We start from the raw sequence: 56,829 nt of genomic DNA, 5'->3' as shown, positions 1-56,829 counted from the left end.
GGTCGGCGGCCTTCACGCCCAGCGGCACCGCGAGCGCGGCGACGGCCACGCCGAGCACGGCGGTGTCGACGAGCCGCGCGGCCAGCCGCCGCCCGGGCCCTGCGGGCCGGGCCTCGGCCTGGGCCCGGGCGGCCCGCAGGAACGGGTCCTCGACGGGCGGCTTCCACGGTACGACGGGCTCCCCCGCCCCCCGCTGCTCATCGGGCCGCGCCAGCTGATGCACCTGCTGCGCCCAGGAGGCCGCACCACCACCGGGGCCGGTGGTCATCGGGGACGCGGCGGGCTGGGGTGCGGCGTGCTGGGCGGGGGCGGGCTGCGGGGGTGCGGTGTGCTGCGGGGCCGCGTGGTGTGCGGGTTGCGGTGCTACGGGCTGGGGCGCGGCCGGGTAGCCCGGTGTCACCGGGGGCGACGGGAGCGCGGCGCGGGCCGTGCCGGGCTCCACGGCCGCCGGGCGCACATCGGGCTCGGCCCGACGCGGATCGCCCGCCGCACGCGGATCGACGGGCTGCGCGGGCAGGGGCTGAGCCGGAAGCGGCTGGAGCGGCAACGGCTGCACGGGCTGCGGCCGGCCCGGCTGCGACTGCGGCCCCGAAGCCGGAAGCGGAGCCGCCGTCGGCGTCGGCCCCGGCTGCGGCTGTGCCTGCGGAAGCGCCCGGGGGTCGGGCTGGCCCCACAGCACCCGCCGCGCCGCGTCGTCCCCGAACCCCGACTGGTGCGACGCGTCGGCCTGCCAGACCGGGGCCGGGCCGGGCCGCATCCCGTGCGGGGGGACGGGCTCGGGCTCGGGCTCGTCGAGGAAGACCGGGCCGGTCTCCTCGACCAGCGGAACCGGGGCGGGCGCGGGCATCGGCGTCGGCGGGGCCGAGGCCAGGGCGGGTGCCGCCGGGGCCGCGCCGGGCGGCGGCACGGGCATGGCCTCACCGTCGGCCGGGGCGGGCCGGCTCGTTCCGGGCACCCAGGCGGCGCCGTTCCAGTACCGGACGTATCCGGGGATGGACGGATCGGGGTAGAAGCCGGCGACAGGGGTGCCGTCGCCGGTGGCCGGGGTGGGGGCGCTCATCACCGTGGTCCCGTATCTGCTCGTGGGCCTCGTCAATACAAGGGTCCACATCTACCAGACGGGCGACCACCCCCGGGCGGGTCCGTCCGTACCGATCACGATTCGGTCATCGGACGAACGGGAAATCCCGCCGAAAAAAGTCACCCGAAGTCGCGTCATAGTCGCGTACGACCCCGCTCCCTCCTTGTGCGGCCCGCTCCCGGGCCCGTACGAGGAAAGGACACATGTCATGCACACCGTGGTCGAACGCGAGCTGGAGCTCAAACTCGTCCTGTCGCCCGAGCGCAGCGTCCCGGTGCCGGCCCGGCTGGCCTATCGCACCGACGACCCGTACGCCGTGCACATCACCTTCCACATCGGCTCCGATCACCCGGTGAACTGGACGTTCGCCCGGGAGCTCCTGGTCGAGGGGGTGTTCCGGCCGTGCGGTCACGGCGATGTGCGGATCTGGCCGACGAAGGTGGACGGGCGCAGCGTGATCCTGGTCGCGCTGAGCTCGCCGGACGGGGACGCGCTGCTGGAAGCGCCGTCCGCGCAGGTGTCGGCATGGCTGGAGCGCACCCTTCGGGTGGTCCCGCCGGGCTCCGAGACCGAGCAGCTCGGCATCGACGACGGCCTGGCCGAGCTGCTCGCGCCGACGACGGGCCGCAGCCGCGCCGAGGAGCTGTACCTCAACGACCCGTGGCCCTCGGACGAGTCCCGGCCGGAGGAGGGTGCGTGACGCGGGCGCACACTGCCGTAACGGTTGTTCAGAACAGTTTGCCCGGGTTCAGCAGACCCAGCGGGTCAAAGGTGTGCTTCACCGCGCGCTGCATCTCCACGCCCACCGGCCCGAGTTCGCGCGCCAGCCACTCCTTCTTGAGCACGCCCACGCCGTGCTCGCCGGTGATCGTGCCGCCGAGTTCCAGACCGAGCGCCATGATCTCGTCGAAGGACTCACGGGCGCGGCGCGACTCGTCCTCGTCGGCGGCGTCGAAGCAGACGACCGGGTGGGTGTTGCCGTCGCCCGCGTGTGCGCAGACGCCGATGGTCAGGTCGTACTTGGCGGCGATGGCCGAGGTGCCGTCCAGCATCGCGGCGAGCCGGGAGCGCGGTACGCAGACGTCGTCGATCATCGTGGCGGGCTTGATGGTCTCCAGCGCCGTGAGCGCCAACCGCCGTGCCTGGAGCAGGAGTTCGGACTCGGCGGCCGACTCGGCGGGCACCACCTCGGTGGCCCCGGCGGCGGTGCATAGCTCCCCGACGGCGGCCAGGTCGGCGGCCGGGTCCGGGGTGTCGAAGGCGCAGAGCAGCAGCGCCTCGGTGCTCTCCGGCAGACCCATGTGCGCCGTGCGGTTGACGGCCCGCACGGTCGTACGGTCCATGAGTTCGAGCAGCGACGGCGTATGGCCGCGCTCCATGATCGCGCAGACCGCGTCGCAGGCGGCGGCCACGGAGGGGAACTCGGCGGCGAGCGCGAGCTGTTCGGGCGGCGCGGGCTTCAGCGCGAGGACGGCCTTCACGACGATCCCGAGGCTGCCCTCGGACCCGACGAAGAGCCGGGTCAGGTCGTATCCGGCGACGCCCTTCGCGGTGCGGCGGCCGGTCTCCAGGAGGCGTCCGTCGGCGAGGACGACGTCCAGACCGAGCACGTACTCGGCGGTCACCCCGTACTTCACACAGCACAGGCCGCCGGACGCGGTGCCGATGTTGCCGCCGATGGTGCACTGCTCCCAACTGGAGGGATCCGGCGGGTAGTAGAGCCCGTGTTCCATGACTTTCCGGGAGAGCACGGCGTTGACGACGCCCGGCTCGACGACCGCGACCCGGTCGACCGGGCTGATCTCCAGGATGCGGTCCATCCGGACCAGGGACAGCACGATGCAGCCCTCGGAGGCGTTGGCGCCGCCCGAAAGCCCGGTGCGGGCGCCCTGTGGCACCACCGGGACGCGCAGCTCGGTGGCGGTGCGCATGATGTGCTGCACCTGCTCGACCGTGCGCGGCAGCACGACCACGGCCGGGGCACCGGCGGCGCAGAAGCTCGCCATGTCGTGGGCGTACGAGGCGGTGACGTCCGGGTCGGTGATCACCACGTCGGCGGGCAGACCCGCGCGCAGCCGTACGAGAAGGTCCTGGGACGCGACGGGCTCGGCTCCAGCGTTCATGATCCCAGCCTGGCACCCGGGGCCATCGGTGTGAACCCCGCGTGGTCCGGCGGGCGCACGCCGGATGTGCTCTTCGTATGGACGCACAGTGATCGGCATGGAGACCGAACAGGAATGGCCGCCGAGCACGCGGACCCTGACGCTGCCGCCGCCCCCGAGGCCGACGCCGCTGGAGCCCGCCGCGCCGCCGCCGGGCAGGTCCGCGCGGCGCACCATGATCGGCGCGGCGGTGGCCGCGCTGCTGACCGCCGGGGTCCTGGTGGTCCTGCCGCGCCTGGCCGCCGGCCGCGCGGACGCGCCGCCGCCCGCCCCCGGACCGGCCGCGCGGGCGCTCACCGCGGTCGGCGCGGGAATGCCCGCCGCGGCCGCCGATCTGACGGCGCTGATCGCGGACCGGCGGGCGTGGGTGCGCACCCATCCCGCCGACGACGCCTCCTGGGCCGTGCTCGGCTCCGCCTACCTGGGGCGCGGACTGCGGGGCGCGGACTCCTCGTACTACCCGCGCGCCGAGTGGGCGCTGCGCCGCTCGCTCGCGGTGCGCACGGCCGCGAAGGGCAACCTCGACGCGCAGACGGGCCTCGCCGCGCTCGCCAACGCACGGCACGACTACGCGGGCGCGCGCACGCTCGCCGAGGCGGTGCAGCGGCGGAATCCGAAGCGGTGGGCGGTGTATCCGGTGCTGATCGAGGCGTACACGGGCGTCGGCGATCTGAAGGCCGCGAGCAAGTCGGTGGAGCAGCTGCTCGATCTGCGCGGCGGGTCGCTGGCGCTGGCCGAGGCGGGCGCGGTGTACCGGGAGCGGGGGTGGCGGGAGGACGCGGCCGCGTCGCTGGCCGAGGCCGCCGCGTACGCCTCGACGCCGGTCCAGAAGGCGGACTGCCTGCGGGAGTTGGGGGACCTGGCGTGGGACCGGGGCGAGCCCGCTGAGGCGCTGGCGCAGTACGAGGCGGCGCTGCGCACGGATCCGGGTGCGACCTCCGCACTGGCCGGCAAGGCCCGCGCGGAGCTCGCGCTCGGCCGCGCCGTGGCCGCGCGGCACGACTACGCGACGGCGGTGGCCCGGCTGCCCCGGCCCGAATACATCCTGGAACTGGGCGAGTTGTACGAGTCGCAGGGGCTCGGCGCCGATGCCCGCGCCCAGTACGAGCGGCTGCGCGTCCGGGCCGCCGCCGACGACGGGCACGGCGTGAGCGACACGCTCGTCCTCGCCCGCTTCGAGACCGACCACGGCTCGCCCGAGGCGGCGGTGGAGCGGCTGCGGGCCGAGTGGAAGCGCGCGCCGAGTGCGGCGGTGGCGGATGCGCTGGGGTGGGCGCTGTACCGTTCCGGGGACGTGGAGGAGGCGCTGGGGTACGCGAAGAAGGCGGCGGAGAAGGGCGCGCGCACGGCCGCGTCCTCGTACCACCGGGGCCTGATGGAGCGCGACTTGGGCCAGTCGGGCCCGGCCCGCCGCGACCTGGACGAGTCCCTGCGCACCAACCCGTACTTCTCGGCCCTGGCGGCGCCGAAGGCGCGCGAAGCGCTGGAGGCGCTGGGGGATTTGCCGGAGGGTGGGCCGAAGGACATGTACGGGTCCGTGCCGGATGCGCCGTCGGGGTCGTCGGGATCGTCTGCGTCGGGCAACACGGGCTCGGGATCGAGCTCGCAGAAGCCGACGGCACCGGGCAAGCCCTCCAGGCGCAAGCCCTGAATTCCCCCACCCCGCCCCTTCCCGAAACTCTCCGAGGGATCTGGGCGGCCGCGGACCGTGCCCTGGGTCGCTCGCGCCCACGCGGCGGAGCCGCAAATCGATACAGCCCCGCGCCCCTAGGAGGGCCCGAAGGGCCCATCAAGGGGCGCGGGGAACTGCGCGACAAGCTCCCACCGGCGGCCAGCCGAAACGACACCCGCCGGAGGCTTTCGGGAAGGGGTGGGGTGGGGAAGCGCCCGCCGCAGGCGCAATCGCCCGCAGACGTACTGCGACCCCCACGGGTCAGGTCCGTGGGGGCCGCAGGGTCTTGACCGTAACTCAAGTACCGTAAGCGCAGGGCAAGTTACGGGTCACAGGTTCCCGCGCTTCTCCTGCTCCCGCTCGATCGCCTCGAAGAGCGCCTTGAAGTTGCCCTTTCCGAAGCCCATCGAACCATGGCGTTCGATCATCTCGAAGAAGACCGTCGGGCGGTCCTGGACCGGCTTGGTGAAGATCTGGAGAAGGTAGCCGTCCTCGTCGCGGTCGACGAGGATCTTCAGCTCGCGCAGGGTCTCGACGGGCACGCGGGTCTCGCCCGCCCACTCGCCGAGCGTGTCGTAGTACGAGTCCGGGGTGTCCAGGAACGCCACACCCGCGGCCCGCATCGCACGCACGGTCGCGACGATGTCGTTCGTGGCGAGCGCGATGTGCTGGACGCCCGCGCCGCCGTAGAACTCCAGGTACTCGTCGATCTGGGACTTCTTCTTGGCGATGGCCGGCTCGTTGATCGGGAACTTCACCTTCAGGGTCCCGTCGGCCACCACCTTCGACATCAGCGCCGAGTACTCCGTCGCGATGTCGTCGCCCACGAACTCCTTCATGTTCGTGAAGCCCATGACCTTGTTGTAGAACGCCACCCACTCGTTCATCCTGCCGAGCTCGACGTTGCCCACGCAGTGGTCGATGGCCTGGAAGGTGCGCTTGGCCGGGGGCTCGACGATCGGGGCGGCCGCGACGAAGCCGGGCAGGTACGGGCCGGTGTAGCCGGACCGGTCGACCAGGGTGTGCCGGGTCTTGCCGTACGTGGCGATCGCGGCCAGCACGACCGTGCCGTGCTCGTCCTTGACCTCGTACGGCTCGGTGAGGCCGGTCGCACCCTGCTCGGTGGCGTACTTGTACGCGGCACGGGCGTCCGGGACCTCGATGGCCAGGTCGACGACGCCGTCACCGTGCTCGGCGACGTGGTCGGCCAGGAAGCGGCCGTGGTCGGTGGCCGCCTTGATGACGGAGGTGAACACGAACCGGGCGGCGCCGTTCGTCAGGACGTACGAGGCGGTCTCGCGGGTGCCGTTCTCCGGTCCGGAGTAGGCGACCAGCTTCATGCCGAAGGCGGTCGAGTAATAGTGCGCGGCCTGCTTGGCGTTGCCCACGGCGAAGACGACCGCGTCCATTCCCTTCACCGGGAAGGGGTCGGCCTGCCGCGCGGTGTCGGGCGTGTGATCGATGGTCTCAGTCATAGCGGCAGGCTCCCCCCGTACCGCAAGGTGCGCAATAGTTTGTGTATCCACTGGTCATACTGACCAGCGACTGGCCAGTATGAGCGGGCGTTCTGTACATCATGACCATCCGGAGGGCGTCATGGCGATCGATCATCTGGACGGGCGGCTCATCGTGCTGCTGGCGAGGGAGCCGCGTATCGGGGTCCTTGAGGCGTCCCGGCGCCTCGGGGTGGCGCGCGGCACCGTCCAGGCGCGGCTCGACCGGCTTCAGTCGAATGGAGTCATCCGGGGATTCGGCCCGGACGTCGACCCGGCGGCGCTCGGCTACCCCGTCACCGCGTTCGCGACCCTGGAGATCAAACAGGGCCAGGGCGCCGACGTACGGGCGCACTTGGCCACCGTGCCGGAGGTCCTGGAACTGCACACCACCACCGGCCACGGCGACATGCTCTGCCGTCTGGTGGCCCGCTCCAACGCCGATCTCCAGCGGGTGATCGACCGGGTCGTCGGTTTTGATGGCATCGTCCGGGCCTCCACGGCGATCGTCATGGAGAACCCCGTTCCGCTGCGGTTCATCCCGCTGGTGGAGCAGGCAGCGGAGGACTCCGTCAGAGGCTGAGGGGAGGTGAGCGCGCGTGAGCTTCTGGAGCTATCTGTCCAGCCGCCACCAGCAGCTGCTCACCGACGCCTTCCAGCACGCGAGCGCCGTCTTCCAGTGCATGGTGATCGCGACCGTGCTCGGGGTCCTGATCGGCGTGCTCACGTATCGCAGCGGCTGGGCGGGCACGCTCGCCGTCACCTCCACCTCGACGGTCCTCACCATCCCCTCGCTCGCCCTGATCGGCCTGCTGATCCCGCTGGTGGGGCTCGGGGTCGCGCCCACGGTCATCTCGCTGACGCTGTACGGGCTGCTGCCGATCGTCCGCAACGCGATCGTCGGCCTGCGCGGGGTGGACCCCGCGCTGGTGGACGCGGCCAAGGGCATCGGGATGTCCCGGCCCGCCCGGCTCGTACGGGTCGAACTCCCGCTGGCCTGGCCGCCGATCCTCACCGGGATCAGGGTGTCGACCCAGATGCTGATGGGCATCGCCGCGGTCGCCGCGTACGCCTCGGGCCCCGGGCTCGGCAACGAGATCTTCCGCGGTATCGCCTCGCTCGGCAGCGCCAACGCGATCAACCAGGTGCTCGCGGGCACGCTCGGGATCGTGGTGCTCGCGCTGCTCTTCGACGCCGTGTACGTCCTGATCGGCCGACTGACCATCCCCAGGGGGATCCGTGCCTGAGCCGTCCGAGACCACCGAAGCCAGTACGTCCGGCGCCTCCATCGAGCTGGAGAACCTGACCAAGCGCTATCCGGGCAACCCGAACCCGTCCGTGGACAACGTCAGCATGGAGATCAAGGCGGGCGAGACCGTGATCTTCGTGGGGCCGTCCGGCTGCGGTAAGTCGACGACGCTCAAGATGATCAATCGGTTGATCGAACCGTCGTCCGGTCGCATCCGGATCAACGACGAGGACGTCACCCGCATCGACCCGGTGAAGCTGCGCCGCAAGGTCGGCTACGCCATCCAGTCCTCCGGGCTCTTCCCGCACATGACGGTCGCCGAGAACATCGCCCTCGTGCCGAAGATGGTCGGCTGGTCGAAGTCGAAGGTGAAGGACCGGGTGGAGGAGATGCTCGACCTGGTCGGGCTCGACCCGCGCGAGTTCCACGGCCGCTATCCGCGCCAGCTCTCCGGCGGCCAGCAGCAACGGGTGGGCGTGGCAAGGGCGTTGGCGGCCGATCCGCCCGTGCTGCTGATGGACGAGCCGTTCGGCGCGGTGGACCCGATCACCCGGGACCACCTCCAGGACGAACTCATCCGGCTCCAGCACGAGTTGCACAAGACCATCGTCTTCGTCACCCATGACTTCGACGAGGCGATCAAGCTGGGCGATCGGATCGCCGTACTGCGTGAGCGTTCGCACATCGCCCAGTTCGACACCCCGGAGGCGATCCTCACCAACCCGGCCGACGACTTCGTGTCGGGATTCGTCGGGGCGGGCGCCGCGCTCAAGCGCCTGAACCTCACGCGCGTACGGGATGTGGAGATGGCCGACGTGCCGACCGTCACCGTCGACGATCCGCTCCAGTCGATCTTCAACAAGCTCCGCAGCGGCCCCCACAACGAGCTCCTGATGCTGGACCGGCGCGCACGCCCGTACAAATGGCTGCGGCGCGGCGACCTCATGCGCGCCAAGGGGTCGCTCGCGCGGGCCGGGCAGCTGGTGCACGACACGGTGACCCGGGACGCGACCCTGCACGACGCCCTGGAGGCTGTGCTCATCGACTCCGGCGGGCGGGTCGCGGTGACCGGGCGGCGCGGCGAGTACATCGGCGTCGTCGACATGGAGACCCTGATGAACTCCGTGCACGAACTCCTGGAGGCCGACCGCCTCGCCGCCATCGAGCACCAGCACGACCTGGAGGAGACCCGCCACCAGCTGACCGAGCAGGAGCTGGAGGGGGCGGACGGCGGTGCGGACGGATGAGCACCGCACCCGAACGCCCGCCGGGCGAGCACGACGTACGGGGCCACTCCTTCCGTGACGAGGAGGAAGAACCGGCCCCGCCGCCCGCGCCGCCGCCCCGCCGGATCACCTGGCAGAAACTGGTGTTCCTGCCGGCGGTCCTGGCCGTGGTCCTGCTGATCACCTTCCTCTGGATCACCAACGTCCACCTGGACTCGATCGCCAAGAACTCCCTGGACAACGGAAACGTCCAACTCCGGCTCTGGCAGCACGTGAAGCTGACCGCGATCTCCACCTTCTGGGTGCTGCTCGTCGCGATCCCGCTCGGCATCGCGCTGACCCGGCGCGGGCTGAGCCGGGCCGCCCCGCTGGTCACGGCCGTCGCCAACATCGGCCAGGCGACCCCGGCGATCGGACTGCTCGCCCTGCTGGTGATCTGGCTCGGGATCGGCCCGTCGACGGCGATCGTCGGCATGGTGATCTACGCGGTGCTGCCGGTGCTCTCCAACACGGTGGCGGGCCTGCGCGCGATCGACCCGCAGCTGGTGGAGGCCTCGCGCGGCATCGGGATGTCCGCGCTCGGCACCCTGGCCAGGGTCGAACTGCCGCTCGCCGTCCCGCTGATCCTCGCGGGCGTACGCACGGCGCTCGTCCTCAACGTCGGCACGGCCACCCTCGCCACCTTCGGCGGCGGTGGCGGCCTCGGCGACCTGATCACCTCGGGCGTCCAGACCCAGCGCATGCCGGTCCTGGTCCTCGGATCGGTCCTCACCGTCGCCCTCGCCCTCCTGGTGGACTGGCTGGCGTCCCTGGCCGAGGTGGCGCTGACACCGCGCGGGCTGGAGGTGGGGTGATGGATCACGTACGTACGAGACGGGCGGCGGGAGCTCTGGTCCTGCTGGCGGTCCTCCCCGCCGGCTGCGGGCTGAAGAGCGGGTCGCCGATGGTGGACGACGTGAAGCCCGGCTCGATCGGCCAGGGCCACCCCCTCAAGGGCGCCTCCCTGACGGTCACTTCGAAGAACTTCAGCGAGAACATCGTCCTCGGCCAGATGGCCGGTCTGGTCTTCAAGGCGGCCGGGGCGGACGTCGTCGACCGTACGAACCTGCCCGGCTCGATCAGCGCGCGCGAGGCGATCACCAAGGGCGACGCGGACGCGATGTACGAGTACACGGGCACCGCGTGGATCACGTATCTCGGCAACAGCAAGCCGATCACCGACCCGCACGCGCAGTGGCAGGCGGTACGGGACGCGGATGTGCGCGGCGGTGTGACCTGGCTGCCGCAGTCGGCGCTCAACAACACGTACGCACTGGCCATCAGCAAGCGGAACAACGCGAAGTACCAGCTCAAGACGTTGTCCGACGTGGCCGCGCTGGCGAAGAAGGACCCGTCGGCGGTGACGGTGTGCGTGGAGAACGAGTTCGCGTCGCGGGACGACGGGCTGCCGGGCATGCAGAAGGCGTACGGGATGTCGATCCCGGCCGGGAACATCCAGAAGATGGACGCCGGGATCATCTACACCCAGGTGTCGAAGTCCAGCTCCTGCCTGCTGGGCGAGGTCTTCACGACGGACGGCCGCATCAAGGCGATGGACCTGGACGTACTGACGGACGACCGCCACTTCTTCCCCAACTACAACGCGGCCCCGGAGCTGCATTCCGCCGCCTTCGCCAAGTACCCGGTGATCGCTGAGTTGTTGAACCCCGTGACCGCCAAGCTGACGACTGCGGTGGCGCAGGACCTCAACGCCAAGGTCGACGTGGACGGCCGGGATCCGCACGACGTGGCGAAGGAGTGGCTGGTGGAGCAGGGGTTCATCCGGAAGGGGTGAGCAGCGCGGCGGGCGCGCGTCCGCAGGGCTGCCCAAAGGGTTCCTTGCAAAGAAACCCTTGCAATGCTTCCTTTGCAAGGTTACGGTCCCGGCATGACGGAATCCCCGAGCCCCCAGCCCCGCGAGCGCATGCTCGACGCGCGGGCACTTCGCGGTCTGGCCCATCCCCTGCGCATCCGCCTGCTCGGCACGCTGCGGCACGACGGGCCCGCCACCGCGTCCCAACTGGCCGAGAAACTCGGCGAGTCCAGCGGGGCTACCAGCTACCACCTGCGCCAGCTCGCCGCCCACGGCTTCGTCGAGGACGACCCCGAGCGCGGCAAGGGCCGCGAGCGCTGGTGGAAGGCGGCGCACGGCGGCACCAGCATGCGCGACGACCTGCGCACCAGCTCCGACCCCGAGGTGCGCGGCGCCGCCGACCTCTTCCTGCACGAGGTCGCCACCATCCACACCCAGGAGCTGTCGACCTGGCTGGGCACCTCGCGGGACTGGTCCGAGGACTGGACCCTCAGCTCGGACCTGAGCGACTTCACGCTGCGGCTCACCGCCGAGCAGCTGCGCGAGCTGACCGAGAAGGCGCACAAGCTGGTCGAGAGCTACTACGACCTGCCGCACTCCGACGACGAGGACACCGCACAGGTCCGCGTCCACCTGCACGCCTTCCCGCGCAGGAGCCTCTGACCATGGGCGACAACGGGGGAATTCAAGGGAGCCGGATACCGCTGGCGGCCGTGCTGAGCGCCAACACCATTTCCACGGCGGGCAGTTCGCTGACGCTGATCGGCGTCCCGTGGTTCGTGCTCCAGACCACCGGGAGCGCCGGGCGGGCCGGGGTCGTGGCGTTCTGCGCGACCCTGCCGATCGTCGTCTCGGCGGTGATCGGCGGCCCGGTGATCGACCGGCTCGGGCGGCGGCGGGTGAGCGTCGGCTCCGATCTGGTCTGCGCGCTCGCGATCGGCGCGATCCCGCTGCTGCACTACGCCGGCGCGCTCCACTTCTGGATGCTGTGCGCCCTGATGGCGCTCCAAGGACTGGCCGCCACCCCCGGCCGTACCGCCCGCTATGTCCTGGTCCCCGACCTCGCCGAGCGCGCCGGTACGACCCTGACCCGTGCCGCGAGCCTCTTCGACGCGGTGTCGCGCGGGGCGCGGATGACGGGGGCGGCGCTGGCGGGAGTGCTGATCGCGTGGGTGGGCGCGGAGTCCGTACTGCTCCTGGACGCGCTGACGTTCGGCGCGTCCGCGCTGCTCGTCGCCCTCGGGATCCGGGGCATCCGCACGGCCGACCCGGCACGGGACGCGGCGCCGGTCTCCCTGGCCACCTACAAGGCCGAACTCCGCGAGGGATACGCCTACTTGCTCCGCACCCCGCTGCTCCTCGGGGTCGTCCTGATGGTGATGATCACCAACGGTCTCGACCAGGGCTGGAACGCGGTCCTGCTGCCCGTGCACGCCGAACAGGAACTCGGCGGTGCCACCCAACTCGGCCTGCTCACCGCCGCGTTCGGCGCGGGCGGCCTGCTCGGGGCGCTGCTGTACGGGGTGGTGGGCCACCGCTTCCCCAGGCGCGCGGTGTTCACGGCGAGCTTCCTGCTGTGCGGCGCGCCCCGCTTCGTCGTCGCCGCGCTGACCGGTTCGACACTGCCGCTCGCCGTGACGATGGCGCTCGGCGGGATCGCGGGCGGGATGCTCAACCCGATCCTGACGACGGTGATCTACGAACGCGTCCCGCAGGAGCTGCGCAGCCGCGTCTCCGGGGCGATGACCGCGGGCTGCGAGGCGACGATGCCGATCGGCGGCCTCGGCGCGGGGCTCCTGGTCGACGGCGCGGGGGTGCGGACGGCGCTGCTCGTGGTGGGCGGGCTGTATCTGGCGACGACACTGAGCCCGCTGGTGTTCCCGGTATGGCGGACCATGGACGTACAACTACCGGATGGAAACCGGCAGTTGAGACCTTCGGAGACCCCCGTCAGCAGCTAGGGACGTCCCCGCCCTTGTCCAGGGCCTTGAGGGACGACACCGCGCCCGACAGGGTCGTGACGGGGATCAGCCGCAGCCCGTGGGGCAGCTCGGCCTTGGCGTCGGAGCACTCGGCCTTCGGTACGAGGAAGACGGTCGCCCCGTCCCGCCGGGCCGCCTGCGTCTTGAGCGAGACGCCGCCGACCGCGCCGACGGTGCCGTCGGCGTCGATCGTGCCCGTACCGGCGATGACCCTGCCGCCGGTGAGCTCGCCGCCGGAGCCGTTGCCGTCGAGCTTGTCGATGATGCCGAGCGAGAAGAGCAGCCCGGCGCTGGGGCCGCCGACGTCGGCGAGGTTGAGGGAGACCTTGACCTGGCCGGCATTGAGGTGGAGCTGGTTCAGGGCGGCCGCGGTGGCGCTGTCCTGGGACTGCTTCATCTCGGCCTGGTTGTGCGCGGCGATCTGCTTGTCGCTGCCGCCGCTCGGATAGACCGAGTCGTGCGGCATGACGGCCCGGTCGGTGCGGAACCACGCCCGTACGACGTCCGAGAGCCCGACCTCGGCGGACGGCCCGGTCGCCTCGATGGTCGTCATGCGCAGCTCACCGGTGGTGTGCCGGGCCGGTCTGCCCTGGATGGTGATCACCGGGGTGCCATTGTCGTCGCCGAGCACGTTCGCGGTCAGCCCCGGCTGCGCCACCGAGAACGGCAGCGGCGCGAAGCCGGCGACGGCCAGCAGCGCCACGACGGGGGCGGAGCCGATGGCGAGGTTGCGGAGGCGTGAGTGACGGGGGTGCACGGATCCAATGTATCGGGCGAGGTCCGACGGCTACGGGGGCCGGGGGCGCGGGCCCGATTCGGGGCCGGGTGCGAGCCGGGACCGGGGCTCGGCTCACACCGGAGCCGGGACCGGGGCTCGGCTCGATCACCGCGACACGCCCCGGCCCCCGCCCTCACCGCAGCGCGTCCGCCACCTCCCGGGCCGCGTCCACCACTCTGGGGCCGACCCGCTCGGGCACCGCGTCCGCGAGCATCACCACGCCGACGCTTCCCTCTATGCCGGTCACCCCGACCAGGGGCGCGGCGGCGCCGCTGGCCCCGGCCTCCAGTTCGCCGTGGGTGAGGGTGAAGCCAGGGTCGACGAGGCCGCCGGCCTGGCGGGCGGAGAGGATGGCCCGGCCCGCCGCGCCCCGGTCGAGGGGGTGGCGGAACCCGGCCCGGTACGCCACGTGGTAGTCGGTCCAGGTCGGCTCGACGACCGCGACGGCGAGTGCGTCGGACCCGTCGACCAAGGTCAGGTGCGCGGTCGCCCCGATGTCCTCGGCGAGCGAGCGCAGCGCGGGCAGGGCCGCTTCCCGTACGAGCGGATGGACCTGCCTGCCGAGCCGCAGGACCCCGAGTCCTACCCGGGCGCGGCCGCCGAGGTCACGTCGTACGAGGGCGTGCTGTTCCAGTGTGGCGAGCAGACGGTAGACCACCGTCCGGTTGACGCCGAGTTTGTTGGACAACTCGGTGACGGTCAGGCCGTGGTCGGTGTCGGCGAGCAGCTTGAGGACACGCAGTCCCCGGTCGAGCGTCTGGGAGGTCTCCGCGGTCACGACGCCCACTCCTTATGGTGAGTCGTCGGCGGCTCTCTGCGGGAATCGCGACACCGGTCCCGCGGCGACGCGCACAGAGGCCGCCGGCAGGCCATGGCACCGGCTGCGCTCCGCGGCGGCGCTGCCACGGGGCGTTTGCATGGCGGGACAGTAGCGATCGGTCCCGCTCAGCGGAAGCCCTCGTCCAGAATCCGGGCGCGACCTTTGACAAGCCGGGGTTTTGATCCCGGTTCGGGACCAAAGTCCAGGGCGCGCGGGACCTTGGTCCGCGCGGGGGACTTTGCCTTCCCATTACTGTTGGGAGGTGTGCGGGGGCCGACCGTGGGGGCCGGACCCTCGCTTCCACCCCCGTCCCCACGGGTGAAGTGGGCGGGGCCCGGAGTCGCACCCGGGCCCCGCCATCACCACGAACTGCTTTTGGGCGTACGGGAGTCAACCCCGGCCCGTCACTTCATCCGGGTGGCCCACTCCTGCACCTTCTTGATCCGCTCGCGGATCTGCCCGGCCGTGGCCTCGGCGCTCGGCGGGCCGCCGCAGACACGCCGCAGCTCGGTGTGGATGACGCCGTGCGGCTTGCCGCTCTGGTGGACGTACGCGCCGACCATCGTGTTCAACTGCTTGCGCAGCTCCAGGAGTTCCTTGTGGGAGACCACGGGCCGGCGCTCGGCGGGGATCTCCAGCAGATCGGCCTGCTCGGCCGGCTTCTGCCGACTGTGCGCGATCTGCCGCGCCTGCCGCTTCTGGAGCAGCAGCTGCACCTGATCGGGTTCAAGAAGCCCAGGAATACCGAGATAATCCTGCTCTTCCTCACTCCCCGGGTGGGCCTGCATGCCGAACTCGGCGCCGTCGTACAGGACCCGGTCGAAGACGGCGTCGGACTCCAGGGCCTCGAAGGGGAGCATGTCCTGCTCGCCGGTGTCCTCGTCCTGCTGCTTCTCCGCCTCGGCGAGAAGCTTGTCCTCTTCGGCGTACGGGTCCTCTTCCCCGTCCTTCTTCGGCTTGTCGAGCACGTGGTCGCGCTCGACCTCCATCTCGGTGGCGAAGCCGAGGAGGGTGGGGATGGTGGGCACGAAGACGGAGGCGGTCTCGCCGCGCCGCCGCGACCGTACGAAACGGCCGACGGCCTGGGCGAAGAAGAGGGGCGTGGAGATGGTGGTGGCGTAGACGCCGACGGCGAGGCGGGGAACGTCGACGCCTTCGGACACCATGCGGACGGCGACCATCCAGCGGGAGTCGTTGGCGCTGAACTCGTCGATCTTCTTGGAGGCCCCGTTGTCGTCGGAGAGGACGACGGTGGCCTTGTTGCCGGTGATCTCCCGGATGAGCTTGGCGTAGGCGCGGGCGGAGTCCTGGTCGGAGGCGATGACGAGGGCGCCGGCGTCCGGGATGCCCTTGCGGACTTCGGTGAGGCGCTGGTCGGCGGCGCGCAGCACGTTCGGCATCCAGTCGCCGCGCGGGTCGAGCGCCGTGCGCCAGGCCTGCGAGATGGCGTCCTTGGTCAGCGGCTCCCCGAGCCGCGCCTCGATCTCGTCACCGGCCTTGGTGCGCCAGCGCATGTTGCCGCTGTAGGAGAGGAAGATGACGGGCCGCACGACGCCGTCGCCGAGGGCGTTGCCGTAGCCGTAGGTGTAGTCGGCGGAGGAGCGCCGAATCCCGTCATTGCCTTCTTCATACGTGACGAAGGGGATGGGATTGGTGTCGGAGCGGAAGGGGGTACCGGTGAGGGCGAGGCGCCGGGTGGCCGGATCAAAGGCTTCGAGGCAAGCCTCACCCCAGGACTTCGAATCACCGGCATGGTGGATCTCATCCAGGATGACGAGGGTCTTGCGCTGCTCGCACCGGTTGCGGTGGAGCATGGGGCGCACGCCGACACCGGCGTACGTCACGGCGACCCCGTGGTAGTCCTTGCTCAACGGCCCCGCGCTGTAGTCCGGGTCGAGCCGGATGCCTATCCGCGCCGCCGCCTCCGCCCACTGCTTCTTCAGGTGCTCGGTCGGCGCGACGACGGTGATCTGCTGCACGACATGGTGGTGCAGCAGCCACGACGCGAGCGTCAGCGCGAACGTCGTCTTGCCGGCGCCGGGCGTGGCGACGGCGAGGAAGTCGCGGGGCTGCTCCTGGACGTACTTCTCCAGCGCCCCCTGCTGCCAGGCACGCAGCTTGTTGGCCGTACCCCAGGGGGCGCGGCCGGGAAAGGCGGGTGAGAGGTGGTGGGAGGCGGTAGTAGTCACGGTCTCCGGTTCGTGCGGTCGGGGGCGGCGGGGCGGTTGTCGCGGGCCGGTTGTTACGTACGACAACCGGGCCACCTTACCGGTGGGGCGGTCTTGATCCGGGGTCGGCGGGGCGGGTGGGGGGCGGGGTGAGAGCGGGTTCACAACGGCGGGGCGGTCCCCCACCCCGCCCCTTCCCGAAAGCCCTGGGCGGGCGGCCGGGTGCGTTTGCCTGCGAGCCGGTGGGGGCTGGTCGCGCAGTTCCCCGCGCCCCTGAATGGGCCCTTCGGGCCCTCCTTTGATGGGCCCGAAGGGCCCTCTGAGGGGCGCGGGGAACTGCGCGAGCAACCCAGCACGATCCGCAGACGAACGGGGGGTCCGGGGCGGAGCCCCGCTCACCCACCCACCCCAGCGGGGTGCAGGGGCCGCAGGCCCCGCGAAGGGGTCCGGGGGCGTAGCCCCCGGGTGACCGCCCTCACTCCCACCCGCCCCCGGCAGGGTTCAGGGAAGGGGCGGGGTGGGGGAACTCAACCGCAGCCCCACCCACGCCCCCACCAACGCCACCCCCGCAATCGGCAGAAACACCACCGCAAACGCCCCACCATGCCCCGCGGCCCCAGCGGACGCAGACGCCACCACGTCATGAGCACCCCCCACAGCCCCACCCCCCAGCGCAGCGAACGCCGCCCCACCCCCCGCAAGCAGCAGCACATTCGACAGCCCGTCCGAGATCTGCAGCGCCGCAGAGTTCGCCCCCGCTTCCTCCGGCGCCGACAGCTGAAGCAGCAGCACGCTCGTGGAGGCGATCACCATCCCCATCCCGAAGCACCCCACGCCCCACGCGACCGCCACCACCCACACCGGCACCGCCGGTATCAGCACACTCGGCGCCGACGCGATCGCCGAGGCCACCATCACCATCCCCACCACCATCAGCCGCTCCCGATGCGGCTCGGCCCAGGGCCGGGCCTGTACGTACGAGCCGAGCGCCCACGTCGCCCCGCCCGCCGCCAGCGAGAACCCGGCCATGGTCGGCGACAGCCCCCGCTGCGTCACCAGCATCAACGGTACGAACGACTCGGCCGCGATGAACGACCCCGCCGCGATCCCCCGCAGCAGCACCACCGACGGCAGCCCCCGCGCGGCCCGGTACGTCCCGCGCGGCAACAGCCCGTGCCGCCCCGCGACAGCGGGAACCAGCAGCGCACCGCCCGCCACCGCCGGCACCAGCGACAACCACCGCAGATCCTGCCCCGCGTACTGCAACAGCCCCGCCCCCAGCGAGATCATCAGCGCCAGCCGGATCCGCCGCCGGTCGAACGGCTCGACCGGCGCGTCCGGATCGGCAGGCCCGGAGGCCATCCGGCGTATCGCGGGCAGCGCGAGGGCCAGCGGAAACACGACCAGGACCGGGATCCCGACGAACACCCACCGCCACCCCAGCCGCTCGGTGATCGTCCCCGCCGCGAGCGGCCCGACCACCGACGGCACCACCCAGCTCGCCGCGAACGCCGCCATGATCGCCGGACGCAGCCGCTCCGGATAAGCCCGCCCGACCACGACGTACAGCGCCACGATGACGAGCCCGCCCCCGAGCCCCTGCACGGCGCGCCCACCGATGAACGTCCACATGTTCACCGCGGTCCCCGACAGCAACAGCCCCGCCCCGAACGCGGACACCCCCACCGCGACCGCCCCCAGCGGCCCCCGCCGGTCGGCCCACTGCCCGGCGACGACCATCCCGAACAGGCTGGTCGTGAAGTACGCGGAGAAGGCGAACGCGTACAACGACACCCCGTCCAACTCCCGCGCCGCCACCGGCATCGCGGTCCCGACGGCGGTCGCCTCGAAGGCGATGAGCAGTACGACGGAGATGGTCCCGATGCTGAGCGCCCGATGCGTTTTGCCCAGCACGCCGTCAAAACGCGGCGCGGGAACTCCACGATCCAGGGCTTCGACTTCGACGTGGGTGTCAGGGGATTCAAGGGCACTCATGGCCCCAGAGTAAGAGGCAACAGCGCGAATGACCCCTGTCAAAAGAAGGTACGTCGGCTCAGCATTTGGTCGTACGCCCCACGGACCACTCCCCCACCACATGAACGCAACATGGCAGTCCTGTTGCACCCCACCGCCGCACCTTCCCCCGCCCGCCCCCACCCCCTACGGTCAAAGAAGTCAGCACACGGCCGTGTGCCCGAGTGGCTCAGGGGCTCGCCTGCAAAGCGAGTAACGCGGGTTCAATTCCCGCCACGGCCTCCATATGGCGCGAGCGCGCTATTTCCTGCCGCACTCCAGTTCACCATGCACGTACCGCGCGAGATCATCGACCATGGATTTCAGCGCGGTGCGGCTCGCCTCCGCATCGGGCGCGCGATGCGCCTCGATCCGGAGATGCAGGGTCTGCTCGGCATTGGGGTCCCACGCGGTCGCCGGTCGGCGGAATGCGGAGCGGTCGCAGGTGACGTACTGATTCGCTTCCGTGCGCGTGACGACGGCTGGCTTACCAACCTTCGCCGCATCGAGACCGGCGCCTTCCCATTTACCGCTGGACTCACCCCATTTGTCCCTGGAACGTTCCACGGTGACGCCGACCAACGGGCCGTCCTTGGCGGCCACAGTGCACGTCGCCGCCCGGGCGTTCGGGTAGACGATTCGGACGCTTTGATTCTGCCGATACGTGACGTCGGAGCCCTTGTCGACCAGCGCCCGTAGGTCCTCCGGACCGAACACGCCCCAGCAGGCGGCCTTGGGGATGTCCGGTGCGGACGCACCACACCCGGAGGTGAACATCAGGGCTATCGGCGCGACGACCACGATCATGGGAGCAAGGCGCCGCCTGCGGCGATCAGCCACGAGCGGCCAGTTTCCGCGTAGCTCCGACAGTGTGCGCGACAGATGCTTCGGTGGATGCGGCTCCGGCCAGATTGTCGATGTTCGTCTGACTCATTCCTGACCCCTTGCAGGCCGATCGGACCGCCGCCTCCGCAGAACTCTTCGCGGCGGTCTGCGCCCCGAGGTACCCGTCGGCGGCTTCCCTTCGGGCTTCATCGGTGGTGTCCTTCTTGGCGCTCTCAAGGGCGGCCTCGTTGACGTCGTCTTTAATCCACTCGACGACATCGCCACCGACAGGGAGCATTTCGATGTATTTGCTGCCTGCCATATCAATGATGCGATCGCTCCACTTCAACTTGTTCTCGACCGCCTTGTTGAATGCCTCATCGTCGGCGGAATGCTGATCGTGCACGGCCTCGGCTCGGGCCTCCGACATGATTCCGGCAACCACACCGCCTGGATGCACTGCGTTTCGTACAGCCTGATCCAGCTCGTCATACTGAGCCCGATGTTCGACAACGCTGTGCACCAAGGTGGTGGTGTACGCCTGCTGGGCAGTCTTCATCGCCCCATAGGCGTCCGGGTCCTGCGCGACGGCTCCCAGGAAGTCCTGAAGTTGCCGGGCTTGAAATGCGGCGGGATGCCCGAACGTATGGTGCAGTCGGGCACCGTTCTCAATGGATTTCTGCATGTCCGGCATGTACTCGGCCGCCATGTTCCCGAAGTTCCCTGCCATACCGGTCAGCTGACCGGGCAGCCCGTCATCGCCGTCCTCCAGCAGCTGGGGATCGTCGCCGACCTTCGCCACCACCCGCTCCATAACCTTCGCCATCGCCTCGGTGTGCTCCACCGGACTCGCGTGGGTGTCCCCCGCGACCCGTCCCGTAACCGCCGCCTCCAGCGCGTTGCCGGTCGCGGTCTGGAGCGGAGTGGGAAGGGGGCCATCAGTAGGCGCGTTGTCGAACCAGTCCGCTGTGGGCTTGCGGGCGAGGGCGTAGTCGACCATTCCCTGGGGGCGCCCCTGGTCACCGGAGACCGGCTCGTCGTCGGTGGTGACGATCCCGTCCCCGTTGCTGTCCTCGCGTACGGGCTCGTTGAAGAAGGCCGCGGACGCCTGCGGGTTGTGGCCCATGGCCTGCATCAGGCCGGTCATGGGGTCGAAGCCGCGGCCGCCGCCCTTGTCGAGGTTGAAGGCCATCGCCTGGGCCGTGGGCAGGTTCCCTTCCCAGATGCCCGGGTCCTGGTGCTCCATCCCGACCATGTCGCGCCCGATGGGGACGAGGAACTCCTTGTCGTACCGGCCGTGCCGCAACAACGCACCCAGCGCCTGGTACCCGTACACCTTCGCGCCGATGCTCGTGACCCCGGGGATATCGATGCGCTTGTGGCCCGCCCGCATCATGTCGAGGGTCCAGGTGCCATCGAGGTGGCCGCGCGCCTTCGGATCCGTAGCGGCGGCCAGCATCTCGCCCATGTCGTCCTGGAGACCGTGCACCATCGCGACCCTGTCCCGCCCGGCCGCGCCGAGGCCCGTCGCGTCCAGGGACATCTTCGTGTACAGCTCAAGCGTGCCGTCCGCGCCCAGCCGACGGTAGAAGGCGGTGGCGAACTCCGGATCCTTCGCGTTGTCGTGCACGAGCTCCTGGAGTTGGCGAAGGGCCTCGGCGTTACGCGCGACGCCCCCAACTCCCGTTGCTTTACCGGCCAGTTCGACGGCCCGAGCCGCCTTCTCGTCCTCCAGTCCGCTGTACTTCGGCGCGGCGAAGTCGCGCTCGCCCCCGCCGTTCGCCGCCAGCGCCCGCCGTAACGACTCGTCCGCCTCGCCACACTCCTCCACGATCGCCTTGATACGGCGCTGCCATTGCGCGACGGCGTCGTTGTCCTGCCGCCTCACATCGATGGAGACGCCCGGCGCCGCGTGCCGGGCGGCGTACTCGCCGGAGACGGAGTAGCGGGTGGTGACGTGTCCACGGGCGTCGACGACGATGCCCGCCTTCTCCGACCCGTCGACGAGGGTCCGTAACTCGTCCCTGGCCCGCTTGAACGCCTCGCATCCGTCGGCCAGTACGGCATGAATCCCCTTGGCCTGCGCCGCCGCGTCCTCGAACTCCTTGGCCGTCTTGCCGATGAACTGCCGACTGACGCCCGCGTTCACTCCCGCCCAGTCCGCCTTGTCGGCATGCGCCTTCAGGCCCTTACGAGCCTCCTCGGCGAGGGTCTTGAGCCGGGTGGCCATCTCGGACCAGTCGTCGACGGCAGCCTTGAGCTGGTCGACGGGGGCGTTGGTGACGTCTTCGTAAGTGAGCATGTATGTACGTGAATTCCCGAGTTCCTGAAGTCCCTTTGCGCTCCCGCTACTTCAAGTACGCGTTGATCCGCGACACCGCGAGCAGTTCGCCGCCGATGTGCTCGTCGTCCTTGGCGTGCGCGGCCATCGAGTAGTCGAGGTGATTGGAGATCTGCGCGCACGCGTCGCGGAGCGTCCTGAGCTGGCTGTCCCATTTGTCGCGGACTCTCGCCAGCTCCGCGCCGCACGCGAAGTTACGGGTGGTGAGGGCGGTGGCCGCGGTGTGGGTGGACTCGTGGGCGTGGTGGCCGTCGCGTTTGAGGCTGTCGTGGAGCTTGTACGCGTCCCCGCCGACGACGCCCAGGTCGTCGCGCCGCACGATGAGATCGGTGGCGCGGTCCGTGTGTCGGTCACCCGCGCCGTTCAAGCGCATTGCGGCGTTCGCAGCCGCATTGGCGTGCGCCTGACGCCACTCTTCCTCGAACGACATACGGGTCCCCCGCTCGCCGACCTCCAGGACAGGTCTTTACCGTTTCCATACGGTAGGGAGGGGCAGGGGTTCGCGCCAGCACACGGTCCGGCTATGGGAGTTCATGGCCGTTTCGTCCCACCTGAATGGCTGGGACGGGGGTGGCGGGTTGACCGGTCGCCGACGGCTGTTGCCCGTGGCCGTGATGTACCCAGCTGCTTTATGCCGTACGGCGTCGCGACCGTACGAGCAGTACGGCCACGGCCGCGACCACTATCCCCGCCGCGCCCACGCCGACCCAGAGGCCGGTGTTGCTTCCCCCACCCGACCCGGAATCCGAGGCGGCCGTGGCGGGCGCGGGCTTGCCCGAGGTGGACGGGGACGGGGAGGCGGGGGCGGCCGGGGAGGGCGAGTTGGCCGCCGCGAGGTCGGGCAGCGGCCACTCGTTCGCCGGGCCCGGGTCGCCGGGGGTCTTCAGCGCGATACGGGGGCGGACGACCCCGTACCCGATGTAGTCACTGCGCTTGTCCCCGTTCTTGGGGCCGCCTGCGGTGTTGAGCATGACGCGGAGGACCTGGTTGTTGGTCCACTGGGGGTATTTGGACCAGATCAGGGCGGCGGAGGCGGAGGCTAGGGCGGTGGCCCCGCTCGTACCGTGTCCGGAGCAGATCTCCGTACCGCCGGTGCACGCACTGACGATCTGTTCGCCTGGAGCCGCGAGATCGACCTGTGAGCCGTGTTCGGACTCCTTGGTCGCCTCGATCTTCTTGTCGACGGCTGCGACGCCCACGACGCCCGGCGTGGCAGCCGGATACTCCAACCGGTTACCCGTGTCCCCGCTATTGCCCGCAGCGGCGAAAACCAAGGCTCCCTTGGTCAAGGCGTACTTCACCGCGCTGGTGAGCTCGTCCGACCCCTCCGGCGCACCTTGCGAAACATTGATCACCTTGGCGCCGTGATCCGTTGCGTAGCGAATGCCCTCGCTCATCTTCTTGACGAACATAGGGACGTCCGCAAGCTTCGACCCCTCATCGGCCTTCGGCAGCCTGACGGGCAGGATCTTCACCCCGGGGGCCAGGCCATATGCGCCATCCGCCGCCGACCTCTTGCCAGTGCCTGCGATCAGGGAGGCCATCGCGGTGCCATGGCCCTTGCTGTCAGTGTGTTCGTCACCGCCCTGCTTCGAAAGATCGAGACCGGGAAGCACCTGACCTTGGAGGTCGGCCAAACTGTCGTCGACGCCGGTATCGACGACAGCGACCGTGACCCCCTTGCCGGTGCTGACCTTCCACATGTCCTCGGCCTGCATCGCATCGAGATGCCACTGCTGCTGACGTACCGATTCGGCATGCGCGGGCGTGGCGGCAACGCCCACCAGCAGCGCCCCAAGGACGACGGACACGGCACGGCCGTGCCTCATTGCTCGATGGCTGCTGGTAGGCATGCGCTTCCTTCGCGGAGGTCAGTCGATTACAGGCGGCACAATACGGCGGTCGCTCTGCTGCCAGGTCTCCTCGTCCTCGGTGAGGTAGTCCGGCCGCTCGCCTTCGCGCTCGTCCCGCCGCCCGGCGGCCCCGTGCATGCCGGGCGGAATCATCCCCCGGCCACCGGACCGACCGGCTCGCGGTTCGCCTTCGGCAGCGCCATTGCGTACGAGACCCGAGCCGCCCTCCGTGAACGGGCGACCGCTCCGGGCGCCGGGCTCGGTGGGGCGACCGCCGACGATGCCGCCGGGCTCGCCCGCCAGCCGACGTCCGCCGGAGAAGCCGGACCGGCTCCCGCCACCGCCGCCCATGTGGCCGCCAGGGCCGTGGGCCATCGGCGGACGGCCCTGAGTGCTCCCCTGGGGCCCCGGGCGCCCCTCTTCTCCGATGACGGTGCTGCGCGGGATGCCGCTCGTCGGCCGACCCTGACCGGGCGGCACGGGGCGGCCACCGACGATGCCGGTCTCTCGCGGCGCGCTCGGCGGCAGGCCGCCCACGGTGCTCCGCCCCGGGAGCGCCGGGCCACGGAGGCCGCCGGTCGTCGCCTGCCGTCCCCCCGGGACACCGGGCTCCGGCAGCCCGTTCTTCCCGCCTCCGGTGAATGTGGGCGGGATCCCAATGGGCGGCATCGGACCGACGTCCGGCCTGCCGACAGTCGGCGGGGCGGGGGTGGTGACCGGACCGGTGGGAGCGACATGAGCGGGCGGCGGCAGTGTTTTGACGCCATCGATCGCCGTACCAACAGGATGGTCAGGTACGTGAGTTGGAGTCGTCGTCAGCCCAGCCGGGGTCACGGTGTGTGGCGTCGCCAAAGTGCTGCGCGTCGTCGCCGAGGGGGTCGAGAGGTGACCGCCGGTCTGCGCAGTCGAAGTCCGGCCCCCTCGGGCAGAGGAGGTCTGGCCACCCTGGACGTACTGCATCCCCTGGCGGTCGTAGTCCGGCGGCACAAACGCCGCCGGCGGCGGCGGAAACACCGGCGGGCGGAGCGCGGCGACCTGCTCGCCCGACTGCACATACACATCCGAGAGCCGCTTCAGCTCGCGGATCGCGTCTTGCCGCTGGCCCTCCATCTTCTGGTTGAGCCCGGCCAGCTTGGTCGACGCGTCGCGCGCCTCCTGCTGGCTGTCGGGGTCGTGGTGGGCCGCGATGAACTCGTTGTGGGTGTCGGTGGCCTGCTGCTTGAGGGCCGGGTCGTACGCCGGGACCGCCGACTTCGCCTGGGTGATGGCGTGGGAGACCGAGGCGAGCCAACCGGAGGCGTCCTGGCTGTACTTGCCGAGCTCCAGCGTGGCCATGGCCGCGTCGTGGCCCCAGTCCGTGAACGCCTTCGCGCCCTCGCCCTGCCAGACCACCCGGCTCATGTGCAGCTTGAGGTCGTCACCGATCTTCGTGATCGTCGTGGACGCCTTCGTCAGCTTCTTGGCCAGGCCGTCCGCGGAGTCGCCCTTCATCCCCTGGACCATGGCCCACATTTCCTGGTGGGACTTGGTCTCGAAGTCCGTACGCTCCACCAGCAGCGCCTTCGGCGCCTCGCCCGGAGCGTCCCCGCCGCCCTGGTCCTTGTTCTCAGCCATCTCGTCGCACCGCCATTCCCCGACTCCCGTCGTCCCCCGTCGCGTACGCGACCATCGCCACGTACGGATACATCAGATCGTGCCGCCCGTCGCGCCCTTGTCCGGCGTGGTCTGCGGCGGCGTGCCCGGCGTCGAGGTCCCCGACGGCCCCGGCCCGTACTCCTGGTACTGCTTCTGCAGCTCACCGCTGATCGCGCGCATCCGGTCACGGACGTCGGCATCCACGCCGTCGTAGCCGTTCTCCGCCGCCAGTACGGCGATGCACAGGCCCTCGATCTGCATGCCCAGCGCCTTGGAGAGCTGGCCGATCCGCTCGTGGACGACCTCGTACGCGCCGTACAGGAAGGCGCTCTCCTTGAAGTCGTCCGGGCCCAGCTCCGACTTGGCGAGGCGGTCGGCGCCGATCTTGGTCGACGAGGCCTCCGACTCGTTCAGCTCGGTGAGCAGCCCGTCGACCCGCTTCTTGAACGTCATCATCGACTCGGCCTCGCGGGCCAGGTCCGCCGCGGCCACCACGGCGGCGCCCGCCGCCGCACCGATGCCCGGCATCAGCCCCAGCACCGGTGCCAGCGCGGTCACCCCGGGCGCGATGTCCCCGCCGTCCCCACCGTTCTGCGCCACAGCCGCCTCCCCGTTTCCCCGTCCCTGTTTCCCCGCGCCTCTAAAAGTAACTGTAGCCAGCACCACTGACACCCGGCAGCCTCCCTCTTCCCTCTGAGTCCATGCACAGGTGGGCTGTTGAGCCGACTGAGCCCCGGGGCTCTTGCGCGGGTGGCCACATCGGTGTTAAGCGCGACCGCATCTTTTTCGGTCAGGCAATGGTTCGCGCTTGCGCAGGCGCGCAGGGCGCACATTACGGTCGTTCTCACAGTCACAGGGGGGGACGCCCGGGCCGGGAGGGCAGAGCTCGCGCCATGTGAGCAGGCAGGCCCGGCAGCGCGTGTACTCAGGGGGAGGGAAGAACCAATGGCGGATGACCTCAACATCTCCGCAAGCGAGCTCAAAGCCTCCGCAGGCGCGGCCGACAGTCTGGTCACCGATCTGCGGCCGATACTGAAGAAGGCGATCGACGACACCGCTGCCGCCGCTGCCTCACTGAAAGCATGGCCGGTCAGGGCCAGGCTGGACGCCACCGGCACCGGCTGGGGCGATGCGCTCACCACGTTGCAGGGGCGGCTGACCGAGCACGCCGAGGGGCTGCGTCTACTCGCCGACCATCACAGCGTCAACGACATACACGTCGGCGACTGCTTCAAGGGCTGGTGACCGCAGCATGTCGGAACTCTTCGCCCAACTGCTCCATCAGAGCTTCGCCGAGCTGGAAGCCGCTGCCGAATCGTGGCGGAATCTCGCCAAGAAGCTGGGTGATACCCAGACGGGCAGTGGGAGGCACGTATCGGGGCCGCTGCACAAGGTCGGTTGGGCCGGTGTCGGCGCCGACTACGGATTCGCTGCACTGGAAGCCACCGAGAGCAAGCTCGGCACGGGGAAGACCGACGCCCAGCTCATCCACGCCGTCCTGAGCGCGCTCAGCACCCGTATGCAGGAATCCCAGCGCAAGTTGCGCAACGCGGTCGCCGACGCGGAGAAGGCCGGGCACAAGGTCCGGGACGACGGCTGGGTGGAGGCGGTGGAAGCGGTCGATCCGAAGTACCACAACGACCCGGACTACCAAGGCGTACAGCAGCAGGCGAACGCCGGACTCGGCGGCTTCCGGGCCCGCATCGACGCGGCTGTTCTGGAAGCCTCGACCGTCTGCACCCAAGCGGCCGAACTCCTCTACCAGATCGACCCCTTCGACCTGGACAAGCGCTACGGCGCCGACCACGCGCGCGAGGACGCCGTACGGGTCGGGGAATTCCTCGGCATCGACAAGAAGGCCATCCCGGACGGGAAGAACCCTCAGCAGACGGCGGACTGGTGGTCCGGGCTGGACCTGGAGAAGCGACAGATGTACCTCGCCGCGTTCCCCGAGCAGATCGGCCACTTGGACGGCCTGCCCACCACCACCCGGGACGCGGCGAACCGCACGACCCTGGACATGCAGCTCAACGACTACGCGCTGCGCGAGGGCAGCCTCGGCTACCACGACCGGTACTTGTACGGCTCGCTGAGCAAGCTCAAGGACAAGCTGAACCAAGCGGATGTGGCGCCCCCGGACAAGCAGGTTTATCTGCTCAAGTACGGCCTCTCGAAAGACGGAACGGCGGTCATCTCAGTCGGCAACCCTGATACGGCAAAGCACACGGCCGTCTTCGTTCCTGGGACAAGTCACCAACTGGACAGCGCGGGCGGCGATATCGACCGTGCCAGCAAATTGCAGAGCGCGGCTGGCCGGTGGAACGGCACCAATGGCACCAAAGACGTCGCGGTGGTGTCCTGGCTCGACTACAACGCCCCGGAACTCAATACGGACAGCGTGGGTTCCGCCGATCTGAGCCTCCGGGGCATCACCACGGACGGCCGGGCCAAGGAGGGCGCCGGGAGACTGCGGGACTTCAACCACGGCCTGCGCACCGCGCACCAAGGCGATCGGCCCACCCACCTCACTGTGCTGGGCCACAGCTACGGTTCCACCACCGTGGGCGCCGCCGACGTCGGAGGGGACGGCCTGGGCGCCGACGACGCGGTAGTACTCGGGAGTCCCGGCATGACCGTCAAACGCGCCGACCAGCTACACATAGACCCACGGCACCTGTGGGTCGCCGCGGCGAGCGACGACTTCGTCTCCAACCTGTTCTCGGGCGCGTCTCTCGGCGCCGACCCCAAAGACTCCGGATTCGGGGCACAGCGGATGTACGTCGACACCAGCGGCCACAGCGGCTACTGGGACGACGGAAGCCAAAGCCTGGAGAATCAGGGCCGCATCATCGCGGGCAAGCAGCCAGAGAACGGAGGCACGGGCTGATGCTCAGGACCACACCCCTACTACGCCGGAGCGCTGCCGCGCTGGCGCTGGCGCTGCTGCTGGGAGGCTGCATGTCTGACAAGAAGGAAGCCAATGCTCCGCTGCCCCGTATGAGCAAGGAGAAGGCGGAGGAGTGGGCTAAGCACTGGACCGACTCCATGACCCGTACGGCGAAGGCCACGCTGGATCCCAAGACCGCCAACCCGACAGCGGATTACAGCAACTGCATCGGCAAAAACGGCGAGTCCGCCGACGATGGCCGCTTTACACTGCACTACTCGGTACGAGCCACGCTCCCCCGCGCCCAGCACGCGGAAGCCATCCGGGCCATCCGCGACACGCTCAAGGACCAGGGCTTCAAGATCCAGGGCTACCGGTCCGACCCGAGCAAGGATCCAGCCAATCTGGTCGACGCCACCCACCCCAAGGAGCACCACTTCGTATCGGCCGGGGATGTAACCGAGAACTTGCTGGTGCTCATCGTCGCGACTCCCTGCCTCCTGCCCCCGGCCGCCAAACAGCAGCACGTCTGACGTAACGCTGGGCGGGACGAAGTCGTCCCGCCCAGCCGCCCGCCTACCCACTCCAAGACGTGTCCGGAACGCCGGTACCGACCGGACCACGCACTCCCAGGAGCTCGGCTGCGAACATGGGCGCATGAACCTCGTCTGGCGTCGCACCTGCGCCGTGGCCGCGCTCCTTCTCGGCATCACCCTGGGCCTGTGGATCGCCTTCGGAGCACCCCATGAGTGGGATGGTGCCCTCGGGTTACTGCGCCTCGCCCTGGGGATGGTCACGTTGGTTCTGATCAGCGGCGGCGCCTGGCTGATGTTCCCGGCCACCGCACAGAACACCATTCCGACCCCTGGACCATTGGACCTCTAGTACGTCCGCGCCGGTGATCGGAGCGACGCCCACCGCGAGCCGCACCACCCGTGGCGGTCCCGGGGCGCAGCGAGGACACTCGCACAGCGGCCACTGGCTCGTGAGCAGCGGCGTGAGCGGGGCAATGCTCGGGATCACCCGCTGCGGCCCCCAGGTCCGCCCGCCGTCCCGCGACACCCGCAGTGTCAGCAGCGCATACGGCTCGCGCCGCCCGGACGCGGTCACGACCGACCGCCTCTGTGGTCCCACCGCACCCCCGAGTACTCGTGGAAGTGGTCCCCGGCATGGCCGTTGCCCAACGTGCAGTTGCGGGCCGTGCTCCCGGGCGTCGGCTCCCAGCACAATCCCAGCCCGACCGGCTGCGTCTCCTCCGTCACGCGCCTCTGCCACGCGATCTCGTCCGTGGCGTTCACCGGCCCACCGCCACCCCGTGGATGACGCACGGGCCCACGTCGATGCCGTGCAGCGCGAGCAGCAACACCCGGCGACGGGACGTCTGTTCACCCTCCTTCTCCTGCCGCTCGTACGCCGCCAGATACGGGCGCACCAGTGCACTGTCCTCACCCCGCAGCACCGGCACCCGCAGCCCCACACGTACACGCGGCAAGGGCGACGTCGGCGTATCGGGGTACTCGGCGACCGGTGCCCGGACGGCCGCCCGGTGACGGCCCACAGAGGGTCGGGAGAACCGCCACAGCAGTTCGAGGAACTGGGCGATACAGTGCATGAGTCTGCGCTCCTTCGAAGCGTGGGCCACGCCCCGGGTCCGTGTCAGCGGTCGCAGGGGTCCGTCTCACCATCCTTGCCATGAGGCCTGCACTGGCGGGAGTTGACAGCCGTTGACGGCTACTCTGGAGACGACGGTCAACACCAGGGGGAGCGCATGAGCGCCGACTTCGGAACCCGGCTCCGCGCACTGCTCACCGACAGAGGATTGAGCCTGCGGGGCGCCGCCCGCGCTCTCAACTACGATGTGGCCTATCTGTCCCGCGTGGCCAACGGCCGCCAGCACCCCTCTGCGCAGTTGGCCGAAGCGCTGGAAGAACTCCTTGAAGTCAGTGGGGAATTGACTGCACTCGCGATGCCGAAAACGCCGCTCTCCGTCTCGGAGGCGCCTCCCGGACCGGCTAAGGACATCGCGCAGATGAAAGCCAGTGCCGCGTACCTTCTCGGGCATACCGACCGATACGGCGGAGACACCGTGGCACCCGCTGCCGTCCAAGTCTGGCGCTCTGCACAGCGCAAGCTCGACTCCGGGGAAATCCCGGACAAGGAACAGTCAGGCTATCTCTCCGCCGTATCCGAAGCCGCCGAAGTCGCGGGATGGCTCCTCTTCGATTCGGGCGAACGTGAGCACGCTCGTAGGGCATTCCTCGAATCGCACATGCTCGCCCGGCACGCCGGAGACCGGGCGATGCAGTGGTTCGCGCTTGACATGCTCGCCATGCTCGACACCGAATGCAGCCGTCCGGGCGAAACGCGGCGTATCGCCGATGAACTCTTGTCCCAGCGCCGGATTCCCCCACGCGTAGCACTCCTCGCACGGGTCAGACGGGGCCGGGCACTTGCCCAGACAGGAGATCGTCAGCGGGCCATGGCCGACCTGGACGCAGCGCGCGGAGAGCTCGAAGAGTCGCTGAGTCCACGTGATCCTGGCTGGGCATGGTGGGTCAATGCCGATGAAGTCGTGGGCCATTCCGGGCACGCCCTCATGAGCCTCGGGGACCTGCGGGGGGCGATTCCCACGCTTCAGCACTCCCTCGAACACGCCACGCCCCGGGGCGTCATGCTGTACCGCATCGGCCTATTGCAGGGCTACACGGCACTCAAAGCATGGAGCGAAGCCGAAGGAGAGATCTACGAGATTTCAGCACTCCTCGACACAATCAGCTCAGGTAGAAACCGCCGCCTACTGCGGGAAGCTTTGCGGATTGTCGATCGAGCCCCCGGGGTTCCCTCGGGCCTGTCAAGCCTTGCCAGCCATACGGCTGCCGCTGTCGCTTCGTAGTCTCTGGCTACGGCTGGCCCGCGAACGGCACCTGCACTGCTCGGCGGCGGCGAGCCACCGAGCAGCCGCCCGCTAGCCCCCCACCACCACCGCAGCCTGCGGCCGAATAGGCAACCGGTTGACCGGCCGCCCCGTCGCCGCGCGGACCGCGGACGCGATCGCCGCCGGGGACGTCACCACCGGTACCGCGCTCGCCGCCTTCGCGCCGAAGGGGGCCACCACGTCTCGCTCCTCCACCAGCTTCACGATGCGGATGTCGGGGGCGTCCAGGGCCGTGGGGAGGGCGTAGCCCGTGAGGTCGGGGTGGCGGATGACGCCTCGGGCCGTGCGGAGGTTCTCCGTCAGGGCCGTGCCCACTCCCTGTGTCACGCCCGCCTCGATACGGGCCGCCAGCTGGGCGGGGTTGAGGACGCGGCCCACGTCCTGCGCCACCGCCAGCTCCACCACCCGTACCGAACCCAGCTCGATGTCCACGTCCACCACCGCGCGGATCGCGCAGAACGCGAGGCCCACGAACGCGTCGCCCTGGCCCGTCTCGTCCAGGGGCTCGGTGGGGTGCGGGCGGCACTGGGCCGTGGCCCAGAGTTCCTTGCCGTCCATCGCCTCGGTGACCGTCGTCGACAGGACACCGTCGTATGACGTGATCTTGCCGTCCGCGATCTGCAGCAGCTCCGTCGACATGCCGAATTTGTGCGCCAGGGGTTGCAGGAGCTGGGTGCGCACCATTTTTGCTGCGCGCTCCACCGCCCCGCCCGACACCCACGTGTGGCGGCCGTGCGTCGCCGCGCCCGCGGGGGGCTGGTCCGTGTCCACCGGGGCTACGTGGACCTCCTCGATGCCCAGCGTCTCCTGGACGATCTGGCGGGCCAGCGTCGCGAAGCCCTGGCCGGTGTCGACCGCCGCGCAGATCACCGTGGCCACGCCGTCCTGCACCTTGACCGTGGCCGTCGACACCTCGTCCGTGCCCTCCGCGCCCAGCATGTGGACCATGCCCAGCGCGTAGCCGACACCCCGGCGCACCGCGCCCGGCTCGCCCGCGCCCTCGGGGCCGCCCGGCAGCAGCCAGTCGTCCTCCGGGTCGTCCTTGGGGAGGGTCGGCAGAGGGAAGTCCCGTACAGCGGAGAGCAGTTCGGCCACCGGGGCCGGGCAGGTGACCGTCTGGCCCGTCGGGAGCAGGTCTCCCGTCGCCAGTACGTTGCGCATCCGCAGCTCCGCCGGGTCGATGCCCAGCTTCGTCGCGAGCTTGTCCATCTGGCCCTCGTACGCGGCGCACACCTGCATCGCGCCCTCGCCCCGGACATGCCCGGAGGGCGGGTTGTTCGTACGGACCGCCCAGCCTTCGACGAAGGCGTGCGGGACTACGTACGGGCCGCAGGCGAACGCCACCGCCGCCGCCAGGGATTCGGACGACGCTTCCGCGTACGCGCCCGCGTCCAGCAGGATTTGAGCCTCCACCTTCACCAAGCGGCCCTCCGCGTCCGCGTGGTGGCGGTAGCGCAGCAGCGTGGGGTGGCGGTGGGAGTGGCCGAGGAAGGACTCCTCGCGGGTCGCCGTCAGCTTCACCGGGCAGCCGGTGCGCAACGCCAGGAGGCCCAGCGGGAGTTGGAAGCCGAGGTCCTCGCGGTCGCCGGTCGCGCCGGGTACGCCCGTCACCACGATCTTCACGCGCTCCGGGTCCAGGCCGAAGCACGCCGCCGCCAGGTCGCGGTCGGCGTGCGGGTCGGTGGACGCGGTGTAGATCTCGACGCCGCCGTCGGGGCGCGGCACCGCGAGGCCCGCCTCGGCGCCGATCGGGGCCGGGTCCTGGCGGCCGATCCGGTACAGGCCCTCCACCACGACCTCGCCGGTGACGTCCGGGTCGCCGTACTGGAGCGGGATGTGGCGGATCAAGTTGCCGTCGGGGTGCAGCGGTTCGGCCGCGAACGCCTTCTCCGGGTCGGTGACCGGCTCCAGGACCTCGTACTCGACCGCGATCGCGGCGGCGGCGAGCCGGGCCGTGTCCGGGTGGTCGGCGGCGACGGCCGCGATGGGCTCGCCGTGGTGGCGTACGACGTCGGCGGCGAAGACCGGGCGGTCCGCGATGCCCCGGCCGTGGGCCGCGTCGCCGGGCACGTCGGCGTGGGTCACCACGGCCCGGACGCCCGGCATCTCGGTCGCCGCCGAGGTGTCGATCGAGACGATACGGGCGGAGGCGTGCGGGGCGCGCAGGACCGCCGCCCACAGCAGGCCCTCGGCCCACAGGTCGGCCGCGTACGGGAAGGTGCCCTCGGTCTTGGCGCGCGCGTCGGTCGGGCGCAGCGAGGCGCCGAGCCCGTGCCCGGGGGTGGCCTGCCGCTCCTGGCCGGTGCCCGCCCCGTCGACCGCCGCGGTCGTCGCGGTGGCTGCGTCGTTGCTCACGCCATGCCTCCGTCGTGCGTGTGCGGGGGCTGGACGCCGCCGGCCCCGGGGCCTGCCTGATGCGGAATGCGCGCTTCATCCGGGAATCCGGCGTTCTCGTCGGTTCCGGCCGCCTCGTTCGCCTGCGCCGCGCGCCCGGCCGCCACCTCGCGTACGGCGTCGAGCACGCCCCGGTAGCCGGAGCAGCGGCAGAGGTTGCCGCAGAGGGCCTGCCGGGTCTCCAGCTCGGTGGGCGCGTGGTTGCCCTCAAGCAGGTCGTGGACGGTCATGGCCATGCCGGGGATGCAGAAACCGCACTGCACGGCCCCGCACTCGGCGAGCGCGCGCTGCACGTCGGACGGCTCGCCGTCGACGGCCAAGCCTTCGACCGTACGCACCTCGGACCCGGCGGCGGTCGCCGCGGGCACCAGGCAGGAGGCGACCAGACGGCCGTCGACCTGCACGTTGCACGCGCCGCACTCGCCCTGCGAGCAGCCGTCCTTGGCCCCGGCGAGGCCCAGGCGCTCACGCAGCACATAGAGCAGCGACTCACCGACCCACGCCTCGGTGACCGGCCGGTCGGAACCGTTCACGCGCAGCACGTACGAGGCGCGCGGGTGCTCCAGGTCGGCGGCGGGGGCCAGGTCCGGGACCGGCTCCTGATCCGTCTCCGGCTCGGGTTCCGTTTCCCGTACGGGCTCGGGCAGCGGGTCCGGTACGTGCTCGGGCTCCGGCAGAGGCCCGCCGACGGCCACGGGCTGCGGCAGGGGCTGGTGGGCCTGGGGCTCGGGGGCGTGGACCGGTTCGGCGACGGGAACGGGGTCGGGCTGCGGCTCCTCGTCGACGACCGCGTCCGACTCCTCGCGGACCTCCGCGTGGACGTCCTCGCGCGCGTGGCCGTGCACGTCCTCCTGCGCGTCCGGCAGTACGTGCAGGTCGGGCTCGTGCGCCATCGGGGCGTGCGGCTCCGGCTCCCGTACGTCCGGCGTGAACGCGGCCGACCACGGGGCGGGCTCGGCGCCGCCCAGGGTCGAGCCGGGGCCGGGCGCGGGCCAGGAGACGGCGTGCTCGTCCCGTACGGGCGCGTCGAGCTCCGCCGGGAGCTCGGCGGCGGCAGGCGCCTCCACCACGGGCTCCGGCTCCGGGTGCGGGGTCGCCCAGGGCGCGGGCGCGCCGCCGGGCAGGGTCGCGGGCGGCGTCGTACCCCACTGCTCGATGAGCGAGGATGTACTGAATTCGCCCGATTCATCCGGCAGTTCGCCCTGGGCGACCGGGATCGTCCACTGGCCGGTCAGCGCGGAGTCGTCCTGGAACGTCCACTGGCCGGTGGCGTGGCGGTCCGGCAGCGGGTCGCCCAGCGGGTCCGGCTCGGGCCGCGGGGGCGCGGGCACGGCGGCCGGGTCGGGCCACTGCACCGAGCGCACCTGGCCCTCGCCCCGGTCCGGCTCGGGCAGCGGCGTCGGGATGCTCCAGGTGCCGGTCGCGGCCGGGTCGGTCGCTGCGGCGGGCGTCAACGGCACGATCATCGGCGGCACATAGCCGTGGCCGGGCGCGGCCAGCGGGTCGCCGCCGAGCAGCGCGTCGAGGTCGGCGGGCAGCTGGACGAAAGCGGTGGCGCCGTCGTCGTAGTCGCCCTGCGGGACCGGCTGCCAGCCCCCCGTACCGCGCTCGTGCTCACGCTCGTGGTCGTCGCTCACGACAGCGCCCTCCCCAGTGCTCGTCGGGCCAGCGCGGCGACCGTGCGCCGCAGATGCAGTACGGCGGGCGACAGGGCCGGGCCCGGGGTGCCGTCGGCCGCGGGCGCCGGGTCCGGGATACAGGCGGCGGCCACGTACTCGCCGAAGGCGTTCAGCGCCTCCGGGGCCAGCGCCGCGCGCTCCCCGTCCCAGTCGATCAGCGAGGCGATCCAGCGCTCGGCCTCCAGCGGCCGCAGCGGCATCGGGGCGATCGCGCCGACCGCGCAGCGCACCCCGCGCCGGGCCGGGTCCAGGACGACCGCGACCGAGGCGGTGGCGCGGCCCGGGCCGGTGCGGCCGGTCGCCTTGAGGAAGACCTGCGGGGCGTGCAGCAGCGGCACGCTGACGTGGCCGATGAGTTCGGCGGGGGCGAGCATCTCGCGCCCGGCCAGCAGGTGCGAGACCGGGATCTCGCGGCGGGCGCCCTCGGGGCCCGCGATGACCAGGGTGGCTTCGAGCGCGGCGAGCACGGGCAGGGCGTCACCGGTGGGCGCCGCCGAGGCGATGTTGCCGCCGAGGGTGCCCGCGTTGCGGATCTGCGGGGGTCCTGCGGCGCGCGCGGCCGCCGCGAGGGCCGGGATGAGCGCCGCGAAGTCCGGGCGGCCCATCCGGGCGTGCGTGAGACCGGCGCCGAGCAGCGCGTGGCCGTCCTGGTACTGCCAGCCGCGGATCTCGTTGATCCGGCCGAGCCCGACGAGGCCGGCGGGGCGCAGCAGACCCCGGTTGACGGCCGCCATCAGATCGGTGCCGCCCGCGACGGGCACGGCGGCGGGCATGGCGGCGAGCGCCGCCACGGCCTCGTCGAGCGAGGCCGGCAGTGTCACCGACTGCGCCTGCTGCGGTGCGTGCGTGGTCAACCCAGCTGCCCCTTCCCGGTCTCCCGGCTGTCCCGACTGTCCCGACGGTGTCTGGCTGTGCGGCTGCGTGCTGGCCGTACCGTACGTGCTCACAGCCCGGACGTGGCAACTCTGGCACATCTTCCGAGCCGACCGACGCCAGGGTCCGCGAAGGACAGATCCGTCCGCCACAAGGGGAATGGTCCGAATTCGCAGGTGTTGTACGACTTATCCGTACGGGGCGGTCACGGCTCACGGTTCCAGGATCCCGGGCGCCGGGCCCCTGTGTTGCGCCCCGGCTCACACGTTTGGGGGCGACCCGTCGATCGGGCGTCCGATCACCCCCGGGCGCTTCTGCCACGGCAACGGGCCGCCGGGCGGGCGGAAGTCGACGCCCAGCGCGGCAAGTCGTCCGTAATGCGCCTCCATTCGCCGTTCGAACGCGGCGAAATCGCGCTCTCCGGGCGGCGGCAGCGCCGACCAGGCCACCTCGGCGAAGGCGGCGAGCCGGGGGAACACCTGGTAGTCCACGCGCGCCTGGTCCCGCATCACCTCGGTCCACACATTGGCCTGCGTGCCGAGCACATGCGCCGCCTCCGCTTCAGTGAGCTGCGGTGGAACGGGCTCGAAGCGATAGACGTCTTCCAGCGTGCGTACGTATCCGATGGGCATCGGCTCGTCGGGTCCGCTTGCCTGCCGGTGGTCCAAGTAGACCTGCTGCTCGGGGCACATGACGACGTCGTGGCCCGCCCGCGCGGCCTCGATGCCGCCCGCGTACCCGCGCCAGGACGAGACGGCCGCGCCCGGCGCCAGGCCGCCCTCCAGGATCTCGTCCCAGCCGATGAGCCGGCGGCCCCGGTCGGCCAGCCAGCGGTCGAAGTGGCGGATGAACCACGACTGGAGCGCGTCCTCGTCCGCGAGCCCGAGCTCCTTGATGCGCGCCTGCGCGGCCGGGGACGCCTTCCACTGGTCCTTGGGACACTCATCGCCGCCGATGTGCACAAACGGCGAAGTGGCCGCAGGGAAGAGTTCGAGGACTTCTTCGAGTACGCCCTCGTAGAAGCGGAGGGTGTTGTCAGTGGGGGCGAGTACGTTCGGATTGACGCCCCAGGTGTCCCAGACGGAGAGGCGGTTCGTGTCGATGACGTCGGTGTTGCCGAGTTCGGGGTACGCGGCGATGGCCGCCTGCGAGTGGCCCGGGATGTCGATTTCCGGAACCACCGAGATATGCCGCTCGGCGGCGTACGCGACGATCTCGCGGATGTCGTCCTGGGTGTAGTAGCCGCCGTGCGGCTCCTCGTCCCACAACTGGGACGCGCGATGGCCGTATTTGGTCCGTGAACGCCACGCTCCGACCTCGGTCAGCCTCGGGAAGCGCTCGATCTCAATGCGCCAGCCCTGGTCGTCGGTGAGGTGGAAATGGAAGACGTTGAGCTTGTGCGCGGCGAGCAGATCGAGGTAACGCAGCACGCCGTCCTTGGGCATGAAGTGGCGTGAGACGTCGAGCATGAGGCCGCGCCAGCCGAACCGGGGCGCGTCCTCGATGACTTGCTGCGTGATGCCGCGCCAGGCGCCCGGATCCGCACACGCCTTGCGGTACGCGTCGGGCCCGAGCAGCTGACGCAAGGTCTGCGCGCCCCAGAACACCCCGGCCGCGCTACCGCCCACGATCTCGACGGACGACGTGACGGTGAGCCGGTACGCCTCGGGGGCGAGGGCGGGGTCGACGCGCAGGGTGATGCCGCCCGGCGTGCCCGCCTCGCCCGGCGGCAGCTCGCGCGCGAGCGCGGCGCCCACCGTGGAGCGCAGCCAGCGAGCCACGCCCTCGGTGCCGGGGCCCGCCGCGAGCGCCGTGTCCGGCGCCAGGACGAAGGCGCAGCGCCACGGGCCGTCGACGGAGACCGGTGCCGGGATCAGAGCCGCAGCCGCATCCACATCCGCAGGAGTCATCGCCATGCGCCACACGGTAGACGCAACGCGCACGGCCCCCGGGGGCGCACCTCGCAGCGCGCCCCCCGGGGGCCGTCCGTCGGACCGGTCAGGGCCTACGTGTCAGGCAGGACCTACGTGCCGGGCAGGACCTACTTCTTGTCCTTGCCGCCCTTGTCCTTGTCGCCACCGGCGCCCATGGACTCGTAGATCTCCTTGCACATCGGGCAGACCGGGTACTTCTTCGGGTCACGGCCCGGCACCCAGACCTTGCCGCAGAGCGCGACGACGGGGGTGCCGTCGAGCGCGCTCGCCATGATCTTGTCCTTCTGGACGTAGTGGGCGAAGCGCTCGTGGTCGCCGTCGCCGTTCGATACCTGCGGTACCGGCTCTACGAGGGTCCCCGTACCTGCCCCGCGCTCGGGCTCAAGAGTGCTCATAAGTTCCTAGCGTACTGAAGCGCGGCGGCATCAGTTGAGCGAAGGGTCGTCGGGGTACGTCGCCACCATCGCCAGTTCGCTGCGCTGGCGGCGCAGTACCGCGCGCCACAGCGATTCCGGTTCCGGTGAGGAGACGTCGCCCGGTTCGGACTCCACCACGTACCAGGCCCCGTCGCTCAGCTCGTCCTCCAGCTGGCCCGGGCCCCAGCCCGAGTAGCCCGCGAAGATCCGCAGCGAGCCGAGGGCCGCCGCGAGCAGTTCCGGGGGCGCCTCCAGGTCGACCAGACCGATCGCCCCGTACACCCGGCGCCAGCCAATGGGGTCTCCCCTGCTCGAACGAAGTTGAGAGCTTGGGGAAGGGCCCTCGAAGCCGGGGATGACGGCGACGCCGAGGGCGGAGTCGAGGGAGACCGGGCCGCCCTGGAAGACCACCCCGGGCTCGCCCGCGAGCGAGGCCCACGGTTCCAGGATGTCGCCGACGGTGACCGGGGTCGGACGGTTCAGGACCACGCCGAGGGAGCCCTCCTCGTCGTGGTCGAGGAGCAGCACCACCGCGCGGTCGAAGTTCGGATCCGCGAGGGCGGGGGTGGCGACGAGCAGCCGCCCTGTGAGCGAGGACACCTCGGTCATGCGGACATGATCCCGCATCTTCGGCCCCGGCGGGGAGCGCACGGCAGCAATGGGGCGCGACCGGTTCCGGCCACGGAGCGCGGTGACGCTGCGCAGAACTCCCTTGAGCGGAGCGTGTTGTGGCAAATTCATTACGGTTGCGAAGCCCCCTCGCCCTTACGGGACATGGGTCCAGGCCCCTTACCCTTTTCTCTGGCCCCCTGCCCGACGATTCCGGAACGCGAGATTCATGACCGGCACAGACGATGTACTGCTTGTCCACGGCGGAACCCCGCTGGAGGGCGAGATCCGCGTCCGCGGCGCGAAGAACCTCGTGCCGAAGGCGATGGTCGCCGCCCTGCTCGGCAGCGGTCCGAGCCGGCTGCGCAATGTGCCCGACATCCGCGACGTACGCGTCGTACGCGGCCTGCTGCAGCTGCACGGGGTGACCGTCCGCCCCGGCGAGGAGCCCGGCGAGCTGATTCTCGACCCGTCGCATGTCGAAAGCGCGAACGTCGCCGACATCGACGCGCACGCGGGGTCCTCGCGGATCCCGATCCTGCTCTGCGGCCCGCTGCTGCACCGGCTCGGCCACGCCTTCATCCCCGGCCTGGGCGGCTGCGACATCGGCGGCCGGCCGATCGACTTCCACTTCGAGGTGCTGCGGCAGTTCGGCGCGACCATCGAGAAGCGGGCGGACGGCCAGTACCTGGAGGCGCCGCAGCGTTTGCGCGGCACGAAGATCCGGCTGCCGTACCCGTCGGTGGGCGCGACCGAGCAGGTGCTGCTCACGGCCGTCCTGGCCGAGGGTGTGACCGAGCTCTCCAACGCCGCGGTGGAGCCGGAGATCGAGGACCTCATCTGCGTACTGCAGAAGATGGGCGCGATCATCGCCATGGACACCGACCGGACCATCCGGATCACCGGTGTCGACAGCCTCGGCGGCTACACCCACCGGGCGCTCTCGGACCGCCTGGAGGCCGCCTCCTGGGCGTCCGCCGCGCTCGCGACCGAGGGCAACATCTACGTCCGCGGCGCGCAGCAGCGGTCGATGATGACCTTCCTGAACACGTACCGGAAGGTCGGCGGCGCCTTCGAGATCGACGACGAGGGCATCCGCTTCTGGCACCCCGGCGGCTCGCTCAAGTCGATCGCCCTGGAGACGGACGTCCACCCCGGCTTCCAGACCGACTGGCAGCAGCCGCTGGTCGTGGCGCTGACGCAGGCCACGGGTCTGTCGATCGTCCACGAGACGGTGTACGAGTCGCGGCTCGGCTTCACCTCCGCGCTGAACCAGATGGGCGCGCACATCCAGCTCTACCGTGAATGCCTCGGTGGGTCCGACTGCCGCTTCGGGCAGCGCAACTTCCTGCACTCCGCGGTCGTGAGCGGCCCCACGAAGCTCCAGGGCGCCGATCTGGTGATCCCGGACCTCCGGGGCGGTTTCTCGTACCTGATCGCCGCGCTGGCCGCCCAGGGCACGTCCCGGGTCCATGGCATCGACCTGATCAACCGGGGTTACGAGAACTTCATGGAGAAGCTGGTGGAGCTCGGCGCGAAGGTGGAACTCCCGAACGGCGCGCTCAGCTAACCCTGGGAGGGGGGCCCGGGGGCTACGCCCCGGGCCCCCTGCACCCCGCTCTGTGGCTGCGCCCCTTCAGGGGCGCGGGGAACTGCGCGAGCAACCCCCACCGGCCCGCAGACGAAACGCCGCGTACGCCGAAGGGCGGCCACCCCCCTCCACGGGGGTGGCCGCCCTTCGTCTTTTTGCTAAGCGGTCCGCAAGAGGGAACGCTTACTTGCCCTTCGCGGCTTCCTTGAGCTTCGAGCCCGCGGAGACCTTCACGCTGAAGCCGGCCGGGATGTCGATCGGCTCACCGGTCTGCGGGTTGCGCGCGGTGCGAGCGGCACGGTGGGTGCGCTCGAAGGTCAGGAAGCCGGGGATGGTGACCTTCTCGTCGCCCTTGGCGACGATCTCGCCGACGGTCTCGGCGAACGCGGCCAGAACGGCGTCGGCGTCCTTGCGGGTCACCTCGGCGCGGTCGGCCAGCGCGGCCACCAGCTCACTGCGGTTCATGTTCTTACTCCCGTGTTCTTCTTGCCTGTGAGGCGTGAGATCGAAGCCGATGCTGCCAGGGTCCTCGGTCAGTCCCCGGACCCGGGTCCGTTCTCACGACGCTCGCGTCCTTGGGGGTTCCCCCTGGACGAAGTCCTTGGGGGAGCATCCTGCCCCCACCTGTGGCGGGAAAGCCAATCCGGCACCCTCCGGAGTCACACGAAAAGCGCCACAACCTGCTGTTGGTGACGCTCCGTCGACTCTGCGGAGACTGAATGGAACCGCCGGAGCGGATGCGGGGTCATGGTCCGCCACCCTACGGGCGGCCCCACAACCCCGCATCCCGCGACGCGCCGGACGCTAGAAGGCGGCCTGGGCCGCCGTGCGCACCGCTCCCGCGACCGCTCCCGCGACCTTGTCGTTGAAGACCGAGGGGATGATGTAGTTCGGGTTGAGCTCGTCCTCGGTCACCACGTCCGCCAGCGCGGTCGCGGCGGCCAGCATCATGTCCGTGTTGACCGTACGGGACTGGGCGTCCAGGAGGCCCCGGAAGACGCCGGGGAAGACCAGCACGTTGTTGATCTGGTTCGGGAAGTCGGAGCGGCCGGTGGCCACCACGGCGGCGGTCTGGCGGGCGAGGCCCGGCTCGACCTCCGGGTCCGGGTTCGCGAGCGCGAAGACGATGGCGCCGTCGGCCATCGCGGCCACGTCGTCGCCGTTCAGGACGTTGGGGGCGGAGACGCCGATGAAGACGTCGGCGCCGACCACGGCCTCCTTCAGAGTGCCCGTCAGGCCCTCCGGGTTGGTGTTCTCGGCGATCCAGCGCAGCGCCGCCATGTCGGAGCCCGCCTCGGGGCCCGCCAGGTCCGCGCGGCCCGAGTGGACGACGCCCTGGATGTCGGCGACGACAGCGTTCTTCACGCCGGCCGCGACGAGCAGCTTGAGGATGGCCGTACCGGCCGCGCCCGCGCCGGACATGACGACCCGTACGTCCCCGATGCCCTTGCCGACCACGCGCAGCGCGTTGGTGAGCGCGGCGAGCACCACGATCGCGGTGCCGTGCTGGTCGTCGTGGAAGACCGGGATGTCCAGGGCCTCACGCAGGCGTGCCTCGATCTCGAAGCAGCGCGGCGCGGAGATGTCCTCCAGGTTGATGCCCGCGAAGCCGGGGGCGATCGCCTTGACGATCTCGACGATGGCGTCGGTGTCCTGGGTGTCCAGGCAGATCGGCCAGGCGTCGATGTCGGCGAAGCGCTTGAAGAGGGCCGCCTTGCCCTCCATGACCGGCATGGCGGCCATCGGGCCGATGTTGCCGAGGCCGAGGACCGCGGAGCCGTCGGTGACGACCGCGACGGTGTTGCGCTTGATGGTGAGGCGGCGGGCGTCCTCGGGGTTCTCGGCGATCGCCATGCACACCCGGGCGACACCCGGGGTGTAGATCATCGAGAGGTCGTCACGGTTGCGGATGGGGTGCTTGGACGCCATCTCGATCTTGCCGCCGAGGTGCATCAGGAACGTACGGTCGGAGACCTTGCCGAGGGTGACGCCCTCGATCCCGCGCAGCTTCTCGACGATCTCGTCGGCGTGCGCGGTGGAGGTGGCCGCGATGGTGACGTCGATCCGCAGCTTCTCGTGGCCGGAGGCGGTCACGTCGAGGCCGGTGACCGAACCGCCGGAGGACTCCACGGCCGTGGTGAGCTGGGAGACCGCCGTTCCGCTGGCGGGCACCTCCAGCCGGACCGTCATCGAGTACGAGACGCTGGGCGCCGTTGCCATGACCGGGTTCCTCTGCTTTCCCTAGCTTCGTTGCTAGCGCCGCGCCGGCTGTTGCCGGGCAACGCCATCCGATGTTCGCACCTACCGGCGGGTAGCCGGTAACGCGGTCTGTCCTGCGGAAAACAGTTTCCACCATACGAGAGTCGATCGTCCGGCGGAAGCCCCGAAAACACCCGGTGGAGAACCCGGAAAGCACAACAGGCCCACGCCATCGGAAGATGACGTGGGCCTGTCGCTCACGTTGAAGACACCGACCCGCCATGCTCGCCTCGCGGCAAGTGGTCGCTCTAGGCGACTAAGGTTGGGCCCGGGGGCTTGGATCGAGCCGGTGCCGTACCCAGGCTAACAAACCACCCCGGCAAGTGATTCAAGCATCGCGAGTTGACTCGGATTCAGTACCGGGTCGGCTCAGCCCGCCCCGTAGCACCCCGTCAGTCCCGCAGCAGGTCCGGCACCCCGTTCGCGTCCGGCTCGTCGCGCTCGCCCGCGATGACCGTGAGCTGCTGGGTGGCCCGGGTCAGCGCCACGTACAGCACCCGCAGTCCGGCGGGCGACTCGTCGGCGATCTCGGCGGGCGATACGACAACGGTGGCGTCGTACTCCAGACCCTTCGCCTCCAGGCTGCCGAGCGCCACCACGCGCTCGCCCAGGCCCGCCAGCCAGCGCGCGGCCTGCTCGCGCCGACGCATCGCGACGACCACACCCACCGTGCCGTCGACCTGGTCCAGCAGCCGGGCCGCCTCGTCCCGTACCGACTGGGCGAGATCATCCCGTACGACCGCGAAGCGCGGCTCGACGCCCGTGGAGCGCACGGCGGCCGGGGACTTCATGCCCGGCATCGCCAACGCCAGGACGCGCGCGGCCAGTTCGGCGATCTCGGCCGGGTTGCGGTAGTTCACGGTCAGCTCGAAGCGGCGGCGCGGGCGCGAGCCCAGCGCCTCGTCGCGCGCGGCGGCCGCCTCGTCCGGGTCGGACCAGGACGACTGGGCCGGGTCGCCGACGACCGTCCAGGTGGCCGTGCGGCCCCGGCGGCCGACCATGCGCCACTGCATCGGCGTCAGGTCCTGCGCCTCGTCGACGATGACGTGCGCGTACTCGGTGCGCTCCTGGGCCAGGCGCTCCGCGCGCTCGCGCTGGGTCTCCTCGCGCTGCGGCATCAGCTCCTCAAGGCCGGTGAGCGCGTCCAGCGGGTCGTACTCGCGCTTCTTGCGCGGCCGGGCCGGGGTGCCGAGCAGCGTCTGGAGCTCGTCCAGGAGCGCCACGTCGTGCACGGAGAGCGGGCCGTGGCCCTTGGCGTCGAGCCGGGACAGGGAGCGCGCCAGACGCCGGGTCTCGCCGGGCGTGAGCACCCGTCTCGCCCAGCGGCCCAGACGCCGCTCGTCGCCCATCGCGGCCAGCACCCCGCGCGGGGTCAGCTCGGGCCACCAGGCGTCCAGGAACTCGATGAAGCTGTCCTCGGAGCTGATGTCGTCGTCGAACGACGAGCGCAGCTCGGCGGCGAGCTCGGGGTCCGTGTGCCGCCCGGCCGCGCCGGAGCGGGACCACAGCGCGTCGAGCAGCAGCTTGCGGGCGCGCGGGCGCAGCAGGTTGACCGGCGCGGTCCCGCCGAGCGCGTTCTGGCGGATGCGCCGCAGCTCCTCGTTCTCCAGCTCGACGCGGCGCCCGAAGGCGACCACGCGCAGCAGGGTGGGGGTCGTCGCCGCCTTCTCGGCCTGCGGCTCCTCGCCGAGCGCGAGCTGTCCGGCATCGGGCGTCGCCGGAGCGGTACCCCGGCTTCCTCGCCGCGTCCGGTTCCGCCCCGGCTCCCCCGTCTCCAGCGCTCCCCGGGCCGCCTTGCGCAGCACCTGGAGCATCCGGGACGAGCCCTTGATGCGGGCGACCGCCGGTTCGTCGTACGCGGTGGCCTCGGCGCCGTCGACCAGGTTGCCGACCGCGCGGATCGCCACCTGGCCCTCCTCGCCGAGCGAGGGCAGCACGCCTTCGGTGTACGCCACGAGCAGCGGGGTCGGCGAGACGATCAGGATGCCGCCCGCGTACCTGCGGCGGTCCTGGTAGAGCAGATACGCGGCGCGGTGCAGCGCGACCGCCGTCTTGCCGGTGCCGGGGCCGCCCTCCACGTACGTGACGGAGGCGGCGGGTGCCCGGATCACCAGGTCCTGCTCGGCCTGGATGGAGGCGACGATGTCCCGCATGGTGTGGCTGCGGGCCTGGCCGAGCGCGGCCATCAGGGCGCCGTCGCCGATCACCGCGAGCTCGGTGCCGTCGAGCGTGGCGTTGAGCTCCGGGCGCATCAGGTCGTCCTCGACGCCGAGCACCTTGCGGCCCTTGGAGCGGATGACGCGGCGGCGTACGACCCGGCCGGGGTCGACCGGGGTCGAGCGGTAGAACGGCGCGGCGGCGGGCGCCCGCCAGTCGATGACCAGCGGCGCGTAGTCCGAGTCGAGGACGCCGATACGGCCGATGTGGAGCGTCTCGGCGATGTCGGCGTACTTGGCGCCCGCTTCCTCGCGCACGGCCCCCTCGGCGGGCTCCACGGCCGTGTAGGCGCCGTCCGGGCCCTTCTTGCCGTCCTTGCCGAGCAGCAGGTCGATCCGGCCGAAGAGGAAGTCCTCGAATTCGTTGTTCAGGCGGTTGAGGTGGATCCCGGCCCGGAAGACCTGGGCGTCCCGCTCGGCGAGCGCGCCGGGCGTGCCCACCTGGCCGCGTTTGGCGGCGTCGTTCATCAGGAACTCCGCCTCGTGGATCTTCTCCTCAAGGCGGCGGTACACCTTGTCCAGGTGTTCCTGTTCGACTCCGATCTCGCGATCTCTGACCGAGTCGACAGCGGCTTCCTGCGCGGCCACCGAGGCCCCCTTCTGACGTGCATTGGGCAGCCGTCAACCGTACGCGAAGGGGGCGGGTCTGTCAGGCGGTGACCAGCCGCTGATCGGTCACGGATCAGGTCACATGCCGGCTCGTCGCTCAGGCGGGCACGTCCACCAGCGCCTTGCCGTCGAGGGTGCGGACCTCGAAATGATCGATCTGGTCCCGGTTCATGGCGGTACCGCCGTGCACATACAGCGGGTACTCCGCCTCCTTGTTCGGGCTGTCCTTGATCCCGTAACCCCACTTGGGCACCGCCCACGTGGTGACCGTCTCCTGCTCGCCGTTCTTGCCGACGGCGATGAGGCTGCACTTCAGCGGACCCTTCACGTTCTTGAGCTCAAGAACGGTGTGAGTGCCCCACGCCTTCGGCTCGGTGCCCACGGTCGCGGTGACACCGGTCGTCGCGTCGGTCGCCGCCACCTTCTGGTGCATGTGGTTGAAGAACGCGTCCTCGGCGGGGCTCGTCGGGTGCGGCTCGGCGCTGATCGAGGTGCCGCTGTCGTTGCCGGACGTGGCCACCACCGCGACCGCCGGGCCGCCGATGGCCAGCACGGCCGCGGCCGCCACCAGGTACTGGGTGCGGCGCCGGCGCTTGGCGCGCACGATCGCGACCTCGCTGATCAGGCGCTCGCTCATGCTGGGCGGGGCCGGGCGCAGCGGGCGCTCGGCGGGGCCCGGGAACTCCTTCAGGGTGGCGAGCAGCGGCTCCATGCCGCCGAGCTGGTCGAGCTCGGCCGCGCACAGGTCGCAGCCCGCCAGGTGGGCCTCGAAGGCCGTGGCCTCGGCGCCGTCGAGGATGCCGAGCGCGTACGCCGCGACCGCCTCGTGTTCGGACTGGTACTCCGGCGTGGTCATGCCGTCACCCCCCGTTCCTCCAACGCGAGTTTCATGGACCGCAGGGCGTAGAACACCCGGGACCTGACGGTCCCGCTCGGTACGCCCAGCACCTCGGCCGCTTCATTGACGGTACGTCCTTTGAAGTACGTCTCGACCAGCGCCTCCCGATGGGCGGGCGTCAGGTCGTCGAGCGCGTCCGAGAGCGTCATCAGCCACAGCGCCTTGTCGATCTCGTCCTCCGCGGGCATGACCTCCAGCGGCGACGGATCGACCTCCTGCGGCCGGGCCTGCCGGCTGCGGTGGCCGTCGATGACGATGCGCCGTGCGACCGTCACCAGCCAGGGGCGGACCGAACCGGTGGCTCTGTTGAGCTGACCGGCGTTCTTCCAGGCACGGATGAGCGTCTCCTGCACGACGTCCTCGGCACGCTGGCGATCGCCGGCGACGAGACGGAGCACATACGCGAGCAGCGGGCCCGCGTGCTCACGGTAGAGCGCCCGCATCAGCTCCTCGTCGGGAACGGAGCGGTGCCGGGCGCCCTGCGGACGGTCATCGGCCACGGCGGCATCCTTGCGCACCAGAACCTCCCGGTCGAGACCCTGCCCGGCCGCGACTGCGGCGGGCTCCTGTCCCTCCATACGGAGCTCCGGCTGATCCCATTCAACGCCCGGGAAAGTTTTTTCGCACGGGTGGGACGGGAGAGGTTTAAAGGCAGTACATAGGTCGCTTTAAGCGTTTTACGAGGTGACAGGCTTACCGGCGGTACGGAATGGGACCCGCGTTGTTACGGGGCGGGGGCTCGCGCATTCACGAAGTGGCCGCGACGGCCGCGCGGCGGCGGTGGCGGGCGACGCGCTCCCGGTTGCCGCAGACCTCGCTGGAGCACCAGCGCCGGCGCCGCCCGCGCGAGGTGTCCAGATAGAGCCGGAAGCAGTTGTCGCCCTCGCACTGGCGCAGCCGGGACCGGTCCTGGGGGTCGGTGAGCAGTTCGACGGCGTCCCGGGCGACCACGGCGAGCAGCGCCGTGCAGTCGGGGGCTCCGCTGAAGGTGCGCACGAGGCGTCCGTCGGCGCCCCGGATCGCACGTACGCCCGGGGGTGCGGCGCCCGCGAGGGCGTTGACCCGCTCCAGGGCCGCGGCGGCGCCGGCACCCCGGCCGGTGAGTTCGGCGTACACCAACTGCCCGATCTGGTCCCGCAGTTCGGCGAACCGCACCAGCCAGGCACCGTCGGCCCGGTCGAGCGGGGTCCCGGCCGGCACCAGACCGGTGCCCAGGAGCCACTGTCCCAGCCGCCCGGCACTGTCGAGCTGATCGCTGTCGTACGCCCCGGTCGCCACCAGATCCAGACAGATCCGCCCGGAGTCGAACCGCAACATGCGTCACCGCCTATGGGGGTTACCGGTGAGTGCTCTCCCCCAGAGTGCCCGCCCGGGGGCGAGCCCGGAACCCCTCCTGCCGCGCCTCAGCGCTTCTACTCATCCGCGTACTTGGCGTCCGACTCCGGGTCAAGGGCCAGCCGGTAGCCGCGCTTGACCACGGTCTGGATGAGCTTGGGCGCGCCAAGGGCCGTACGCAGCCGGGTCATCGCGGTCTCCACGGCGTGCTCGTCGGTGCCCGAGCCGGGCAGCGCGCGCAGCAGGTCGGCGCGGGAGACGACCCAGCCGGGCCGCTGGGCGAGGGTGCGCAGCAGGGACATCCCGGCGGGCGGCACCGGCCGCAGCTCGCCGTCGACCAGGACCGCGTGCCCCCGGATCTCCACCCGGCGCCCGGCGATGGGCAACGCCCGCGAGCGGGCGGGAAGTTCACAGCAGAGCAGCTGGACCAGCGGCCCGAGCCGGAACCGCTCGGGCGCCACCGTCTTGATCCCGTGGGCCTGCAGCGGCAGCGCGGTGACCGGCCCGACGCACGCGGCCAGCACCTCGCGGTCGAGCGCGCCCAGCAGCTCGGGGAGCATCCCGCGCTGCTCGGCCCGGGTGAACAGGGAGGCTGCGGCGGGCGCGCTGGTGAAGGTGAGCGCGTCGAGCCCGCGCGCCACGGTGAGGTCGAGGAGGCGGTCGAGCGGCCCGATGTCCTCGGGCGGCAGCCAGCGGTAGACCGGCACGCCGACGACCTGGGCGCCCGCTTCCCGCAGCGCCTCCACGAAGCCGGGCAGCGGCTCGCCGTGCAGCTGGACCGCGATCCGGCGGCCCTCCACGCCGTGGTCCAGGAGGCGGTCCAGGACCTCGGCCATGGAGTCGGACGAGGGCGACCACTCCTCGGTGAGCCCGGCGGCCCGTATCGCGCCCTTGGCCTTGGGGCCCCGGGCGAGCAGTTCGGTGCCGCGAAGCCGGGCCAGCAGCGGCTCGCCCAGGCCCCAGCCGTCGGCCGCCTCCACCCAGCCCCGGAAGCCGATCGCGGTGGTGGCGACCACGATGTGCGGCGGCTCGTCGATCAGCTCCTTGGTGGCCGAAAGGAGCTCGCTGTCGTTGGCGAGCGGCACGATGCGCAGGGCGGGCCCGTGCACGACGGCCGCGCCGCGCCGCTGGAGCAGCGCCCCGAGCTCGTCGGCGCGGCGGGCGGCGGTGACCCCGACCGTGAACCCGGCTAGGGGCCGGGGCCCGTGAGGTGTGTCGACCATGGCAGCTCTCCAGTGGGGTGGTGCGGCGGGTCGCCCGAGCCTGCCAACCCCCCATGACAGGCCCGGTTCACGCGCATTTCCCTGGCGTTACGGCAAGGACCGGCGCGGCGCTGTCCGTGTGTTCTATTACACCCCGGCGTAAACCCGCTCCGACTCGGTGGCTTTCGCCACCGGGAAGCGAAGGTATACGGCCCAGGTGACGGTGAAGCAGACCGCGTAGAAGGCGAGGAACGAGATGAATGCGGCGGTTCCGGTGCCGTTGGACAGGAAGGACTGACGGAAGGCGAGGTTGATGCCGAGGCCGCCGAGCGCGCCGATCGCCCCGATGAGCCCCATGGCCGCCCCGGACAGCCGCCGCCCGTACGCGGCCGCGTCCTCGCCCACCATGCCCTTGGACACCGCACGGGCCTGGAAGATCGCCGGGATCATCTTGTACGTGGAGCCGTTGCCGAGCCCGCCGAGCACGAACAGCGAGATGAACCCGACGAGGAAGACGCCCAGCGACTTCTCGACGGACGCGAAGATCACGACCCCGGTCGCCACCGCCATCGCGGCGAAGTTCCACAGCGTGATCCTGGCCCCGCCGACCCGGTCGGCGAGCGAACCCCCGATGGGCCGGATCACCGAGCCGAGCAGCGGCCCGATGAAGGTGAGCGAGGCGGCCTGGAGAGGGGTGCGCCCGAACTGCGTCTGGAGCACGAGCCCGAAGGCGAAGCTGTAGCCGATGAACGACCCGAAGGTGCCGATGTAGAGCAGCGACATGATCCAGGTGTGCCGGTCCCGTACGGCTTCGAGCGCGGCCCCGGTGTCGTTCTTGACGGGCGCGAGGTTGTCCATCTTCCAGGCGGCCCCGACGGCGGCGGCCACGACGAGCGGCACGTACACGGCGAGCACGATGCGTGGATGCGTGGCCCCGGCGGTCCCGATCACGAGCAGCCCGACGAGCTGCACGACGGGCACCCCGATGTTCCCGCCCCCGGCGTTGAGCCCAAGGGCCCACCCCTTCTTCCGCAGGGGGTAGAACGCGTTGATATTGGTCATCGACGAGGCGAAGTTCCCCCCGCCGATGCCCGCGAGCGCGGCGACGGCCATGAACGTCGCGTACGAGGTCCCGGGCTCCATCACGACGTAAGCGGCGGCGGTGGGCACCAGGAGCGAAAGGGCGCTGAAAATCGTCCAGTTCCGGCCGCCGAACCGGGCGACGGCGAAGGTGTACGGGATCCGTACGACCGCGCCGACGGCGGTGGCGGTGGATATCAGGAAGAACTTCCCGGCCGGGTCGACGTGGTACGCGGGCCCCATGAACAGGACCATGACCGACCACATGGACCAGATGGAGAACCCGATGTGCTCCGAGAAGACGGAGAAGAGCAGGTTGCGCCGGGCGATCCGCTCCCCGGACTCCCGCCAGAAGACCTCGTCCTCCGGATCCCACTCTTGGATCCAACGGCCACTCATGACGCCTCCATGATCGATCGTGTCGCCGCGATGCCATGCGGTGCGCAGGGTTCGTTTCCAGACACCCGACGGTAGGGACGCGGGGTTTCGCCCCCGTGCCGCCGCGTGACCGCCGGGCAACCTTGTGTTCACGAGGGGACGGGGGGTGCGGTGAGGGTGCGCTCGACTGTAGGTCGGGGGGTGGGGGCGTGGCGGGCCGTGCGTCCGCAGTCGAACAGAGCGGGACTGGGGCGCGGCCACCGAGCATGCGGGAGGGGCCCGGACGCAACGTCCGGGCCCCTCCTCGTCGTTCAAGCGCTCAGCGCTTCTTCCGTCCCTTGGACCGGCCGTCGGGCCAGAGCCTCGGGCTGCGCTTCGCGGCCACGTCCTCGATCCAGCCCGTCGACAGGATCATCACGCCTATCAGCGGCCATACCAGGACGAACATCCACTCGTCGTAGGTCTGGGTGAAGAAGCCGTCGAACCGGGTTCCGATGTACGGGATGTTCCACAGCTGGTCGAGGATCGGGACCGCCAGGGCGATCAGGGCGTTGTGCCAGAGGTAGATCGTGACGGCCCGGTTGTTGGAGAGCGTCACCAGGCGGTCGTAGCGGGCCAGCTTCCCGGGCAGGGCCTGCCAGGACGGCGAGTACGCCAGCAGGATCGCGCAGAAGCCGAAGGACCAGAAGGCCTGGGCGAGCGGGATGTCGTTGAGGTCCCAGCCGTCCTTGGTCGGATGCCCGGAGGCCCACCACAGGCCGAACGCCATCACCATCGCCGAGCAGGACACCAGCAGATAGCGCGGCATCCGCTGGATCAGGCCGTCGTGGTGCGCGAAGCCGAGTACCCAGCAGGCCGCGTACGTCACGAAGTCGGTGATCACCGAGCCGGTGTCGCCGGGGATGGTGACCACGCCGGTGCCGAGGACCGCCGTCAGCGCGAGCGGCGCGGCGAGGACCGCCCACGGCACCTTGCGGAACAGCTTGAGCAGCAGCGGCGAGGCGAGCACGAACCACAGGTAGGCCCGCAGGTACCAGAGCGGCTCCGCAGCCTGGACGGCCCAGGTCTGCTCAAGCAGGCCGTTCTTGCTGCCGACCGTCCACGGGAACGGCGGCGTGCCGAACGGCACCACGTAGTTGAAGAGCTTGGCCCACCACCACAGGCCCTGGGCCTTGTCCGGCTTCCAGCCCGCCGCGAACATCCCGGTCAGGACGATCGCGCCGAACGCCCACATGGGCGGCAGCAGACGGCGCAGACGGCCCCGGATGACGCTCCAGGCCGGGCGGCTCAGCGAGCGCGCCATCAGCGACCCGGCGAGCGCGAACATCACGCCCATGGACGGGAAGACGATGGACAGCCAGGCGAGGCCGAACAGGTGGTAGACGACGACCCGGACCAGGGCGAGCGAGCGCAGCAGGTCCAGATAGCGGTCCCGGCCGGACGCCGCCTTGGGCTTCGCCCCGGCATGCGCCGCCATGGCCTCGGGCACCTCGACGTACGGCTGGGGGATGTGCGCGGTCACGCGACGGGCCTCCGGTCCTGGGTCTCGGCGGGGCGGCGCTGCTTGTTCATCGCCCCCGGCGCCTCGACCACACCCGTGCGCCGCAGCTTCTGCCAGCGCAGGCGGCCGCCGGTGAGGGCGGTGATCCAGGACTGGAGGAGCACCACGTACATCAGCTGGCGGTAGAGGATCTGCTGGAGCGGGAGCGAGACCAGGTGGGTCAGGCGTTCGCGGTCCAGTCGGAACGCGTAGGCCGCGCAGACCAGTTGGATCAGCAGCACGCCGAGCCACGCGATGATCGTCTTCTGGGTCGGGCCGAAGACGATGCCGTACAGGAGGAAGACGTCGATCAGGGGCGCGAGCAGCGGGGCCAGGACCATGAACAGGGAGACCAGCGGCAGGCCCACGCGGCCGAAGCGGCCGGACGGGCCGCGCTCGAAGACCGCGCGGCGGTGCTTCCAGATCGCCTGCATCGTTCCGTACGACCAGCGGTAGCGCTGGGACCAGAGCTGCTGGACGGTCTCGGGGGCCTCGGTCCAGGCGCGCGCGTTCTCCGCGTACACCACCCGCCAGCCGTCGCGGTGCATGGCCATCGTGACGTCGGTGTCCTCGGCGAGGGTGTCCTCGCTGATGCCGCCGACCCGCTCAAGGGCGGTGCGGCGGAAGGCGCCGACCGCGCCGGGGATGGTCGGCATGCAGCCGAGCACGTCGTACATCCGGCGGTCCAGGTTGAAGCCCATCACGTACTCGATGTGCTGCCAGGCGCCGATGAGCGAGTCGCGGTTGCCGACCTTGGCGTTGCCCGCGACCGCGCCGACCCGGTGGTCGCCGAACGGCTGCACCAGTTCGCGTACGGTCGTCGGCTCGAAGACGGTGTCTCCGTCCATCATCACGACGATGTCGTAACGGGCGTGATGCAGACCGTTGTTGAGCGCCGACGGCTTGCCGCCGTTGGCCTGGCGGATCACCCGGACGTTCGGCAGCCGCATCGCCTCGACGATGTCGGCGGTGCCGTCGGTGGAGCCGTCGTCGACGACCAGGACCTCGATGGGGTGATCGCTCGCCATCAGCGAGCGCACGGTGTTGGCAATGCACTCGCGCTCGTTGTACGCGGGGACGATCACCGAGACCGGCTCGGTGACCTCCGGACCCCAGCGGAACCCGCGCTTGCGCACCTTGCGCGCGTGCAGGAACGACAGGATCAGCATCAGGCCGAACCGGGCGAAGACCAGCACGCCGATCACGGCGAGCCCGCCCACCAGGACGTCGGTGGTGTGCTCGGCCGCCTGGACGGCGAAGACGAACGCCTTGCCCTTCCACAGGTCCATCCCGGTCACCGGGGTGTGCGCGCTCGGGGCGTTCAGCGCCTCGGTGAGGTTGACGAACGTGTAGCCCTTGCCCTGGAGCTTGGGCAGGAAGGTGTCGAGCGCGGCCACGGTCTGCGAGCGGTTGCCGCCGGAGTCGTGCATCAGGACGATGGCGCCCTTGCCGTGCTTCGGCGTCGCGTTCTTGATGATCGTGTCGATGCCCGGGCGCTGCCAGTCCTCGCTGTCGGTGGAGTCGAGGGCGGTGATGTAGCCCCTGCTGCCGACGTACTTGATGACCGGCCAGTTCTTGTCGTCGATCGCGTCCGCGAACGACGAGTACGGCGGGCGGAAGAGGGATGTGCGGATGCCCGCCGCCCCTTCGAGCGCCAGCTGGTTCTGCGCGAGCTCCCAGTCGATGCGGGCGTGCGACTGGTAGGAGAGGTCGGGGTGGTTGAAGGTGTGCAGGCCGACCTCGTGGCCCTCGTCGACCATCCGCTTGATCAGGTCGGGGTAGCGGGCCGCGTTGGCGCCGGTCACGAAGAAGACGCCGTGCGCGTGGTACTTCTTCAGCGCGTCGAGCACCTTCGGGGTCCAGGTGGGGTCCGGGCCGTCGTCGAAGGTGAGCACGAGCTTGTGCTTGGGGATGTCGAGGCTCGTCGGCTTGCCGGGGCCGCGCGCGTCGATGACCGGGCCGCCGTCCAGGATGCGCTCGGGCACCTGGTCGGTGGCCGCGTCGGGGCGTATTCGGTGGTCGGCGAGGATCTCGTTGTGTACGTACCCGCGCAGCATCAGCATCGCGAAGAGCGCGACGAGGAAGAGCAGGGGCAGCAGATAGCGCATCGGAAGTCTTCGACGTCCGGGGGTACGGCGGGCGTTCACGTGCTGGCTCCAGTGTGCGGAGTCGGCCACGACAGACCGGAGGGGCTGCCGGTGGGGCCGGTGGGGAGACCCGGACCTGCCGAGTGGCCACCCGTCGGCGGCTTCGCGGTCTGCGAGGCGCCGGGGTGCGGGGTGGCCGTGGACTTGCCGGGGCGGCCGGACTTGCCCGGCTTGGGGGTGGCCTTGGCGCCGTTGGAGGCACTGGCCTTGGGGTGCGGCTTGCCCTTCTCGGAGGCGTGCGGCTTGGCTCCGAGGGGCGGCTGGGTGGCGGATTCGGTGGGCGCGGGGGTGACCCTGATCGTCTCGGGCTTCTTGTCCTTGGCGGCCGGGCCGGGTATGCCGAGCCAGGGGGCGCGGGAGCTGCCGCCCAGCAGGCTGGCGACGAGCATCACCGCGTAGCAGGCGCAGGCCAGGCCGAAGAGCCAGCCGAGCCCGCGCAGCTTCTTGCCCCGGCGGCCGCTCTCGTCGACGAACACGGGTCCGTCGGCCTCGGCGGGCTGAATGGGGCCGAGGTTGGGGACGGGAGCCTGGTGCGCGGCCGGTGCCTGATTCGCAAATGGAACGTGTTGCACCGTCGGGACCTGGGGCGACGCCGGAACCTGGTGCGGCGCCGTCGACTGCTGGAAGACGGGTATCGGCTCCGTCGCCGGAGCCTGGCCCGCCTTCGGGATCGGCTGCGCCGGGGGTGCCTGCTTCGTCACCGACACCGGCTGCGTCGCGGGTGTCTGATGCGCGACCGGCACCGGTTTCGTCGGCGCGCCCGGGTCGGCCGTCGGCACCTGCTTCGCCAGCGGAACCAGCCTGGTCGTCGCTTCCCGGTCGACCGTCGGTACGGGCTTCGGCGGGACGCCCTGGTCAGCCGTCGGCACCGGCTTCGTCGCCGGGCCGCCGAACTGCCCTTTGGGGACGCTCAGTTCCATCGTCAAGTCGTCGAGCGGGCCACGGGGCTTCTCGGCACGATTCCCGGGCTGCCCCTGAGGGGCTTCTTTTCGCCAATTGTCCACTTTGCGTACGCACTTCCCACCTGGATGATTCGCGGGTTGCGCGCACGACTCGGCGGGCATTGCAGCAGGACCGGACCACATCCGTTCCGCGCGCCCCCACTACCACACCGCACCCGGGGGATGAATGTAGCGCACCCCAGTGACACCCGTGTTCGTACGCCAAGTGTTGCTCATCCTGTGGAAGGCACCAGATGGGCATCACTGGGACATGAGCGACAGATCGACGCCGGGAAGCCAACTTTTCTGGGGGATTTCAAGCCAACCATTTGCCGTTGCCATGCCATTGGCGACCTCCCGGAGCACCTCCAGACCCGGGTGCCGCAGCCCCTTGCGCCACACCAGCGACACCGGTGACAGCGGTACGGGAGCGGTCAGCGGACGCAGCGTCATCCCCGGTATCGCCAGGAAGTCCATACTGGCCAGCACCGACCAGCCGCGCCCGCGCACCACCCGGGTGAACTCCTCCTCACCGGAGATCTCCGGGAACGGAGGCGCCAGCTCCACCCCCCGCCCGGCGAAGAGCCGCGCCGCCAGGTCGGTCCACTCGGCGGTGGCCGGATTGCCCACGCCCGCGTACAGCGTCTCGCCCTTGAGCATGTCGACCGGGATCTCCGCCAGGTGCGCGAGCCGGTGGTCGTCGGGCAGCAGCACCGCCATCCGCTCGTAGCGCACCGGCTGATGGGCCAGCCCCGCGAGCACCGACGGCTCCAGACCCGCTACCCGGCCGAACGAGACGTCGACCCGGCCCGCCAGGATGTCGGCCGCGGCCCCCGTGAGCCCGGTCAGATAGCGGACGACGAACTCGGGGCCGGGCGCGACCTCCCGGGCCCGGGTCAGCACCCGGTGGCCGGTGCCGACCGGTGCGCCGATGTCGACGATCAGCGGGCGGGCCTCGGCGGCCCAGGCGGCGCGGAGTTCGTCGTGGGCGGCGAGCACCCGGCGGGCGTGCGGCAGCAGCCGCGTACCGTCGGCGGTGAGCTCCACCGCGCGCGTGGTCCGCACGAACAGCTCGGCACCCAGCTCCCGTTCGAGCCGCCGGATGTCCCGGCTGAGCGCCTGCTGGGCGACGAAGAGGCGGGCGGCGGCGCGGGTGAAGTGGAGTTCCTCGGCGGTCGCGGTGAACGCGCGCAGCAGTCGGGGGTCGATGTCCTGGGGCACCCGCCAAGTCAACCGCAGAGCCGTTCACAACAAAAGTGCGTGAATGGGCCCGGATCAGGTGTTGGACGCCGCAACACCCCTGCGGCGAGGCTCTTTTGCATGCCGCAACTGATGACCATGTCGGGCTCCACGCTCGTCCTCGCCGAGCCGGTCCCGCACCACGAGTACCGGGAGGAGCCCGAGCCCCGTGCCCGAGTGCGCGCCCGCTGGGCCGCCCCCTACCGCCGCCTCTTCGCCGTCCCCGGCGCCCGTGCCTTCACGCTCGGCAACCTCATCGCCCGGCTCCCGATGGGCATGTTCAGCGTCAGCGCCGTGATCATGATCGCCGGGTCGCGCGGCTCGTACGCCCTGGCCGGCGCCGTCACCGCCACCGGCCTCGCCGCCACCGCCATCGTCGCGCCCTGGACGGCCCGCCTCGTCGACCGGCTCGGCCAGGCCCGGGTCGCCGTGCCCGCCACCGCCATCGCCGCGCTCGGCTCACTGGCCCTGCTGCTCTGCGTACGCCTGGACGCCCCCGACTGGACGCTGTTCGCCG

Annotated in this window: 48 protein-coding genes and 1 tRNA gene (2 of these 49 cut by a window edge); 17 read left to right on the top strand and 32 right to left on the bottom strand. The window is 70.9% G+C overall.

Going from position 1 to position 56,829, the window contains the following annotated elements:
- Positions 1-1,060: the 5' portion of an RDD family protein gene (locus ACT1U9_RS19605; protein ID WP_444534006.1), read on the bottom strand. It extends 371 nt beyond the left edge of the window; the window shows 1,060 of its 1,431 coding nt (coding positions 1-1,060); it begins with the start codon at positions 1,058-1,060; its stop codon lies beyond the left edge, outside the window.
- Between the two features lie 229 nt (positions 1,061-1,289).
- Between ACT1U9_RS19605 and ACT1U9_RS19600 the strand changes: the two genes are divergently transcribed.
- Positions 1,290-1,781 carry an SsgA family sporulation/cell division regulator gene (locus ACT1U9_RS19600; RefSeq protein ID WP_444534005.1) on the top strand — a complete coding sequence of 164 codons (492 nt, stop codon included), beginning with the start codon at positions 1,290-1,292 and terminating at the stop codon, positions 1,779-1,781.
- A gap of 28 nt (positions 1,782-1,809) precedes the next feature.
- Here ACT1U9_RS19600 and ACT1U9_RS19595 read toward each other — a convergent pair whose 3' ends face one another.
- A complete protein-coding gene (locus tag ACT1U9_RS19595) occupies positions 1,810-3,204 on the bottom strand; it encodes an FAD-binding oxidoreductase (RefSeq protein WP_444534004.1) in 1,395 nt (464 codons plus the stop codon).
- Positions 3,205-3,301: 97 nt separating this feature from the next.
- Between ACT1U9_RS19595 and ACT1U9_RS19590 the strand changes: the two genes are divergently transcribed.
- On the top strand, positions 3,302-4,894 hold the full coding sequence (locus tag ACT1U9_RS19590; RefSeq protein ID WP_444534003.1) for a tetratricopeptide repeat protein: 1,593 nt from the start codon (positions 3,302-3,304) through the stop codon (positions 4,892-4,894).
- A 350-nt stretch (positions 4,895-5,244) separates the two neighbouring features.
- On the opposite strand, the gene hppD is transcribed toward ACT1U9_RS19590, so the two are convergent.
- Positions 5,245-6,390 (bottom strand): 4-hydroxyphenylpyruvate dioxygenase, encoded by a 1,146-nt coding sequence (hppD, locus tag ACT1U9_RS19585; RefSeq protein WP_444534002.1) that lies wholly within the window; start codon positions 6,388-6,390, stop codon positions 5,245-5,247.
- A 121-nt stretch (positions 6,391-6,511) separates the two neighbouring features.
- Between hppD and ACT1U9_RS19580 the strand changes: the two genes are divergently transcribed.
- The 7 genes from ACT1U9_RS19580 to ACT1U9_RS19550 all read left to right on the top strand — a co-directional run bounded on the left by ACT1U9_RS19580 (position 6,512) and on the right by ACT1U9_RS19550 (position 12,696).
- On the top strand, positions 6,512-6,991 hold the full coding sequence (locus ACT1U9_RS19580; protein WP_188273919.1) for an Lrp/AsnC family transcriptional regulator: 480 nt from the start codon (positions 6,512-6,514) through the stop codon (positions 6,989-6,991).
- 16 nt (positions 6,992-7,007) lie between these two features.
- Positions 7,008-7,655, top strand: coding sequence for an ABC transporter permease (locus ACT1U9_RS19575; protein ID WP_444534001.1), 648 nt, complete (start codon positions 7,008-7,010; stop codon positions 7,653-7,655).
- Entirely contained in the window at positions 7,648-8,904 is a 1,257-nt protein-coding gene (locus tag ACT1U9_RS19570) for a betaine/proline/choline family ABC transporter ATP-binding protein (protein WP_444534000.1), read from the top strand. The genes ACT1U9_RS19575 and ACT1U9_RS19570 overlap by 8 nt, the downstream gene beginning before the upstream one ends.
- Positions 8,901-9,737, top strand: a complete 837-nt coding sequence (locus ACT1U9_RS19565; protein WP_444533999.1) for an ABC transporter permease — start codon at positions 8,901-8,903, stop codon at positions 9,735-9,737. Before ACT1U9_RS19570 ends, ACT1U9_RS19565 begins: the two co-directional genes overlap by 4 nt.
- The gene (locus tag ACT1U9_RS19560; RefSeq protein ID WP_444533998.1) at positions 9,737-10,717 is read left to right on the top strand and encodes a glycine betaine ABC transporter substrate-binding protein; all 981 of its coding nucleotides are present in this window, start codon (positions 9,737-9,739) and stop codon (positions 10,715-10,717) included. Before ACT1U9_RS19565 ends, ACT1U9_RS19560 begins: the two co-directional genes overlap by 1 nt.
- Before the next feature lie 93 nt (positions 10,718-10,810).
- The gene (locus ACT1U9_RS19555) at positions 10,811-11,398 is read left to right on the top strand and encodes an ArsR/SmtB family transcription factor (RefSeq protein WP_444533997.1); all 588 of its coding nucleotides are present in this window, start codon (positions 10,811-10,813) and stop codon (positions 11,396-11,398) included.
- A gap of 2 nt (positions 11,399-11,400) precedes the next feature.
- Positions 11,401-12,696, top strand: a complete 1,296-nt coding sequence (locus ACT1U9_RS19550; RefSeq protein WP_444533996.1) for an MFS transporter — start codon at positions 11,401-11,403, stop codon at positions 12,694-12,696.
- Here the strand turns inward: ACT1U9_RS19550 and ACT1U9_RS19545 are convergent.
- The 4 genes from ACT1U9_RS19545 to ACT1U9_RS19530 form a co-directional block, all read right to left on the bottom strand.
- The gene (locus ACT1U9_RS19545) at positions 12,686-13,474 is read right to left on the bottom strand and encodes a YlbL family protein (protein ID WP_444533995.1); all 789 of its coding nucleotides are present in this window, start codon (positions 13,472-13,474) and stop codon (positions 12,686-12,688) included. The genes ACT1U9_RS19550 and ACT1U9_RS19545 overlap by 11 nt on opposite strands.
- Positions 13,475-13,628: 154 nt before the next feature.
- Entirely contained in the window at positions 13,629-14,273 is a 645-nt protein-coding gene (locus ACT1U9_RS19540) for an IclR family transcriptional regulator (protein ID WP_444533994.1), read from the bottom strand.
- Positions 14,274-14,719: 446 nt separating this feature from the next.
- Positions 14,720-16,504 carry a DEAD/DEAH box helicase gene (locus tag ACT1U9_RS19535; RefSeq protein WP_444533993.1) on the bottom strand — a complete coding sequence of 595 codons (1,785 nt, stop codon included), beginning with the start codon at positions 16,502-16,504 and terminating at the stop codon, positions 14,720-14,722.
- Between the two features lie 480 nt (positions 16,505-16,984).
- Positions 16,985-18,478 (bottom strand): MFS transporter, encoded by a 1,494-nt coding sequence (locus ACT1U9_RS19530; protein WP_444533992.1) that lies wholly within the window; start codon positions 18,476-18,478, stop codon positions 16,985-16,987.
- Between the two features lie 189 nt (positions 18,479-18,667).
- Between ACT1U9_RS19530 and ACT1U9_RS19525 the strand changes: the two genes are divergently transcribed.
- A tRNA-Cys gene (locus ACT1U9_RS19525) sits at positions 18,668-18,742 on the top strand.
- A 15-nt stretch (positions 18,743-18,757) separates the two neighbouring features.
- On the opposite strand, the gene ACT1U9_RS19520 is transcribed toward ACT1U9_RS19525, so the two are convergent.
- The 6 genes from ACT1U9_RS19520 to ACT1U9_RS19495 all read right to left on the bottom strand — a co-directional run bounded on the left by ACT1U9_RS19520 (position 18,758) and on the right by ACT1U9_RS19495 (position 25,750).
- The gene (locus ACT1U9_RS19520) at positions 18,758-19,303 is read right to left on the bottom strand and encodes a hypothetical protein (protein ID WP_444533991.1); all 546 of its coding nucleotides are present in this window, start codon (positions 19,301-19,303) and stop codon (positions 18,758-18,760) included.
- Positions 19,304-19,328: 25 nt separating this feature from the next.
- Complete coding sequence (locus tag ACT1U9_RS19515; RefSeq protein WP_444533990.1) at positions 19,329-21,623, bottom strand: DUF6571 family protein; 2,295 nt, start codon at positions 21,621-21,623, stop codon at positions 19,329-19,331.
- 46 nt (positions 21,624-21,669) lie between these two features.
- Positions 21,670-22,035 (bottom strand): hypothetical protein, encoded by a 366-nt coding sequence (locus tag ACT1U9_RS19510; RefSeq protein ID WP_444533989.1) that lies wholly within the window; start codon positions 22,033-22,035, stop codon positions 21,670-21,672.
- Between the two features lie 256 nt (positions 22,036-22,291).
- Positions 22,292-23,515, bottom strand: coding sequence for a type VII secretion-associated serine protease mycosin (gene mycP / locus ACT1U9_RS19505; RefSeq protein WP_444533988.1), 1,224 nt, complete (start codon positions 23,513-23,515; stop codon positions 22,292-22,294).
- Between the two features lie 18 nt (positions 23,516-23,533).
- Complete coding sequence (locus ACT1U9_RS19500; RefSeq protein ID WP_444533987.1) at positions 23,534-25,129, bottom strand: hypothetical protein; 1,596 nt, start codon at positions 25,127-25,129, stop codon at positions 23,534-23,536.
- A gap of 72 nt (positions 25,130-25,201) precedes the next feature.
- A complete protein-coding gene (locus tag ACT1U9_RS19495; RefSeq protein ID WP_444533986.1) occupies positions 25,202-25,750 on the bottom strand; it encodes a hypothetical protein in 549 nt (182 codons plus the stop codon).
- Positions 25,751-26,095: 345 nt separating this feature from the next.
- Between ACT1U9_RS19495 and ACT1U9_RS19490 the strand changes: the two genes are divergently transcribed.
- The 4 genes from ACT1U9_RS19490 (at position 26,096) to ACT1U9_RS19475 (ending at position 28,922) form a co-directional block, all read left to right on the top strand.
- Complete coding sequence (locus tag ACT1U9_RS19490; RefSeq protein WP_444533985.1) at positions 26,096-26,395, top strand: hypothetical protein; 300 nt, start codon at positions 26,096-26,098, stop codon at positions 26,393-26,395.
- A gap of 7 nt (positions 26,396-26,402) precedes the next feature.
- The gene (locus tag ACT1U9_RS19485; protein WP_444533984.1) at positions 26,403-28,037 is read left to right on the top strand and encodes an alpha/beta hydrolase; all 1,635 of its coding nucleotides are present in this window, start codon (positions 26,403-26,405) and stop codon (positions 28,035-28,037) included.
- A 71-nt stretch (positions 28,038-28,108) separates the two neighbouring features.
- Positions 28,109-28,570 carry a hypothetical protein gene (locus ACT1U9_RS19480; RefSeq protein ID WP_444533983.1) on the top strand — a complete coding sequence of 154 codons (462 nt, stop codon included), beginning with the start codon at positions 28,109-28,111 and terminating at the stop codon, positions 28,568-28,570.
- Positions 28,571-28,694: 124 nt separating this feature from the next.
- Positions 28,695-28,922: a hypothetical protein gene (locus ACT1U9_RS19475; RefSeq protein ID WP_444533982.1), complete on the top strand. Its 228-nt coding sequence runs from the start codon at positions 28,695-28,697 to the stop codon at positions 28,920-28,922.
- Between the two features lie 409 nt (positions 28,923-29,331).
- Here the strand turns inward: ACT1U9_RS19475 and ACT1U9_RS19470 are convergent, their stop codons facing one another.
- A complete protein-coding gene (locus ACT1U9_RS19470; protein ID WP_444533981.1) occupies positions 29,332-29,649 on the bottom strand; it encodes a hypothetical protein in 318 nt (105 codons plus the stop codon).
- A gap of 156 nt (positions 29,650-29,805) precedes the next feature.
- Here ACT1U9_RS19470 and ACT1U9_RS19465 point away from each other — a divergent pair, with 156 nt between their 5' ends.
- Positions 29,806-30,930 carry a helix-turn-helix domain-containing protein gene (locus ACT1U9_RS19465; protein WP_444533980.1) on the top strand — a complete coding sequence of 375 codons (1,125 nt, stop codon included), beginning with the start codon at positions 29,806-29,808 and terminating at the stop codon, positions 30,928-30,930.
- Positions 30,931-31,002: 72 nt separating this feature from the next.
- Here the strand turns inward: ACT1U9_RS19465 and ACT1U9_RS19460 are convergent, their stop codons facing one another.
- From ACT1U9_RS19460 to ACT1U9_RS19435, 6 genes are all read right to left on the bottom strand, one after another.
- Positions 31,003-33,327, bottom strand: a complete 2,325-nt coding sequence (locus ACT1U9_RS19460; RefSeq protein ID WP_444533979.1) for a xanthine dehydrogenase family protein molybdopterin-binding subunit — start codon at positions 33,325-33,327, stop codon at positions 31,003-31,005.
- Positions 33,324-35,003, bottom strand: coding sequence for a 2Fe-2S iron-sulfur cluster-binding protein (locus ACT1U9_RS19455; protein WP_444533978.1), 1,680 nt, complete (start codon positions 35,001-35,003; stop codon positions 33,324-33,326). Before ACT1U9_RS19455 ends, ACT1U9_RS19460 begins: the two co-directional genes overlap by 4 nt.
- Positions 35,000-35,899 (bottom strand): FAD binding domain-containing protein, encoded by a 900-nt coding sequence (locus tag ACT1U9_RS19450; RefSeq protein WP_188273896.1) that lies wholly within the window; start codon positions 35,897-35,899, stop codon positions 35,000-35,002. Before ACT1U9_RS19450 ends, ACT1U9_RS19455 begins: the two co-directional genes overlap by 4 nt.
- A gap of 279 nt (positions 35,900-36,178) precedes the next feature.
- Positions 36,179-37,834 (bottom strand): beta-N-acetylhexosaminidase, encoded by a 1,656-nt coding sequence (locus ACT1U9_RS19445; protein WP_444533977.1) that lies wholly within the window; start codon positions 37,832-37,834, stop codon positions 36,179-36,181.
- Positions 37,835-37,959: 125 nt separating this feature from the next.
- Entirely contained in the window at positions 37,960-38,247 is a 288-nt protein-coding gene (locus tag ACT1U9_RS19440; protein ID WP_444533976.1) for a DUF3039 domain-containing protein, read from the bottom strand.
- Between the two features lie 30 nt (positions 38,248-38,277).
- Positions 38,278-38,877, bottom strand: a complete 600-nt coding sequence (locus ACT1U9_RS19435) for a YqgE/AlgH family protein (RefSeq protein ID WP_444533975.1) — start codon at positions 38,875-38,877, stop codon at positions 38,278-38,280.
- A 229-nt stretch (positions 38,878-39,106) separates the two neighbouring features.
- Here ACT1U9_RS19435 and murA point away from each other — a divergent pair, with 229 nt between their 5' ends.
- The gene (gene murA / locus ACT1U9_RS19430) at positions 39,107-40,447 is read left to right on the top strand and encodes a UDP-N-acetylglucosamine 1-carboxyvinyltransferase (protein ID WP_188273893.1); all 1,341 of its coding nucleotides are present in this window, start codon (positions 39,107-39,109) and stop codon (positions 40,445-40,447) included.
- 204 nt (positions 40,448-40,651) lie between these two features.
- Here murA and ACT1U9_RS19425 read toward each other — a convergent pair whose 3' ends face one another.
- The 12 genes from ACT1U9_RS19425 to ACT1U9_RS19370 all read right to left on the bottom strand — a co-directional run bounded on the left by ACT1U9_RS19425 (position 40,652) and on the right by ACT1U9_RS19370 (position 56,294).
- The gene (locus tag ACT1U9_RS19425) at positions 40,652-40,933 is read right to left on the bottom strand and encodes an HU family DNA-binding protein (protein ID WP_156726700.1); all 282 of its coding nucleotides are present in this window, start codon (positions 40,931-40,933) and stop codon (positions 40,652-40,654) included.
- Positions 40,934-41,272: 339 nt separating this feature from the next.
- A complete protein-coding gene (locus ACT1U9_RS19420; protein ID WP_444533974.1) occupies positions 41,273-42,688 on the bottom strand; it encodes an NAD-dependent malic enzyme in 1,416 nt (471 codons plus the stop codon).
- 431 nt (positions 42,689-43,119) lie between these two features.
- Positions 43,120-45,531 (bottom strand): HelD family protein, encoded by a 2,412-nt coding sequence (locus ACT1U9_RS19415; protein WP_444533973.1) that lies wholly within the window; start codon positions 45,529-45,531, stop codon positions 43,120-43,122.
- Between the two features lie 118 nt (positions 45,532-45,649).
- Entirely contained in the window at positions 45,650-46,408 is a 759-nt protein-coding gene (locus tag ACT1U9_RS19410; RefSeq protein ID WP_444533972.1) for an anti-sigma factor family protein, read from the bottom strand.
- Positions 46,405-47,028 carry a sigma-70 family RNA polymerase sigma factor gene (locus ACT1U9_RS19405; protein ID WP_444533971.1) on the bottom strand — a complete coding sequence of 208 codons (624 nt, stop codon included), beginning with the start codon at positions 47,026-47,028 and terminating at the stop codon, positions 46,405-46,407. The genes ACT1U9_RS19410 and ACT1U9_RS19405 overlap by 4 nt, the downstream gene beginning before the upstream one ends.
- Positions 47,029-47,197: 169 nt before the next feature.
- Positions 47,198-47,767: a CGNR zinc finger domain-containing protein gene (locus tag ACT1U9_RS19400; RefSeq protein WP_444533970.1), complete on the bottom strand. Its 570-nt coding sequence runs from the start codon at positions 47,765-47,767 to the stop codon at positions 47,198-47,200.
- Between the two features lie 95 nt (positions 47,768-47,862).
- Positions 47,863-49,008 (bottom strand): uroporphyrinogen-III synthase, encoded by a 1,146-nt coding sequence (locus ACT1U9_RS19395; RefSeq protein ID WP_444533969.1) that lies wholly within the window; start codon positions 49,006-49,008, stop codon positions 47,863-47,865.
- 126 nt (positions 49,009-49,134) lie between these two features.
- Positions 49,135-50,466 (bottom strand): MFS transporter, encoded by a 1,332-nt coding sequence (locus tag ACT1U9_RS19390; protein WP_444533968.1) that lies wholly within the window; start codon positions 50,464-50,466, stop codon positions 49,135-49,137.
- 298 nt (positions 50,467-50,764) lie between these two features.
- Positions 50,765-51,922 carry an acyltransferase family protein gene (locus ACT1U9_RS19385; RefSeq protein ID WP_444539187.1) on the bottom strand — a complete coding sequence of 386 codons (1,158 nt, stop codon included), beginning with the start codon at positions 51,920-51,922 and terminating at the stop codon, positions 50,765-50,767.
- 41 nt (positions 51,923-51,963) lie between these two features.
- The gene (locus ACT1U9_RS19380) at positions 51,964-54,093 is read right to left on the bottom strand and encodes a bifunctional polysaccharide deacetylase/glycosyltransferase family 2 protein (protein ID WP_444539186.1); all 2,130 of its coding nucleotides are present in this window, start codon (positions 54,091-54,093) and stop codon (positions 51,964-51,966) included.
- A gap of 35 nt (positions 54,094-54,128) precedes the next feature.
- A complete protein-coding gene (locus tag ACT1U9_RS19375) occupies positions 54,129-55,052 on the bottom strand; it encodes a hypothetical protein (protein WP_444533967.1) in 924 nt (307 codons plus the stop codon).
- Between the two features lie 282 nt (positions 55,053-55,334).
- Entirely contained in the window at positions 55,335-56,294 is a 960-nt protein-coding gene (locus ACT1U9_RS19370; RefSeq protein ID WP_444533966.1) for a LysR family transcriptional regulator, read from the bottom strand.
- Positions 56,295-56,393: 99 nt separating this feature from the next.
- Here ACT1U9_RS19370 and ACT1U9_RS19365 point away from each other — a divergent pair, with 99 nt between their 5' ends.
- Positions 56,394-56,829 carry the beginning of an MFS transporter gene (locus tag ACT1U9_RS19365; protein WP_444533965.1) on the top strand. 854 nt of this gene lie beyond the right edge of the window, so only the first 436 of its 1,290 coding nucleotides appear in the window; its start codon is at positions 56,394-56,396; the stop codon falls past the right edge of the window.

The sequence above is a fragment of the Streptomyces sp. BR1 genome, assembly GCF_052373795.1.
In the GTDB taxonomy this organism is placed as follows: domain Bacteria; phylum Actinomycetota; class Actinomycetes; order Streptomycetales; family Streptomycetaceae; genus Streptomyces.
Note: the sequence above shows the minus strand (reverse complement) of the source record. Positions and strands in the feature narration are given on the sequence as shown.

What these genes read in the sequence shown, in the direction of transcription:
- ACT1U9_RS19580 (WP_188273919.1), top strand. Translation starts at nt 6,512, where the DNA reads ATGGCGATCGATCATCTGGACGGGCGGCTCATCGTGCTGCTGGCGAGG.
- ACT1U9_RS19435 (WP_444533975.1), bottom strand. Translation starts at nt 38,877, where the DNA reads ATGACCGAGGTGTCCTCGCTCACAGGGCGGCTGCTCGTCGCCACCCCC.
- ACT1U9_RS19560 (WP_444533998.1), top strand. Translation starts at nt 9,737, where the DNA reads ATGGATCACGTACGTACGAGACGGGCGGCGGGAGCTCTGGTCCTGCTG.
- ACT1U9_RS19480 (WP_444533983.1), top strand. Translation starts at nt 28,109, where the DNA reads ATGTCTGACAAGAAGGAAGCCAATGCTCCGCTGCCCCGTATGAGCAAG.
- ACT1U9_RS19490 (WP_444533985.1), top strand. Translation starts at nt 26,096, where the DNA reads ATGGCGGATGACCTCAACATCTCCGCAAGCGAGCTCAAAGCCTCCGCA.
- ACT1U9_RS19590 (WP_444534003.1), top strand. Translation starts at nt 3,302, where the DNA reads ATGGAGACCGAACAGGAATGGCCGCCGAGCACGCGGACCCTGACGCTG.
- ACT1U9_RS19420 (WP_444533974.1), bottom strand. Translation starts at nt 42,688, where the DNA reads ATGGCAACGGCGCCCAGCGTCTCGTACTCGATGACGGTCCGGCTGGAG.
- ACT1U9_RS19515 (WP_444533990.1), bottom strand. Translation starts at nt 21,623, where the DNA reads ATGCTCACTTACGAAGACGTCACCAACGCCCCCGTCGACCAGCTCAAG.
- ACT1U9_RS19500 (WP_444533987.1), bottom strand. Translation starts at nt 25,129, where the DNA reads ATGGCTGAGAACAAGGACCAGGGCGGCGGGGACGCTCCGGGCGAGGCG.
- ACT1U9_RS19465 (WP_444533980.1), top strand. Translation starts at nt 29,806, where the DNA reads ATGAGCGCCGACTTCGGAACCCGGCTCCGCGCACTGCTCACCGACAGA.
- ACT1U9_RS19565 (WP_444533999.1), top strand. Translation starts at nt 8,901, where the DNA reads ATGAGCACCGCACCCGAACGCCCGCCGGGCGAGCACGACGTACGGGGC.
- ACT1U9_RS19380 (WP_444539186.1), bottom strand. Translation starts at nt 54,093, where the DNA reads ATGCGCTATCTGCTGCCCCTGCTCTTCCTCGTCGCGCTCTTCGCGATG.
- ACT1U9_RS19550 (WP_444533996.1), top strand. Translation starts at nt 11,401, where the DNA reads ATGGGCGACAACGGGGGAATTCAAGGGAGCCGGATACCGCTGGCGGCC.
- ACT1U9_RS19555 (WP_444533997.1), top strand. Translation starts at nt 10,811, where the DNA reads ATGACGGAATCCCCGAGCCCCCAGCCCCGCGAGCGCATGCTCGACGCG.
- ACT1U9_RS19390 (WP_444533968.1), bottom strand. Translation starts at nt 50,466, where the DNA reads ATGAGTGGCCGTTGGATCCAAGAGTGGGATCCGGAGGACGAGGTCTTC.
- ACT1U9_RS19445 (WP_444533977.1), bottom strand. Translation starts at nt 37,834, where the DNA reads ATGGCGATGACTCCTGCGGATGTGGATGCGGCTGCGGCTCTGATCCCG.
- ACT1U9_RS19400 (WP_444533970.1), bottom strand. Translation starts at nt 47,767, where the DNA reads ATGTTGCGGTTCGACTCCGGGCGGATCTGTCTGGATCTGGTGGCGACC.
- ACT1U9_RS19440 (WP_444533976.1), bottom strand. Translation starts at nt 38,247, where the DNA reads ATGAGCACTCTTGAGCCCGAGCGCGGGGCAGGTACGGGGACCCTCGTA.
- ACT1U9_RS19470 (WP_444533981.1), bottom strand. Translation starts at nt 29,649, where the DNA reads ATGCACTGTATCGCCCAGTTCCTCGAACTGCTGTGGCGGTTCTCCCGA.
- ACT1U9_RS19520 (WP_444533991.1), bottom strand. Translation starts at nt 19,303, where the DNA reads ATGATCGTGGTCGTCGCGCCGATAGCCCTGATGTTCACCTCCGGGTGT.
- hppD (WP_444534002.1), bottom strand. Translation starts at nt 6,390, where the DNA reads ATGACTGAGACCATCGATCACACGCCCGACACCGCGCGGCAGGCCGAC.
- ACT1U9_RS19475 (WP_444533982.1), top strand. Translation starts at nt 28,695, where the DNA reads ATGAACCTCGTCTGGCGTCGCACCTGCGCCGTGGCCGCGCTCCTTCTC.
- ACT1U9_RS19405 (WP_444533971.1), bottom strand. Translation starts at nt 47,028, where the DNA reads ATGGAGGGACAGGAGCCCGCCGCAGTCGCGGCCGGGCAGGGTCTCGAC.
- mycP (WP_444533988.1), bottom strand. Translation starts at nt 23,515, where the DNA reads ATGCCTACCAGCAGCCATCGAGCAATGAGGCACGGCCGTGCCGTGTCC.
- ACT1U9_RS19410 (WP_444533972.1), bottom strand. Translation starts at nt 46,408, where the DNA reads ATGACCACGCCGGAGTACCAGTCCGAACACGAGGCGGTCGCGGCGTAC.
- ACT1U9_RS19395 (WP_444533969.1), bottom strand. Translation starts at nt 49,008, where the DNA reads ATGGTCGACACACCTCACGGGCCCCGGCCCCTAGCCGGGTTCACGGTC.
- ACT1U9_RS19385 (WP_444539187.1), bottom strand. Translation starts at nt 51,922, where the DNA reads ATGGCGGCGCATGCCGGGGCGAAGCCCAAGGCGGCGTCCGGCCGGGAC.
- ACT1U9_RS19595 (WP_444534004.1), bottom strand. Translation starts at nt 3,204, where the DNA reads ATGAACGCTGGAGCCGAGCCCGTCGCGTCCCAGGACCTTCTCGTACGG.
- murA (WP_188273893.1), top strand. Translation starts at nt 39,107, where the DNA reads ATGACCGGCACAGACGATGTACTGCTTGTCCACGGCGGAACCCCGCTG.
- ACT1U9_RS19510 (WP_444533989.1), bottom strand. Translation starts at nt 22,035, where the DNA reads ATGCGCTTGAACGGCGCGGGTGACCGACACACGGACCGCGCCACCGAT.
- ACT1U9_RS19600 (WP_444534005.1), top strand. Translation starts at nt 1,290, where the DNA reads ATGCACACCGTGGTCGAACGCGAGCTGGAGCTCAAACTCGTCCTGTCG.
- ACT1U9_RS19375 (WP_444533967.1), bottom strand. Translation starts at nt 55,052, where the DNA reads ATGGAACTGAGCGTCCCCAAAGGGCAGTTCGGCGGCCCGGCGACGAAG.
- ACT1U9_RS19485 (WP_444533984.1), top strand. Translation starts at nt 26,403, where the DNA reads ATGTCGGAACTCTTCGCCCAACTGCTCCATCAGAGCTTCGCCGAGCTG.
- ACT1U9_RS19425 (WP_156726700.1), bottom strand. Translation starts at nt 40,933, where the DNA reads ATGAACCGCAGTGAGCTGGTGGCCGCGCTGGCCGACCGCGCCGAGGTG.
- ACT1U9_RS19530 (WP_444533992.1), bottom strand. Translation starts at nt 18,478, where the DNA reads ATGAGTGCCCTTGAATCCCCTGACACCCACGTCGAAGTCGAAGCCCTG.